Here is a 56,248-nt window from a genome sequence, read left to right as displayed (position 1 = left end):
GGTCGAGGCCGAGGTTCGGGGAGGCGGTGAGGGTGACGAAGGCGGAGCCGGCCAGCACCAGCAGGGCGGTGACGGCGCGGGCCGCGCGGCCGCCGTCGGACGCGCCGTCGCCGCGCTTCTTCGCGCGCCGTCTGAACAGTGCGTACGTGACCAGGATGACGGCCGTCGCACCGCCGACGAGGTAGAGCGCGGTCATGCGATCCACAGGAGTCTCCAAAGGGCGTACCCGGCGGCGCTGGCACAGGCCGGCGCGCCGTCGGGCGAGGAAGGCAGGGGACGTCTACTGCTGGGTCGCGGGCGGGCCGCGCTGCGGATCGGTGGGCGTCCACGCGGAGTCCGCGGGCACCCGGTCGGCCGGACCGGAGCCGGCGTCGACGAGGAAGAGATCGAGCGGCCCGACGACGGTGCTCGCGGGCGCGGGCGGCGCGTAGCCGAGCTTGGCGGTGCCGCCGGCGGCGACGGCGACGGTGTCCGGGACGTCGTCGGCACCGGCGACGGCGGAGGCCGACGGGTATCGGTCGCCACCCGCGCGGTCGGCCGACGCGGCGGCCGGCGGGCCGGACGAGATGAGCATGAGGGCGCCGGAGAGCAGGATGGCGGGGAGCGTCCAGGTCTTCCGGAGCACGCGGCTGCCCGCGCGGCCTCCGGAGCGGTGACCGGACACTGTTCGACCTCCTGACACGCCGTCGCAGGGGCACATGACGATCCGTCCCCGAACCGCGCCAACCATACCCGCTACCCCGGGGGCGTACGATAAGGAGGACCCGTACCTGTCAGGGAAGAAGTGACCCAATGCCTAGTATCGGTACGCCTGAGCTGATCATCGGCCTCATCGTCATCTTCCTGCTCTTCGGGGCGAAGCGGATGCCCGAGATGGCCCGCGGCATCGGCCAGTCGCTGAAGATCTTCAAGACCGAGATGGCGGCCAAGCCTGCCGACAGCGATGCGTCGAACGCCGTCATCGTGAACCCGGCGCCGGCTCCCGCCCAGGCACCGACCGCCCAGGCAGAGGCCGCGCAGGCGACCCCTGCTCCGGCTGCCGAGGCCCCGTCGGCCGCTACCGAGACCCCGGCCGCGCCGGCTGCCGCTCCGGCCGAGCCGCAGGCCCGCCCGGCGCAGTAGCAGGCAGCTCGCCCAGTTCCGCGAGGCCGGCGTCGGCCAGGTCGCGCGCTCGCCGTGCGGCCGTGTCGTCGCCGGCCGCCTCGTGGCTGTCGGCGAGCTTGCGCAGCGTCACGACCTCGTAGTACAGCCCGCCGAGCTCGCGCAGCAGGTCCAGCGCGTGCTCGAAACAGTCGACGGCGCGGTCGTACGCGCCGAGCCGGTGGTGGGCGAAGCCGAGGGTGTCCCACGTGGCCGCTTCGGCGAGCCGGTCGTCCAGGCCCTGCAACGCGGTCAGCGCCTGGCCGGCGAACTCCAGTGTCCGCTGGTACCGCCCGAGCATGGCGTGCGCCCAGCCGACGGCGTTGAGTGCGCCTGCCAGCCCAGCCGGCTGGCCGATGCGGCGGAACAGCTCCAGCGCGGCGAGGTCGTGGTCGAGCGACTCCTCGTGCCGCCCGGTGCGCTCCTTGACCACGCCCAGCGATCGCTGCGTGCGGGCCTGCCCGACGAGGTCGCCGCGGGCCGCGTACAGCTCCAGGGCCCGTTCCAGGTGGGCGCGCGCGTCGTCGTGCCGGTCGAGGTAGCCGTGGGCGCGGCCGAGCAGCCGGTGCAGGTGCGCTTCGGCCTCGGTGTCGTCGAGCTCGCGGACGGCCAGCAGCGCCGAGCCGTTGACGCGGGCGATGTCGCGCCACCGGCCGCGCCAGTCCAGGTCGATGGTGTGTGCCCAGGCCAGCTGCCAGGCGTGGACGGGGTACCCGCGGTCGGCGGCGGCGTCGACCGCGGCCAGCAGGGTGCGCCGCTCGGCGGCGAACCAGGCCCGGGCGGCGTCGGCGCCGCGCAGCGGCTCGGCGACGTCCGGGGCCGCCGACGGCGGCGGCTGCGGCTCGAACGTCTCGCGGTCCGAGCGCAGGAACCCGCTGGCCAGGAGCGCCGTCGCGAGGTAGTGGTCGAGCAGCCGGCCCAGCGCCGGGCGGGATCCCGGTCCGGCCAGCTCGCGGGCGTACGCGCGCAGCAGGTCGTGCGCGGACCAGCGCCCGGGCGTGTGCTCGGTGAGCAGGTGCGCCCGGGTGAGCTCGCCCAGCAGTGACCGGACGGTGTCGGCGTCCTGGTCGGCGAGGGCGGCGGCCGCGGGGGCGCCGATGTCCGGGCCCGGCGTGGAGCCGACCAGCCGGAACAGCCGCGCGGCCGGACCGCTCAGGCCGTCGTAGGACCACGAGAACACCGAGCGCAGGTCGATGGTGGCGTCGTCGGCGGCGAACGCCTCGAGCCCGCCGCTGGCCGCCCGCAGCTGCGCGACCAGGTATTCCAGCGACTCGGGCTGGCCGGCGACACGGGCGGCGGCGACGGCGAGCGCCAGCGGCAGCCGAGCGCACAGGGTGACCAGCTCGTCGACGGTGTCCGGCTCGGCCGCGACGCGGTCGCCGCCGATGCGCCGGGTCACCAGCTCGCGGGCGTCGGCGGCCGGCGGCAGGTCCAGCGTGACGGCCCGGGCGCCGGCGGTCGCCGTCAGTCCGATCAGCTGGTCGCGGCTGGTCACCAGCGTCAGGCAGTCCGCCGAGCCGGGCAGCAGCGGCCGCGCCTGCCGGGCGTCGCGGGCGTTGTCGAGCAGCACCAGGACGCGGCGTCCGGCCAGCATGCTGCGGTACAGCGCGGCCTGGCCGTCGGCGTCGGCGGGGATCAGCTCGTGCGGCACCCGCAGCGCGTCGAGGAAGCCGCGGATCGCGTCGGTCGGGTCGACGGGCGGCCGGTCCGGGTCGAAGCCGCGCAGGTTGACGTAGAGCTGGCCGTCGGGGAACCGGTCCGCGACCCGGTGCGCCCAGTGCACGGCCAATGTCGTCTTGCCGACGCCCGCGGTGCCGGAGACGGTCGCGACGGGTGCCGTGGTGGCGGCGTGGTCGAGCAGCGCCAGCGCGTCGGCGCGGCCGACGAAGTCCGGCACGTCGGCCGGGAGCTGCCGGGGGACCGGCCGGGCCGACGTCCTGGTCTGCGGCGGCGGCTCGGCCAGCAGCCGCGCGTAGACCGCCTGCAGCTGCGGCCCGGGGTCGGTGCCCAGTTCGGTGACCAGCCGCGCACGCACCCGCTCGTACTGCACCAGTGCCTCGGCCCGGCGCCCGGAGCGCTCCAGCGCACCCAGCAGCAGCGCCCAGGACGGCTCGCGCAGCGGGTGGGCGGCGGTGAGCTCGCGCAACTCGGGGACGAGGTCCGCGGGCCGGCCCAGGTCGAGGTCGAGGGTGATCCGCCGCTCCCGCGCCGCGAGATGGCGCTCCTCCAGCCGCGGGGCCTCCGTGCCGGACAACCACTCGGAGTCCACGTCGTCGAACGGCCGGCCGCGCCAGAGTTCGAGCGCCTCGGCGAGGCAGGCGCGCTGGCGCAGCGGGTCGGCGTTGCCGTCGGCCCGCTCGAGCAGCCGCTCGAACCGCAGCACGTCGACGGCGGCCTCGTCGGCATGCAGGACGTAGCCGGTGGCGGAGGTCTCGATGAGGTCCGCGCCGAGCAGCGTCCGCAGCCGGGTGACGTAGGTCTGCACGCTGCGGCGCGGGTTGGCCGGCAGGGCGTCGCTCCACAGCGCGGCGACGAGCTGCTGGACGGTGACCGTGCGGCCGGCCGACAGCGCCAGCACCGCGATCAGCGCCCGCAGCCGGCCTGTCGTGACCTCGACCGGCCGCCCGCCGGCCCGCAGGCGCATGGGGCCGAGCAGGTCGATCTCGACTGGGGTGCTCACTCCTCCTATGACAGCCGAGGAGCCGCGACGGTTGCACCCGCGGTCTCACCGGTCGAGAGGACGCGGTCCGGCAGCTCGACGGTGCCGGCTCCGGTCAGCTTCAGGGTGCGGAGCCGCAGCCGGCCGCCGTGCACCGCGACGGTGACGTCGACGCCGTCGACGCCCCCGCCCCCGGCCGCCTGCGTCACCGTCCCCCACGCGTCGCCGCTCGCCCAGAACCAGGTGACCGGGCCGCCGGTGAGGTCGGCCGGGGCGAAGCGGAGCCCGCCGCTCACGCCGTCGTACCCGAAGCCGGTGAAGGCGACCAGCGTGCCCCACGCCGCCATGGCGCGCACGTAGTGGTGGCCGCACTCGGCCTCGTCGAACGGGTTTCGGCGGCGGCCGTCGAAGCGGCTGCGGACCGCCTCGACGACGCGCACGCCGTCGTCGGCGAGCCCGGCCTGCAGCAGGCCGATGGCCGCGGTGTACTCCAGCCCTGTCCACACCTCGGCGAAGTACGGGAACGGTCGGGCCGGGCGGTTGCCGCGGGGGTAGGAGGCGACCAGCAGCCCCGGCTCGCCGGCCAGGGCGTAGCTGCGCTTGGGGTTGAAGGGCGCGCCCGGCGCGGTGCGGTCGTTGTGCCGCACGATGCTCTGCAGGGTCGTGCGCACGTGCGCGTCGTCGAGCAGGTCGCCGAGCCCGGTCAGCCGCGCCACGTGCTGCCCGACCAGCTGGTCCGTGAGGCAGCCGTCGCCGATCTGCAGCTCCGGCTCGGTGAGGTCGCGGGCGCCGATGCCGGGCAGCCGGAGTCCCGGCGCGATGGCGTCCTCGCTGCCCGGCGGGCGGATCTCGTGCCGGTAGTACTCGCCGTTGAACAGGTGCGCGTCGATCCAGGCACTGCCGCGGGCGAACAGGTCCGCGCAGGTGGCGGCGAACTCGTCGTCGCCGAGGTGCCGGGCCATCTCCTCCGCGGCCCGCAGCGCCGCCAGGTACCAGCTGCCGACCTGCGGGTTCGGGCCGAAGTACTCGACGTCCATGGTGTTGTGCTGGGAACCCTCCATGACGCCGTCGCGGTCGGCGTCCCAGCCGCCGGGGATCCAGGCGAACTCCAGCGCGCGCCGCGCGGCCGGCCAGAGCGAGCGCAGCAGGTCGTCGTCGCCGCTGAGCCGCCATTCGCGGTGCAGCTTGACCAGGCAGCCCATCTGCCCGTCGGCGGCCGCCACGCCGTGCTCGCGCGACCGGTCCAGCGGTAGCTCCAGCCGGAAGCTCATGTGGCCGTCGTCGGCGGTGGCGTGGTGGAACTCCAGCTCGCGCATGGACCGCGCCAGCTCGCCGAACAGGTACGGCGTCGTGTGCTCGTAGTTCCACACGTGCGTGCAGTTGCCGTAGCAGCTGCCGCTGTCGTCGTGGCAGCCCTCCCAGCCGTAGAACCGGCCGTCGGCGGCGCGGAAGCAGGTCGGCGAGCGCAGCGTGCTGACGTTGCTCAGCGCGGCCTCGACGAGCGCGGCCGGCAGGTCGGCGCCCGTCAGCGCGGCGACGAAGGCGACGGTGCGCCCCTCGAGGTCGGCCAGCTTCGGCGCGGTCGCGTTGACGACGTCCCAGGCGTCGTCGTACAGCGAGGCGTAGTGGTTGCCGATCACGGTCTCGCCGCGCCAGTCGCGCCGGTTCGGGAAGTGCCAGGTCAGCAGGAACGTGAACGCGTGCGTCTCGCCCGGCCCCAGCATGCGCAGGGCGGCGACGGAGGCCACCGGCTCGCCGTCCGCCGGCCGCTCGTCCAGTCGTCCGTCGGCCGCGAGGTCGTCCCAGAAGTCCAGCAGCGGTCCGCCCCAGCTCGACCCGGCCCACGCCGTGCGCACGGTGACGTCGTCCTCGTCCAGCACGGCGAGGGCGAGCGAGCCCCACTGCTCGTCCTGCCGGTCGGCCCCGTTGCCGGACCGCAGCACCACGCCGTCGGGCCGCGGTTCGTTGCGTGGATCCGTGCCGGGGTTGCGGACGCTGCCGGCGACCGTGACGGGGATCGGCTCGGTCCCGGTGTTGGTGACGGCGTAGCGCAGCACCGCGACCGGCAGTGAGCTGGCGTCGACGTCGGCCGGGACCAGCGGGTTGAACGCCTGCAGCCGCACCGATACCGGCACGTCCGGGTCGTCGAGGCACACCTGGCCCAGCGGGTAGGCGGCCAGGAACTCCGAGCGGGCGAACCGCGGCAGGCTGTGGTTGGGCACCGCGGCGCCCTCCCAGCCCTCGTACAGGACGGGGTCGACGGGGCCCTCGAGCGCACGGACGACGTCGCCCGCCCGGACGGCGAAGAAGCTGTCGCGCGGCGCGAAGCCCTTGGCCGGCTGGTTGCGGATCTCCCAGTCGCGCAGGTCGCCGCGGCCGCCCAGCGACACGGTCCCGGCGCCGATGCCGCCGAGCGGGAGTGCGATGCGCAGCGAGTGGTCGGCGTCGTACCGGCGCAGGACCGGCCAGTCAGGCGTCAGCGTCATCATCCGACCTCACGTGCAACGCCGTTCCATGTCAAGCCTGAAAGGGCCGCTCCGAGACGATGACGGCGAGCGTCCTGCGCCCGACCCGCCGCTCGACGGTCCGCACACCGGTCTGCCCGAGGGCCGCCAGCCGGGCGGTCACCTCGTCGATCTGCACCGGCGTGATGCCGTGACCGGGCTTGTCGAGCAGCCGCTCGCCCAGCACCAGCCGCCCGCCCGGCGCCAGCACGGCGATCAGCCGGGCCAGGCCGGCGTCGCGGTCGGACCAGTGGTGCATCGAGGCGAGCGTGTAGATCGCCGTGAACGTGGCGTGGTCGAACGGCACGTCCTCGGCGCCGGCCACGCGGACGTCGGCGCCCGGAACCCGCTTGCGGGCCATGGCGACGAACGTCTCGGACGGGTCGACGGCGGCAGCGCGCTCGGCGCCGACGACCCGGGCCGCCAGCTCGAGCCCGACGCCCGGGCCGCAGCCGACCTCGAGGACGTGGTCGCCGGGGCGCAGCGCCGCGACGTCGACCACCGCCCGGTTCGCCTCCGGATGGCGGTTGAACCAGGCGTAGAGCCGCGCCCCGACGGCGCCGAATCCCGTCATCGGCCCAGGCTAGGGGAGACCGATGAACGGCGGCGTGCGCGTGCCGGCCAGCTCGCCGGCGCGGACCCGGACCACGCTGATCGGCGCGCCGACCACGCGGTCGGGCAGGTCGTAGACGGCGAGGTAGACGCCGGGCGGCACGTCGACGAAGCCGAACCAGCCGGAGCCGTCGCTGACCTGCGTCCGCGTCTCGCCGTCGCCGACCACCGGCTTCAGGGTGACGCTGACGCCGTCGAGCGCGGCGCCGCTGCGCAGCCGCAGCGTGCCGGCCACGTTCCCCGTGGTCGGGTCCTCCTTCCACGGCATGGACGGGACGGCGGCGTCCTCGGCGAACGGGGCGTCCGGGCCGGTGGTGAGCGCGGCGGCCAACTCGGCCCGCTCAGCGTCCTTCACCGCCGGGGACCCGGCGGCCGCCGTCAGCGACGGGTTCGCGTAGGAGTAGCCGCTCCAGCCGGCGACGGTGTTGCCGGCGGCCGTGGGGGTCAGCAGGTCGTGGACCTGCTGGACGCTGTCGTCGATCTCGTTGAGGTACAGCGCCGGCCCGGACACCGTCTGCCGGTCGCCCTGCCAGTCGGCCAGGACTTCGTTCCACTCGGCGAACATCTGCGCCTGGTCGGGCATCCACTCGCGCTTGTAGTTCATGGCGACGACGGTGTCGATGATCCCCTCGTCGAGCCAGCCCTTCCAGTCCTGCAGGACCTCGGCGTACGTGCGAGTCTGCTCCCAGCCGCCAACGCTCTGCGGGCCGAAGCCGTAGGTGATGCCGTCGTTGCTCAGCCGCACCGTCGGGTCGATCTCGAAGATGCCGAGATAGATGCGGCGGACGATGCTGGTGATCTGCTCGCGCCGCCACTCGGTGAACTGGGCGTCCGACGGCGCCGGCACGTCGGTGCGGCCCGTGGCGGCCTGGAACCGCGCGATCGACGTCTCGCTGTAGCCCCAGTCGCTGTGCGTGGTGGTGGAGCTGTGGTCCGGGTAGCGGATGTAGTCGAGGTTGATGCCGTCGACGTCGTACTCGCGGACGATGCTCTGGATGGCGCCGACGACGTAGTCGCGGGCGGCCGGGTTGGCGGGGTCGAGGAAGCTGTTGTTGCCGACCAGTTCCGTGCCGTCGGCGCGCCGGTTGAGCCAGCGGTCGGCCCCGGCGGCGCTCGGGCCGTGGGTGTTGAAGACGTGGTCGGGCGAGCGCGGCGCCGTCGCCGAGTTCCACAGCGTGCCGAAGTTGACCCACGCGTGCACCTCGAGCCCGGCGGCGTGCGCCTGCTCGATGACCTCGTCCAGCGGGTCGTACGGCGCCGGCGCGATGGCGGCGTCGGTGCGTGGGTAGTCGGCGCGGTTGCAGAAGCAGTCGTAGCGGCGGGCGACCTGCACGATCAGCGCGTTCGCGTTGACCTCGAGCGCGTCGCCGACGAGCTCCTCGACCTGCGCGGGCGTGTAGATGCCCTCGTTGAAGGCGTCGGCCCAGTAGCCGCGCCACTGCTCCGGGGGCGCGTCCTGAGCCGCCGGGGCGGCGGTGGTCGAGGGAGCGCCGGCGACGGCCAGGACGAGTGCCACGATGGCGGGAAGTGTGAGGCGACGTCGGCTCACGCTGGTCCTCCTCGATGGACTAGACCAATATGGGCCCTAAGTCTGGAAGACTTTGCCCGATACGTCTACAGGGGGGTGCGGGCGTGGCGAAATATCACTCGATCCGGGACGAGATCCTCGACCTGGTGGCAGAGCTCGGCGTCGGCGACGCGTTGCCGGCCGAGCGTACCTTGGCGCCAAGGTTCGGGGTCTCGCGCATGACGCTGCGCCGGGCCGTCGAAGAGCTGGTGCGCGAGGGGCGGCTGGTCCGCCGGCAGGGAGCCGGCACGTTCGTCGCCGGTCCGAAGATCGCCCAGGGGCTGGCGGTGACGTCGTTCTCCGAGGACATGCGCCAGCGCGGCGCCGTCCCGTCCAGCCGCACGCTGGCCGTCGACGACGTGCTGGCGGGCGCGCCGCTGGGCCGCCGGCTGGAGATCTCACCGGGCGAGAGCGTGGTGCGCGTGACCCGGCTGCGGCTGGCCGACGACGCGCCCATGGCGGTCGAGACGCTGCACGTCCCGCGCAGCATCGCGCCCGGGCTCGACGGCGGCATGCTCGCCGACGGCTCGTTCTACGAGCTGCTGCACGACGTGTACGGGCTGGAGCTGTCCGGCGGCGTGCAGACCATCGAGGCGACGGTCACCGACGAGACGGAGTCCGAGCTGCTCGGGGTGCCGCTGCACTCGCCGGCGTTCCTGTTCGAGCGCATCTCGCGCGACGCCGAGGGCCGGGTGGTCGAGTTCGTCCGCTCGGTCTACCGCGGCGACCGCTACCAGTTCCGCGTCGAGTTGCAGCCGGCCCGCCGGCCGGCCAGGGCGGCCGAGTGAGGAACTCCGAGCTCGACCGGCTGGCGACGGAGGGACGGCTCGCCGCAGCCGCCGACCTGGATCTCCGGTCCACCCGCGAGCAGGTCGACCTGATGGCCGAGCAGGACCGGGTGGCGGTCGACGCCGTCGCCGCGACCCGCGACCGGCTGGTCGAGGCGGTCGACGCGACGGTGGTCCGGTTGCGCCGCGGCGGCCGGCTCATCGAGGTGGGCGCCGGCACGCCGGGCCGGCTCGCCGTCCTCGACGTCGCCGAGTGCCGGCCCACCTTCGGTGTCGACGAGCGGCAGGTGGTCGCCGTCATGGCCGGGGGTTTCGACGCGGTCCGCTCGGCCGCCGAGCACGACGAGGACGACCACGACGGCGGCCGCTCCGACCTGTCGGCGCTGGGGCCCGGGCCCGATGACGTCGTCGTGGCGGTGAGCGCGTCGGGCCGCACGCCGTACGTGCTGGGCGCCCTGGCCGCCGCCCGCGCGGCCGGCGCGTACACCGTCGCCGTCGTCAACAACGCCGGCTCGCCCATCGCCGCCGCCTGCGACGTCGCCGTCGAGGCCCTCACCGGCCCCGAGGTGGTGGCCGGCTCCACCCGGCTCAAGGCCGGCACGGCGGCGAAGCTGGTGCTCAACACCATCTCGACGCTGGTCATGGTGCAGCTCGGGCACACCCACGGTGACCTCATGATCGACGTGCGCGCCACCAACGACAAGCTGCGCCGCCGGGCGCAGCGGATCGTCCAGGAGGCCACCGGCGAGTCCGACGAGGCGGTCGCTGCCGCGTTGGCGGCCGGCGGCGACGAGACCAAGACGGCGACGGTCATGCTGCTGGCCGGGGTGGGCGCCGACGAGGCACGCCGCCGGCTCGCCGCGGCCGGCGGTTACGTGCGCGCGGCGATCGCGTAGGCGATCTCGAGCACTCCGAGCAGCAGCGTGACCAGCGCGACCAGGCCGGGCAGCTTGCCGTCGGGCAGGGCGCGGTCGGCGTGCAGGGCCTCGTGCGAGCGGCGGTAGCGGCGCCGGGCCAGCACCAGGACCAGTAGCGCGACCGGCGCGACCACCAGCCCGAACACCACCGCGGCCGGGCCCAGCGGCTCCGCTGCCAGCCGGCTGGCCAGGACCACGCCCACCAGCAGGGCGAGCGACGTGCGGATCCAGGCGAGCGCCGTCCGCTCGTTCTGGGCGCCGCGGTCGTACGTCTCCTCGGTCATGACGTCACGGCGCGACGAGCACGACGACGATGACGATGGCCGCCACCGCCAGCCCGAACGCCAGCACCGGCGCCAGCGCGGGCGACGGCAGCGGCCGCGACTCGCGCAGCGCCTTCTCGGCCCGGGCCCAGCGGACGAACGCCATGACGCTGCAGGTGGCGCCGAGCAGCGCCAGCGCCACCACCAGCACCAGCCGCAGCGCCGTGTGCTCCGGGATCTCGAGCGCCTCGAGCGCGATGCCGGCCGCCAGCAGCGCGAGCGCCGTCCGGATCCAGGCCAGGAAGGTCCGCTCGTTGGCGAAGGTGAAGCGCGGGTCGGGCTCGCTGCCGGACTCGTAGACACTGCGCGGCCAGCGCCGGTCGTCGGTCATGTGCCGTCACTCTCGACCTGGTACGTCGTCCGCGACGGCGACTCGGCACCGCTGCGGCGGTGCCGTCCCGCTCCCCGCTGGGCCGGCAGCCGCGGGTGCGCGGACCGGGCGGCGTGGTCGGCCGCGCGAGCCTCGACGGGCGGCGGTGGCGGCGGCGTCTCCGTGGTGGCGGGGGCCGGAGCCGGCGCCGCGGGCTCCGCCTGCGACCGGGGCTTGAGCGGTTCCGGGTGGGGGAGACGGCCCAGCATCTCCGGCGTGACGGGGTCGGGCCGGCCCGGTTCGGGGCGGGCCGCGGGCTCCGGGCTGGCCGCCGGCTCCGGGCGGGCCGCGGCCTCGGGCTCCGCCGGCACCGGTTCCGGTTCCGGTTCCGGCTCGAGGGTGATGGGCCGGGTCGGCCGGGTGACGTCGGGTTCGACGATGGGCTCCGGGACCTCGGGGTCGGGGGTCACCCGCCGCGCCCGCCGGCCGGCGCCGCGCGAGGCGGCGGGCTGGGCGAACGGGTCGGTGGCAGGGTCGAGCCACTCGATGCTGGTGGCCTCGCCGTGGCCGTGCACCGCCACGAGGTCGTCGATCGAGCTCCACAGGCTGGTGGCCGGGTGCGTCGAGGCCCAGCGCAGTGCCACGTGCCCGTCGGCGAAGACGACGCCGTAGGCCACCACCCCGACCCCGGAGACTCCGGTGTAGTCGACGTGGCGGACGAGGGCGAACCGTCGAGGGAGCATCGACCACCGTTACGTTGGGAAATCTCGCGGGCAGGCCGGAGTCACCCCCGTGTCCCTCAGGCCTGTGCAGCCACATCATCGTCGATGTGTCGCGATCCTGTCACGGCGGCCCGCCGGTGACGCCCGGAGCCCGGGTCGGCGCCCGGCGGAGCAGTGACGCGGGTTACGGTACGTCCCGACTCTCAGTAATTCCTCCCAGGAGTGATCGCATGGACCCACGACTGCAGCCTCAGACCCCCGAAGTCGACCCCATGGTGACCTCCGCCGTCATGAACGTGCGCGATCGCTTCGGCGCCGAGGGCCTGCGCGACCTCATGGCCCTCGCCCAGATGGAGCTGCGCAACGTCGAGGCGGCGGAGCGGCGGCTGGCCGCGCTGTCCGAGCCGGCCACCGCGCCGGAGCCCGCGGACTCCGCCGACACGCAGGCCTGGCTCGCCTACACCGACGCCGAGCCGGAGCGCGACGACCGCCGCTGACGCCGTCGGGCCGCGGTCAGATCGCCCGCAGCGCCGTCAGGATCTCAGTGGCCCAGCGCGAGACGTCGTGGCTGGTCACGTGGTCGCGCAGCAGCTTCATGCGCTGCTCGGCCTCGGCCGGGTCGAGGCGCATCGCGGTCAGCATGGTCCGCTTCAGCCCGTCGATGTCGTGCGGGTTGACCAGGAAGGCGCCGTCGCCGAGCTCGTCGGCGGCGCCGGCGAACTCCGACAGCACCAGCGCCCCGCGCAGGTCCGAGCGGGCGCTGACGTACTCCTTGGCCACCAGGTTCATGCCGTCGCGCAGCGGCGTGACCACCATGACGTCGGCGGCGAGCAGCAGCGCCACCAGCTCGGTGCGGTCGTACGACGAGTGCAGGTAGTGCACCGCGGGGTGTCCGATGCGGCCGTAGTCGCCGTTGATGCGCCCGACCTGCAGCTCGATCTCGTCGCGCAGCGTCTGGTAAGCCTCGACCCGCTCGCGGCTGGGCGTCGCCACCTGGACCAGGACGGCCTCGTCGGGCGTGACGGAGCCCTCGGCGAGCAGCTCGCCGAACGCCTTGAACCGGTGCCCGATGCCCTTCGTGTAGTCGAGGCGGTCGACACCGAGGAGGATGTGCTGCGGCGAGCCGACCTCCTCGCGGATGGTGGCCGCGCGCTGCTGGACCTCGGGGTCCTCGGCCAGCCGCGCCACCTCTTCGACCTGGATCGAGATGGGGAACGCCCGGGCCAGCACCTCGCGGCCGTCCTCGAGGACGAGGGCGTCGTCGCGCAGGACGGCCGACGTGAACGTCTCGGCCAGCGACTCGAAGTTGCTGGCGGCCCCGGCCCGCTGGAACCCGACGAGGTCGGCGCCGAGCAGTCCCTCGAGGATCTGCCGGCGCCACGGCAGCTGGGCGAACAGCTCCGTGGGCGGGAACGGGATGTGCAGGAAGAAGCCGATCTTGAGGTCGGGGCGCAGCTCGCGCAGCAGCTGCGGCACCAGCTGCAGCTGGTAGTCCTGGATGAACACGACGGCGTTCTGAGCGGCGACGGAGGCCGCAGCCACGGCGAATCGGCGGTTGACGGCGCGGTAGGCGTCCCACCATTCACGGTGGTATTCCGGCTGGACGATGACGTCGTGGTACAGCGGCCAGAGCGTGGCGTTCGAGAATCCCTCGTAGTAGAGGGCGATCTCCTCGGCCGACATGGGAACGGCGACGAGGTCCATGTCGTCGGTCGAGAACGGGGCCGGGGCGTCGTCCGGTGAGCCGGTCCAGCCCACCCAGGCTCCGTCGTAGGCTCGCATCACCGGAGCCAGGGCGGTGACCAGTCCGCCGGGGCTCCTGCGCCAGCTGGTCGCGCCATCGGCCGTCGACACCCGGTCGACCGGCAGCCGATTGGCGACTACGACGAAGCTACTCGTTCCAGTCGTGGACAAATGGGGCCTCCTCGTGCCGACAACGGTAACCGAGTTGTGTTGCATGGTTGTCACAGCCCTTGCCTACGATGGCTGACATGGACTCCCACGAGCGCGCGATCCTCGACTTCGAGCACCGCTGGTGGAAGTACCCAGGAGCCAAGGAACAAGCAGTGCGCCGAGAGTTCGGCATGTCGGCCACGCGGTACTACCAGGTGCTCAACGCCCTCATCGATCGGCCCGAGGCGTTGGCGCACGACCCACTGCTGGTGCGGCGGCTGCGACGGCAGCGCTCGCGCCGTACGCGCACCGGTTCCGGGCGCTCGCTCGCCGCGGAGGCATGAGCGGCCGCGCCAGTCCATACGACAGTGTCGCCGATCTTGATCATCGGCGCCAGGGCCGAGTGCCTCGCATGGACACAGGCCGGTGGCGTACTCTCCTGGTCCTGTGACGATGAGTGACCGGCTCCAGCGGCTCTGGCCGTCCCTCGTCGCCCTCGTCGGAACCGTCGCGGTCGTCCTCGCACTGCTCTGGTACTTCGGCGACGACGTCGAGGACAGCAGCCCGGACGACGTCGCGGCGGGTGACGCCGCCGGCGCGGAGCCCCCGGCGACCGAGCCTCCCGCCACCGAGCCGCCCGCGACGGAGCCTCCGCCGACCGACGCGCCGACGGACGCGCCCACCGAGCCGAGCGAGCCCGTCACCGCCGACCCCGACGTCGTCGAGCCGCTGGGTGTGCTGAACCAGACCGGCGAGCCCGGCATCGAGGAGCAGGCCAGCGAGCGGTTCGAGGACGGCGGCTGGGAGGTCGCCGCCATGAGCGAGTTCACCGGCACCGTCCCCGAGACCACGGTCTACGTGCCCGAGGGCATGGAAGAGGCCGCCGAGGCGCTCATGGCGCAGTTCCCCGAGATCGGCCGCCAGCGCCCCACCGTCGAGCCGTTCAACGACACCCGCCTGGTCGTCGTGCTGGCCGAGGACTACCTCGACGAGGTCGAGTCGGAGTGACGCCCGAGCTGCGACCCCTGTCCGGCCTGCTGGACCGCACCCTCGTGGCTCTCGACTTCGACGGCGTGCTGTCGCCGATCGTGCCCGACCCCGCCAGCGCCGTCGCGCTGCCCGGCACCGCCGAGGTCCTGACGGCGGTGGCCGCGCGGGTGGCCCGGGTCGCCGTCGTTACCGGCCGGCCCGCCGCCGACGCCGTCCGCCTCGGTGGGCTGGCGGACGTGCCCGGCCTGGTCGTGCTCGGTCACTACGGGCTGCAGCGCTGGTCCGGCGGCACGCTGAGTACTCCCGACAGCGACGACGGCGTCGACGTCGCCCGCCGCCGGGCGACGGAGCTGGCCGCAGCCCGACCCGGGGTCACCGTCGAGGACAAGCACCACTCGGTGGCGCTGCACACCCGGTCCGCCGCCGACCCCGCCGCCGCCCTGGCCGAGCTGCGCCCCCACGCCGACGCCGTCGCCGCCGAGGCCGGCCTGCAGGTCACGCCCGGCCGGTTCGTGCTCGAGCTGCGGCCCGTGGGGGTCGACAAGGGCGTCGCCATCCGGTCCCTGGTCGCCGAGACCGGCGCCGCGGCCGTCCTCTACGGCGGCGACGACCTGGGCGACCTGCCCGCGGTGGCGGCGGTGCGCGACCTGGTGTCGTCGCGCGCCATCGAGGCCGGGCTGGTCGTCTGCTCCGACGCCGAGGAGGCATCGGCCGACCTGCGGGCCGCGGCCGACGTCGTCGTCCCCGGTCCGCCCGGGGTCCAGGCCCTGCTCCGCGAGCTCGCCGCGCTCGACTGACCTTGCACGCCTGGCGACGTGCTTGGCACGGCTCATCGTCGCTCGGGTGTCCGTTTCGTCCCATCTCCAGGGTGGCCAGCCGTGCCAAGGCGCTCGCGAGGCGCCGCTCCGCGAGTGGCGCGAACCCCGGCGGCGCTGCCACCATCACGAGGTGGAGCTCTCCATCACCCTCACCGACGAGGAGGTTGCGGCGCTACAGCGCCCTTGCCGAACGTTCGGGTCGATCGCCCGAGGAAGAGGCGCTGATCGCGATCCGCGAGTACCTTGCCCAAGCGGCCCGGATGCGTGAGCTCGAGGTCCGAGTCGTCGCCGGGCCAGAGCACGTGCGGCGTCGCCCACTCGAGTGACGACCATCCACGATGCGATACAGATTTGTCTCGTATCGCGGACTCGTCCTGTCTGGATCCAAACGTGCCACGTAGTGTGACCATCAGTTGTCCTCATCCAGAGGAGCCGAGGGACCGGCCCGTCGAAGCTCCGGCAACCGTCCGCGCCGACCCGCGCGACGACGGTGCCAATTCCGGCCCGCTCACCCGAGTGGGAGAGATGAGAAGGGATCCGCAGCAGCATGACCGTCACCAGCACCACCTCCTTGGGGCGCGCCACGCATCTTTCATGTCGTGAGTGCGGCACCACCGTCGAGCTCGGGCCCTACTACGCGTGTCTCGAGTGCTTCGGGCCGCTCGAGGTGGCCTACGACTTCGGCACCATCACGCGCGAGCGCATCGAGAGCGGCCCGCGGTCCATCTGGCGCTACCGCGACCTGCTGCCGGTGCCCGAGAACGTCGCCGACATCCCGAACACCGACCCGGGGTTCACCCCGCTGGTCCGCGCGAACAACCTCGCCCGCGAGCTCGGCATCAAGGATCTCTGGATCAAGAACGACGCCGCCAACCCCACGCACTCGTTCAAGGACCGCGTGGTGGCCGTCGCGCTGGCGGCGGCGCGCGAGCTGGGCTTCACGGTCCTGGCCTGCCCGTCCACGGGCAACCTCGCCAACGCGGTCGCCGCGGCGGCGGCCCGGGCCGGCATCACCAGCTACGTGTTCATCCCCAGCAACCTCGAGCTGCCGAAGATCGTGACGAGCGCCGTCTACGGGACCACGCTGGTCGCCGTCGAGGGCAACTACGACGACGTCAACCGGCTCGCGTCGGAGCTGGCCGGCGAGCACGACGACTGGGCGTTCGTCAACGTCAACGTGCGGCCCTACTACGCCGAGGGCTCGAAGACGCTCGGCTACGAGACCACCGAGCAGCTCGGCTGGCGGCTGCCGAAGCAGGTCGTCATCCCGGTCGCCAGCGGCTCGCAGCTGACCAAGGTCGACAAGGCGTTCCGCGAGCTGGTGCAGCTCGGCCTGGTCGAGGGCGACGCGCCGGCCATCTTCGGCGCCCAGGCGACGGGGTGCTCTCCGGTCTCGACGGCGTTCAAGGAGGGCCACGACGTGGTGCGGCCGGTCCGGCCCGACACCATCGCGAAGTCGCTGGCCATCGGCAACCCGGCGGACGGGCCGTACGTGCTCGACGTCGCGCGGCGCACCGGCGGCGCGGTCGACGACGTCAGCGACGACGAGGTCGTCGAGGGCATCCGGCTGCTGGCCCGCACCGAGGGCATCTTCGCCGAGACCGCCGGCGGGGTCACCGTCGCCGTCCTGGCCAAGCTGCTGCGTGACGGCAAGCTCGACCCCGACGCCGAGACCGTCATCTTCAACACCGGCGACGGGCTCAAGACCCTCGACGCCGTCTCGTCCGTGGTCGGCCCCGCCGGCACCATCGCACCTACTACCGAGGCGTTCCACAGCCTCGTCAACGGAGGCTGAACATGAGCGTCGCCGTACGAGTCCCGACCATCCTGCGCACCTACACCAAGGGCGAGTCCGACGTCACCGTCGAGGTGCCCGACGGCGCCACCCTCAGTGACGTGCTGGGGGCGCTGGACGCCGCCTACCCGGGCATCGGCGCGCGCGTGCTCGACGACACCGGCCAGATCCGCCGGTTCGTCAACGTCTACGTGAACGAGGACGACGTCCGGTTCGCGTCGGGCCTGCAGACGCCCACGCCGTCGGGCGCGAAGATCTCCGTCATCCCGGCGGTCGCCGGCGGCTGACCCCGTCGTCGACCCCGTCCCCGCGAGGTCACCGTCAGCCGACGGTGACCTCGCTGCATGGTGAGAGGCGTCGTCTGCCTGTGCGGAGGAGCCGGATCAGCCGACGGTGACCTCGCTGCATGGTGAGAGGCGTCGTCTGCCTGTGCGGAGGAGCCGGATCAGCCGACGGTCACTTCACTGATGTTGAAGGCGTCTTCCGCCCACGGGAAGACCCAAATAAATAGCGCGTAGACGATCGCGGCGATGAGGATCAAGTAGATCAGCAGCCGAATCGGCCACGGTCCCGGCAGGTGCCGCCAGACCCAGGCGTACATCTGTCTAGACTTCCTCTCCGCCGATGAGGATCCCGGTCGCGTACATGCGGTGTGACGAGCCCCAGCGCGGCCAGCACGTGGTGAGCGTGATGCGCCGTTCGGTGGGCTCGGTCTCCTCGGACTCGCCCGGCACGGGGTCGACCACCCAGCTGTCCCTGATGCCGATGCGGTTGCCGTCGGGGTCGCCGTTCGGCGCGTTGTCGAGCTGGTAGAGGTACGTGCCGGTGCTCGTCTCGATCTCGACGATGTCGCCGACCTCCAATTCGGGGAACTGCGCGAACGGCTCGCCGTGTCCCGAACGGTGCGCGGCGATGGAGAAGTTCCCGATGTTGCCGGGGTCGACGCTGTCGAGGTAGTGGCCGGGGCCGTTCTTGAGGTCGGAGTCCTCGGTGCCCTGGACGATGATCCACTCCCAGTCCTCGCCGAAGCGGGGGATGCGGATGATGCCGTAGGCGTCGCCCACCTCGAGCTGGTCGAGCGGGATGGGCTCCTTCTCGACCTGGCCGGCGTCGAGGCCGATCCCGAGTTGGTCGCGGAGGTCGTCCTGCGCGTTGGCGGTCTGGATGCCGGTGCCCCAGAGCGTGTAGACCACGAACAGCAGCACGACGGCGCCCGCGGTGAGCATGAGCTCGCCGACGCCGCCCGCGATGAGGGCGGCGACGTTGCGCTTGGCCGGCTGCTGCGGCTTGTTCCGGGCCGAGGCTCTACGACGCCCCTTGGCCGCCTTGCGATGCATGCCCAAGAGCCTAACCGGCGACCCTTCCGCGCCGGGACCTGATCTCATCGGAGCCCCGGGACCGGCCGATTCGGTCTGCTACCGTGCGTCGAGCGTATGCCCTGAGAATCACGTGAATCATCAGGAGATATGAAGTCATGAATCGCGGAATCCCGCGGCGGTTGCTGGCCGTGGCGGCGGCGACGGGCGCCGGTGTGCTCGCGTTCGCCGGCACCGCCCCGCCGGCGGCCGCCACCGACGACCTCACCAACGGCCTGACCGACCTGACGGAGCTGGTCGACCTGTCGGCCGCCGAGTTGGTGGCCGAGACGCTCGAGACCGCCGCCGACCGCGTCGGCCTCGCCGCCGACGCCGTCCGCGAGCTCGTGGAGTCCGGTGCGGCCGTCGTCGGTGCCAGCGGCGTGCTGTCGTACACCGACGAGTTCGAGGCTCCTGACGACCACGCCGGCGAGTCGGAGCCGGCGGCGCCTGTCGCGGACGTCCCGGGCGACCCCGCCGGCGGTTCCCGGCCCGGCGCGCCGTACACCGTCTACCTCGACTTCGACGGCGCCACCATCCGGAACACGGAGTGGAACCGCTACTACGAGCAGGACGTGTTCGAGCTCGCCCCCAACGCGGCCGCCGCCGACGCCGCGTACGTGTACCAGGTGTGGGCGCGTGTGGCCGAGGACTACGCGCCGTTCGACGTCAACGTCACCACCACGGACCCCGGCGCCGACGCGCTGCACAAGACCTCGCCCGACGACGACGAGTACGGCATGACGGCGGTCGTCACCGACACCACGGACATCGAGCCGGCGGTCGACGCCAGCGGCCGTGCGTGGGCGGGCGGGTTCGGCAACGCGTTCCTGTCGCCGGCCATGATCTTCGCGCCGGTCGCGCGCGACAGCAACGCGCCCGACGTCGGCAACGTCGTGTCGCACGAGGTCGGCCACACGTTCGGCCTGAACCACGACGGCATCGGCGACGACGAGTACTACGGCGACACGCAGGCCGACCCGGCCTCGCTCTGGGGCCCGATCATGGGCGCCCCGTGGTCCGCGCCGCTGTCGCAGTGGTCGCCCGGCGACTACGCCGGCGCCAGCCGCCCCGGCGAGGACGACCTCGCCGAGATCACCGCCACAGGCACGGTTCTGCAGACCTTCATGGTCTACGACGGCGACCAGATGTGGCTGGACTCCTACTGCACCGACGCCGAGGACCCCGACGACCCGCAGCCCGGCGACAGCGTCTTCAAGCCGAACGCCCAGGGCACCTGCGACCCCGCCGGCGACCCGCTCACGCTCGAGTTCCACTACGCCGACCGCGCCGCCTACGCCGCCGACGACCACGGCGACGGGCTCGACGAGGCGACCGCGCTCGACAACGCGACCGGCCAGTTCAGCGCCACCGGCGTCATCGGCAGCTCCGGCGAGCGCGACGTGTTCACGTTCGTCACCGACGGCGGCCCGGTCACCGCCACGGCCGAGGGCGCCACCGTCGGCCAGAACCTCGACCTGCGCCTCGAGCTCATCGACGGCGCCGGCGAGCGCGTCGGCGACGCGGCCCCCGAGTCGGGCACCGACCCCGCCAGCCCGCCCACGGACCGCACCGCCTCCGGGCTCGACGCCCAGCTCGAGGCCGAGGTCGAGGCCGGCGTCTACTACCTCCGCGTCAGCGGCGTCGGCCAGGGCGACCCCGCCGGCAACACCGCGAGCAACGGCTCCGGCTACACCGACTACGGCAGCCTCGGCAACTACACCGTCAGCGGAACGGCCGCCGCGTTCGAGGCCGCGCCCATCACGATCATCTCGCCCGAGGACGGCGACGAGGTCCAGTCCACGCCGGTCGAGATCACCGGGTCGGCGGAGCCCGGCTCGACGGTCACGCTCACCGTCGGCGACGAGCCCGCCGGTCAGGGCAGCACGGACGACGAGGGCACGTGGAGCATCGTGCTCACCACGGACCTGCCGTTCGGCGAGTCCACCGTCACCGCGCAGCAGACCGTCGGCGACATCGAGGTGCCCGAGACCGCGTCGGTCACCGTCGTCGTGCCGGTCGGCCCGCCGACCATCACGCGGCCGGTCGACGGCGACACCGCCACCACCGCGACACCGACGTTCAGCGGCGAGGGCATCCCCGGCGCCGTCGTCGAGCTGAGCATCACCTGCGGCGAGGACACCTGGTCCGGCAGCACCGAGGTGAACGGCGAGGGCGCCTGGGCGTTCACGCCGGGCTCGGAGCTGCCCAACGGCCAGTGCTCGGTGAGCGCCGTCCAGTCGATCAACGGCGCCACCTCCGCGCAGACCGACTCGCTCACCTTCACCGTCGACGTCGCGACCGGCGACGACGGGTCCGGCGGCGGTGACGACGGCTCCGAGGACGGTGGCGACGACGGCGACGAGGACGGCTCCGACCTGCCCGACACCGGCACGGCGGCCAACCGGATGATCCTGGCCGTGGGCGTGGTCCTGCTCACCCTGGGCGCCGCCCTGTACACGCGCACCCGGCGGACCGTCACCGGCTGAGCGTCGCCGGCTGCCGCGCTCGCTGACGCCGCTGGCGAAACCTGCGGGGGCGCTCGTGCGTCAGACCTGGTGAAGGAGGTCTGACGCACATGGCCGACTCCACCGCGAAGCAGCGCCGCACCACCGTGCTGGCTGTGGCGGCCGCCCTCGTGCTGGTGGCGGTCGCCGTCATGGCGGCGGTCTGGCTGACCAGCCGTTCCGGGGATGACGACGATGGCGCCGACGGTGGCGCGGTGGCGGTGCCGTCGGACCCGCCCGCGCCGACCACGGGCACGCTCGCGCCGGGCGGCCAGGACGACCTGCTGCCGGAGCCGATGGGCGGGCAGGAGGCCATCGACGCGCTGGGCGAACGGCTCGAGCACGTGGCCGAGCTCAACGGCATGACCCCCGCCGACCTGCGCGACGCGCTGCTCACCACCGCGAGCCTGAAGGTCGCGCCGAGCGGCCGGCTGCTCTACGACGACGAGATGACGCCTCCGCCCACGCCGCGCTGAGGGCGGACATAGGATGAGATCGTGAAGGCATCGGAGCAGGTTGATGCCGTCGTCGTCGGGTCCGGCCCGAACGGGCTGGCGGCGGCCGTGGTGCTCGCCAGGGCCGGCCTGGGGGTCCAGGTCTTCGAGGCGCAGCGGACCATCGGCGGCGGCGCTCGCACCCTCGACCTCGGGCTGGCGCCCGGCATCGTCCACGACATCTGCTCGGCGGTGCACCCCATGGCGGCCGCGTCGCCGTTCTTCCGCGCCTTCGACCTCACCGCCCGCGGCGTGCGGCTGAACTACCCCGACGTCTCCTACGCCCAGCCGCTCGACGGCGGCCGCGCCGGCATCGCCTACCGCGACCTCGACCGCACCGTCGAGGGCCTCGGCGCCGACGGCCCCTCGTGGCGGCGGCTCATGCGCCCGCTCGTGCGGCACTCTCCCGCCGTCGTCGAGCTGGCGCTGTCCGACCGCCGCAGCCTGCCGCCCGACCTGCTGACGTCGGCGCAGTTCGCGCTCAGCATGCTCGAGCAGGGCAGCGCGCTGGGCAAGGTCCGCTGGAAGGACGAGGTCGCGCCGTCGCTGCTCATGGGCGTCGCGGCACACGCCATCTCGCGCATCCCCACCCTCACGGCGGCCGGCACCGCGCTCTCGCTGGGCGCGCTGGCGCACTCGCCGGGCTGGCCGCTGCCGGTCGGTGGCAGCCAGGCCATCGTCGACGCCCTGGTGGCCGACCTCGAGGCGCACGGCGGCACCGTCCACACCGGGGTCGAGGTCACCTCGATGGCGCAGCTGCCGCAGGCGCGCGCCTACCTGTTCGACACCAACCCGTGGATCCTGGCCCGCATCCTGGGCGACGAGCTGTCGTCGCGCTACCGCCGCGCCATCGACCGGTTCAAGGCGGGCAACGCCGCCGCCAAGGTCGACTTCGTGCTCTCCGGCCCGGTGCCGTGGGCGCACCCCGAGGTCCGGCGGGCCGGCACCATCCACGTCGGCGGCACCCTGGCCGAGATGTCGGAGGCCGAGGCCGAGGTGGCCGCCGGCCGGCACGCCGATCGCCCCATGATCCTCGCCTCCGACCCCGCCGTCTTCGACTCCGGGCGCGAGGTGGCCGGGCTGCGGCCCTTCTGGACCTACGCCCACGTGCCCGCCGGCTCGAGCATCGACGTCGGCGACGCGGTGCAGGCTCAGATCGAGCGGTTCGCCCCCGGCTTCGGCGACCTCGTCGTCGAGCGGCACACCATCCCGGCGGCGAAGATGGCCGACCACAACGCCAACTACCGCGACGGCGACATCGCCGCGGGCGCCATGAACCTGTGGCAGATCTTCGCCCGGCCCAGCATCAAGTGGAACCCGTTCGCCACCCCCGTGCCCGGCGTCTACCTCTGCTCCGGCTCGACGCCGCCTGGCCCTGCGGTGCACGGCATGGGTGGCCTCTACGCCGCCAAGCGAGCGCTCGAGGCCCGGTTCGGCATCAAGAAAGTGCCGTCGCTCGCGCCCTGAGGTTCTTGTCGGGGTGCGTGTGGTTGCGTGGGGTTCCCCCGTCCCCTGCTGCCCATTCTCTTGGCCGCGCACCTGCGCCTCAAGCGGACCGATGGCGCTTCGCGCGGAGGGACCGCTTGACCCGCAGACGCGCGGCCTAAGAACGGGCAGCTATCGGGGGACGGGGGGAGTCTGGCGACGGTGCGGCGTCGCGACGTCACTTGCGCCGGCCGACTTCACTACGGAGAACCGTCCTCTTCGCTCCGGCAGGGTCGCAGAAGACGGTTTGGGCTAGTGAAGTCGGTCGTGGCTGGTGAAGTCGGGCCGTGGTGCTGTCGGGAGGGACTTTTCCTCGCTATGGCGGGGAGAACTCCCTCCTGACGACCCCATCGCGGTCCACGATGTGGGATTTGGGGGCGTTTCTGGGCCGCCCACCAGGCCTACTCGAGCCTCAACACGCCTGCAACCGTGTTGAGGCTCGGGTAAGCCTCGTGATGTGGGCGATCCTTGATGATCATCGCTGTCCACACCCCAGCGACACAGCACAGCACCGCGCGAGGCGAGCCCACCTCAACCCCGGCAGAACCTCAAACCCCCGGCCGAGCCTCAGGCGGCGCCCGACGGGACCGGAGGACGCCGGCGGACCCCGCCGATCAGGCGCTGCGCGAACGGCACCAGCCGCTCCAGCGGCAGGAACGCCAGCCAGCAGATGACCGTCGGCAGGAAGTGGATGCCGAGGGCCAGGTAGGTCATCAGGTGGAAGCCGGCGAACGTGACGACCGCGAGGTAGAGCGCCCGACCCTTGAGCCAGAGCACGACCGGCGACAGGAACTCGATGAGGATCAGGCCCCATTGGGCGATGATCAGCAGCCATGGGTAGTCGATGGTCCAGCGGACGAGGTCGGACCCGCGCCGCATGATCGCCCAGATGAACACGGCGCCGTTGGCCCAGGCGGCCGGCGACCCGCTGCGCACCCATTTCACGACGGCCGACGCGAAGTAGGTCGCGATGGTCGCCACCTGGATGCAGCGGAACGCCCAGCCGGCGCTCTCGCTGCTGTCGCGGTCGGTGAACCGGGCCCGGCCGATGGTCGGCAGCACCACGACGGCCACCATGAGGGCCAGGTGGTCGTGCGACACGTAGCCGTAGCCCTGGCTGAACACCATCCACTGGAAGTAGGCCAGCGCGACCACCCAGCCCGCGACCCGCGGCAGGAACCCCGTCGCCGCGACCAGGCAGCCCACGATCAGGACGATCTGCAAGGTATGCGCCAGCACCAGCGACGGCTCGGGGAGCGGCAGGACCCGGCCCACCCACGTGGGGTGGTAGAGGCCCGGCGCGTGCGCCATGGGGATGACGTCGTTGGTGAGCCGGAAGATGTCGTACAGCACGAACAGGTAGATGGCGACCCGCAGCACGGCGACGCGGGCCAGCGGGACCGGCCGGGACCACCACCCCACGACGGCGCGACCCGCGCGCCCGGCGCGGCTCATCGGCGCACCTCCCAGGTGGTGAGCTCCTCGACGTCCGGGTCGCCCTGCTGGATGCCGTCCTTCAGCTGGTAGGTGTCGCGCATGACGTACAGCCGCACGTACGGGTCGGCCCCGGGGTGCAGCTCGGTCCAGGCGTCGGCGATGGACTGCAGCAGGGACGGGTCGTCGACGATGCGGTTCAGCTGGGACTCGATGTCAGCGCGCCCGACGCCCACGCCCTGCGGGTTCAGCGGGACGCGAACGTGCTCGCCGCCCTCGGTGTCGGCCATCATGTAGACGGAGCGGACGGTGCCGTCGAGGTCGCGCGGGGTGGCGTACTGCGACAGCGATCCGAGCGGGAAGTAGTCGTTGGTGTCCTGGAGCTGGCCCATGGTCAGGATCACCAGGGCCACGCCGGTGACGCCGAGCCGCCACACCAGGCCCCGCCGGGAAAGACGCCGGACGGCCGGTTCGGAACTCACAGCGCGCGAGTATACGGGGTATAGGGACACGCTTGCACTCTCCTAGGCAGAGTGCTAAACACGTAGTTAGCACTCTCAAGGTGAGAGTGACAGGACTTCGGATCGGCGAGGCCGCAGGTGTCCCGGTGACATGAGCCGGGAGCCGGCGGCCGTCCGTCGCGGGCGTCGAGCCGGAACTTCCACCCGCTATGGGAGGACCAGGAACCCATGCCAAAGATCATTGCCTTTGACGAAGAGGCGCGGCGTGGCCTCGAGCGCGGCATGAACTCTCTCGCCGACGCCGTCAGGGTCACCCTCGGCCCCAAGGGTCGCAACGTCGTTCTGGAGAAGAAGTGGGGCGCCCCCACCATCACCAACGACGGTGTGTCGATCGCCAAGGAGATCGAGCTCGAGGACCCGTGGGAGAAGATCGGGGCCGAGCTCGTCAAGGAGGTCGCGAAGAAGACCGACGACGTGGCCGGTGACGGCACGACGACGGCGACCGTCCTCGCCCAGGCGCTGGTCCGCGAGGGCCTGCGCAACGTGGCCGCGGGCGCCAACCCGATCGCGCTGAAGCGCGGCATCGAGCGGGCCGTCGAGGCCATCGCCGAGCAGCTGCTGTCGACGGCGCGCGAGGTCGAGACCAAGGAGCAGATCGCCGCCACCGCGTCGATCTCCGCCGGCGACTCGCAGATCGGCGAGCTCATCGCCGAGGCGATGGACAAGGTCGGCAAGGAAGGCGTCATCACCGTCGAGGAGAGCAACACCTTCGGCCTCGAGCTCGAGCTCACCGAGGGCATGCGCTTCGACAAGGGCTACATCTCGGGCTACTTCGTCACCGATCCGGAGCGCCAGGAGGCCGTCCTCGAGGACGCCTACGTGCTGCTGGTCGAGTCGAAGATCTCGAGCGTCAAGGACCTGCTCCCGCTCCTCGAGAAGGTCATGCAGGGCGGCAAGCCGCTGCTGATCATCGCCGAGGACCTCGAGGGCGAGGCCCTGGCCACGCTGGTGGTCAACAAGATCCGTGGCACGTTCAAGTCCACCGCCGTCAAGGCTCCGGGCTTCGGCGACCGCCGCAAGGCCATGCTGCAGGACATCGCCATCCTGACCGGTGGCCAGGTCATCAGCGAGACCGTCGGCCTCAAGCTCGAGACCGCGACGCTGGACCTGCTGGGCCAGGCCCGCAAGGTCGTCGTCACCAAGGACGAGACCACCATCGTCGAGGGTGCGGGCGACCCGGACCAGATCGCCGGCCGCGTCTCGCAGATCCGTGCCGAGATCGAGAACTCCGACTCCGACTACGACCGCGAGAAGCTGCAGGAGCGGCTCGCCAAGCTGGCCGGCGGCGTTGCCGTCATCAAGGCCGGCGCGGCCACCGAGGTCGAGCTGAAGGAGCGCAAGCACCGCATCGAGGACGCCGTGCGCAACGCCAAGGCGGCCGTCGAGGAGGGCATCGTCGCCGGTGGTGGCGTCGCTCTCATCCAGGCCGGTGCGGCCGCGTTCGAGAAGCTCGAGCTCGAGGGCGACGAGGCCACTGGTGCCAACATCGTCAAGGTTGCCGTCGAGGCGCCGCTGAAGCAGATCGCCGTCAACGCCGGTCTCGAGGGCGGGGTCGTGGCCGAGAAGGTGCGCGGCCTGCCGGTCGGGCACGGCCTCAACGCCGCCACGGGCGAGTACGTCGACATGCTCGGCGAGGGCATCAACGACCCGGTCAAGGTGACGCGCTCCGCGCTGCAGAACGCCGCCTCGATCGCCGGTCTGTTCCTCACCACCGAGGCCGTCGTCGCGGACAAGCCGGAGAAGGCTGCTGCCGCTCCGGCCGACCCCAGCGGTGGCATGGGCGGCATGGACTTCTGAGTCCGGCCGCACCACCCGCACCACAGAACGAGGGCGGTACCCCGGCTCCGGCCGGCGGTACCGCCCTCGCTCCGTCTACGGGGTCGCGACGGCGTCGGCTGCCCGCAGGTAGCGGGCGGCCTGGCGGCGCAGGTGGTCGGCGAACTCGGGCGGGTCGAGGACGTCGAAGTCGACGTCGAGCATGGTGAGGTAGGCGGCGATCATCTCGTAGCTGTCGGCGCCGGGGTGGATGAGGCAGGTGCCCTCGCCCTCGGGTTCGACGGTGACGACCGACGGCAGCCTGCCCGCTACCGCGGACGCCGGGGCATGCAGCCGCAGCCGGACGCGGTAGCGCCAGAGCGCGGCATCGAGGCCGCGGGTGACGAAGTCGGCGACGTCGCCGCCGGGGGCCTCGCGCGGGGCGAACCGCGGCCCGGTCGGGATCTTCGGCGTCATCCGGTCGACGCGGAAGGTGCGCCAGTCGGCGCGGGCGACGTCCCAGGCGACCAGGTACCAGCGGCGGCCGCGGTTGACCAGTCGGTGCGGCTCGACCTCGCGTCGCGACGAGGCGCCGTCGTGGCCGACGTAGTCGAAGCGCAGCCGTTCGTGGTCGCGGACGGTGGCCGCGATGGCCGTCAGCACGTCGGGCTCGACCGTCGGCCCGCCGGCCGGCAGCGGCACCGTCGCGGACGAGAGCGCCGCCACCCGGTGCCGCAGCCGCGCCGGCAGCACCTGCTCGAGCTTCGCCAGCGCCCGCACCGACGTCTCCTCGATGCCGGTGACCGACCCGCCCGCCGCGGTCCGCAGCCCGACGGCGACGGCGACCGCCTCCTCGTCGTCGAGGAGCAGCGGCGGCATGTCCGCCCCGGAGCCCAGCCGGTAGCCGCCGGACACGCCGGGCGTGGAGTCGACGGGGTAGCCGAGCGTCCGCAGCCGCTCGACGTCGCGGCGCACGGTCCGGACAGCGACGCCCAGCCGGTCGGCGAGGTCGGCACTGGCCCAGTCGCGCCGGAGTTGCAGCAGCGACAGAAGCCGCAGCAGCCGGGCCGAGGTCTCCACCATGTCCGTGATTCTCGCATCGATTGCGGCCCGTAACTGGCCGCGATTGCCGAGACCGTAGGGGCATGACGAACTCCACCGAGATCCGCTCCTTCCGCATCGACATCACCGACGCCGACCTCGAGGACCTGCGCACCCGCCTCGCGAACACCCGCTGGCCGGCCGAGGTCGCCGGCACCGGCTGGGAGCGCGGCGTCCCCGTCGGCTACCTGAAGGACCTGGCCGCGAACTGGCGCGACGGGTTCGACTGGCGCGCCGCCGAGGCCGAGCTGAACGCCCACCCGCAGTTCGTCACCACCGTCGACGGCCAGGACTTCCACTTCCTGCACGTCCGGTCGGCGAACGAGGACGCGACGCCGCTGCTGCTGATGCACGGCTGGCCGAGCTCCGTCGTCGAATTCCTCGACCTGATCCCGCTGCTCACCGACGAGTTCCACCTGGTGATCCCGTCGCTGCCCGGCTTCGGCTTCTCGACGCTGTCCGGGCCGGGCTGGGGCAACCTGTTCCGGGTGTCCGGCGCGATCGCCGAGCTGATGACCCGGCTGGGCTACGAGCGGTTCGCGGCCCAGGGCGGCGACGTCGGCGCGGGCGTGGTCGGCATGCTGGCGATGCTGCACCCGCGGCGCGTCATCGGCACGCACGTCAACGGCCCGGCGCCGTACCCGTTCGGCCCGCCGGTCGAGCTGGACGGGCTGAGCGACGCCGAGAAGGTGCGGGCCGAGCGGTTCAACGCCTTCCGCGAGGACGGCATCGGCTACCTCGTGCAGCAGGCGACCCGGCCGCAGACGCTGGCCTACGGCCTCGCCGACTCGCCGGTCGAGCAGCTCGCGTGGATCGCGGAGAAGTTCCGCGAGTGGACCGACCCCGCCGCCGAGCTGCCCGAGGACGCCGTCGGCCGCGACCGGCTGCTCACCAACGTCAGCCTGTACTGGTTCACCGGCACCGGCGCCACCGCGGCGCACGTCGTCTACGAGGGCATGCAGGCGTTCAAGGAGTTCATGGCCAGTGCGGGCGAGCAGCACGACGGCGACCAGCAGTGGAACGCCGACGCGCCACCCCCGCCGCCCGGCGCGGTCGCCGTCTTCGCCGCGGACAACTCCATCCGGCACCTCGTCGACCCCATGGGCACGGTGGTGCGGTGGACGGAGTTCGACCGCGGCGGCCACTTCGCCGCGCAGGAGGTGCCGGAGCTGCTCGCCGCCGACGTCAGGGAGTTCTTCGCGTCGCTGCGCTGAACGAGCCGAGCGTGCCGGGCGAACGGACCTGGTATTCTAGGTAAACAGAAGGTGAACAACACCTGACTCAAAAGTGGCCAAAGGAGCGGACATGGTGACGATGACGCAGGTCCAGCGCCCCGCACTCGTGGCCCGCTGGGTGACGGTGACCGACATCTCCGGTCGTCAGCGGGCGGAGTTGCGCTGGGTCGCCGTCGATGGTGTGCGGCACGCTCAGGTGCGGGCGGCCTGACCGGTCTACAACGCCCCCAGGGGCGCGACCGGCCGGCCGGTCTTCTCGCACACCCACTGCGGATCGGGCCCGAGTTCGGGCTCGATCCGCAGTTCGTGCGGCTCCTCCTCGGTGCACGGCACGCATGAGGGCCATCGACCCACCCCGGTGTCGAGCAATCGGTCCTGCACGTCCTGGGCGAGCTGGCCGGCCACGAACGGCGCGCCGTCGGGCCACTGCTCCACCCACCAGCGCCGCTCGGTGAGAGCGGCGTCGAGGACGTCGACCGCGGCGGCGACGTCGAGTCCGCGCGCGCCGAGGTCGCGCAGGACCAGCGCCCGCGCCACGAGCACGACGTCGTCGACCACGCACCGATGGTGCCACGCCGCGCCCCGGAGCTGGCACACTGTCCCCGTGCGTCCGCTCCTGGAGGTCATCGCCCTGGGTCCGGGCGACGTGCCCGGTGCGGTCGAAGGGGGCGCCGACCGTCTCGAGGTCGTCGCCGACATGGACTCCGACGGCCTGACCCCGTCCCTCGAGACCGTCCGCGACCTCAAGCGCGCCTGCGACCTGCCGTTGCGGGTCATGCTGCGCGCCAACGACGGGTTCTCGACCAGCGGCTCCGAGCTGGCCCGGCTGCGCATCGCCGCGTACCAGCTGGCCAACGCGGGTGCCGACGGGTTCGTCCTCGGCTTCCTGGGCCTCAACGCCGAGATCGACGTCGAGGCCACGCTGGCCCTGTCCGAGGAGCTCGACGGGCGTCCCTGGACGTTCCACCGCGCCATCGACCACTGCCTCGACCTGAACGAGGCGTGGGAGGTCGTGCCCGGGCTGCCCGGCCTCGACGCCGTCCTGACCGCCGGATCCGCGCGCGGCGTCGGCTCCGGCCTCGACGAGCTGTGCACGCGCGCGACGGGGTCGGCTCGCGCGGCGAGCGTCATCATGGCCGGTGGCGGGCTCGAGGCGGACCACGTGCCGTGGCTGGCGCGCGCCGGCGTCCGCCAGTTCCACGTCGGCAGCCGGGTCCGGCCGGGCGGTTCCTGGAAGGCCTACGTCGACGCCGCCCTGGTGCGGTCGTGGCGCATCCTCGTCGACGACGCCGTGGCGGCGGCCCTGTGAGCGCCGGGCAGGGCGCGGCCGCATGATCATGGTCGATCCACCGGCCTGGCCGGGCCACGGCCGGCTCTGGTCGCACCTGGCGTCCGACGAGTCGTTCGAGGAGTTGCACGAGTTCGCCGTCGCCCTCGGTCTGCCCGCCCGTGGCTTCGACGGCGACCACTACGATCTGCCGGCCGCGGACTACCAGCGCGCCGTCGACGCGGGTGCGGTCGAGATGAGCAGCCGCGATCTGGTGGCTCGGCTCATCGCGGCCGGCCTGCGCCGCCGCAAGCTGCGCTAGACATCTCTAACGGCGGGCGGCGGCCAGTGCCGTCAGCTCGTCGCGGTGCCGGTCGAGGTACTGGTGCACCCGCTCGCGGGAGTCGGCCCAGTCGCCGTGCAGCATCGGCGACGGTTCCTCGGTCAGCGTGAGCTCATGGGTGTCGGGGTCGATGAGCAGGTCGACGGAGAGCTTGCCGCCAGCGGTCTCGCGGGCGAGGTCGGCGTGGAAGTCGCCGGCCACGAAGGCGAGGTCGTCGGGCTCCGGGAACTGCACCTGGCCGAGCACGCCGCCGTCGTCGACGATGACGACATGCGACATGGCGCGGTCGGGCAGGCCGTCGGCCGCGAGCTCGCACTCCCAGCGGCAGACGATGCGCAGCCAGCCGGCGGGCGCCGACCGGCGGTAGACGGCGATGATCTCGGCGAGCGTGCGTTCCTGCTCCGGTGTCACGTCAGGACCCTACCTAACCTGGTCTATTGGCGAAATCGAACTCGCGCAGCTCTCCGTCGACCCAGGTCTGTACCCGGAAGGAGTCCGGCCGCGTCGTCGTGTTGTCCGGCCGGTACCGGGGCACGATGTCGACCTGGACGGCCTGGTTGTTGCCCAGCGCCTCGCGCAGATAGCGCTCCATCTGCGCGTAGCGGCCCTGGTTGAGGTTGGCCAGGCCGTCGCCCAGCGGTTTGCCGTTGCCCGGCACCACGTTGAGGCGGTTGGTCGGCCCGCCCAGGGAGTCGGCGAGGATGTGGAAGCCGACGTCGCCGTCGATGCCCTCGTGCCCGATGCCCCGCTGCACCCCCGGGGCGCGGCCGGCGGCGGATCCCGACGGGCTGCCGCTGACCCGGATGGGCCGGCCCAGCGAGTCGGTCTCCCAGGCGACGCCGTTGAACACGTACCGTGCGTTCGGGTGGGCGCTGTTGGCCGCGCGGTTGAACGCGGCCAGGTCGCTGAACTCGAACGTCGGCAGCTCGACGCCGTCGGCGCGGGCCATCATGGTGACGTTGTCGAAGCCGGTCGGGAAACTGTCGAGCCGGCCGAGGATGGTCAGCTCCTGGGCGGTGAGGGCCCGGCGGGTCCACTTCCCGCCGGTGGCGCCCCAGCCGAGGAACGGGATCAGCGCCGCCCCGGACAGCCCAGCGTCGATGACGTTGCCCTCGGCGGCGTACCAGACGGCGTTGATCGCGTCGGCCGGCTCGCCCACGACCGGGATGAGCCCGAGGCCGTCGAGGACCAGGTGCCCGATCTCGGAGAACCAGTTCGTGTCGTCGCCGCGGGCCTCGATCTCCTCGGCCTTCATGGTGACGACGGCGTGCGCGTCGGCGGCGATGTCGGCGCTGATGACGTCGCCGCCCTCGAACGGCGTCATGGCCGTGGCGATCGCCTCGCGCGCGCCGGCGCCGTCGTCGACCGGCCAGCGCCGCCGCGCGATCAGGTACTCCATGAACGCGTTGACCTGGGCGGTCTCGCCGTCGGCCTCGATGTCGATGACCTCGCCGCTGCCGAACAGGTAGTGCCCGGCCTGGGGGTTGCGCCCGACGGCGGCCAGCAGCCCGGCCAGCGGGTCGAAGTACTCCGACCACCCGGACGGGGCGCCCTCGTCGTCGCCGTGCACCGGGTCGATGGCGCCGGCCAGCTGGCCCGTGCCGTCCGACGAGCGGTTCTGCCACATGTGGTCTTCGTCGACGTCGCGCTCGTAGAAGTAGACGCCCTCGGTGACGGTGGTGAGGAAGTCCGTCGACCAGGACCCGCGCGAGATCACCAGGCTCAGCGCGCCGGCCTGGCCGAGCTCGGCCGGGTTCTCCTCGACGATGGCGTCGAGCCACCGCAGCGCGTAGTCGTCGTCGAGCGCGAGGTCGCCGGTGTTCTGCGTCGCCATGCCCAGCGTGGTGCCGAGGCCGTCGAGCAGCGCCTCGTAGCCGGTGTCGAACTCCTCGATGGCCTCGAGGTCGCTCTGCATCATCGACGGCATGACCCGGCGCTGCGACGACAGCGACAGGATGATCTCGGAGACCTCTTCGGGGCTGACCTCCTGCGCCAGCCGCTGCGCGAAGTACGGGTCGGTGGCGTTGTCGGCGAGCAGGTCCAGCAGTTCCTCGGGGATCTCGCCGTCGTCGAAGTCCTCGATCAGCTCGGCGGCGCGGTCGGCCCGCTCGCGCGCCTCCTCGGGCGTCGCGGTGGAGATCGTGGACTCGTCGATCTGCGCGTACGTCTGGATGCCCGGCGTCTGCGCCTCGACGTGCCGGGCCAACGCGAGCCGACGGCGCAGGCCCGGCAGCTCGCCGTCGATCCAGCTGAGCACGCCGTTGAGGCGGTCGAGCTCGTCGGTGGACAGCCAGACGTCGGTGAGGTGCCCGCGGACGCTGCCGGCCCGGCTCTCCAGCTCGGTGGACGCGTTCTCCATGGCGCGGATCAGCCCGGCCATCTGCTCCAGGTCGATCGACGCCGTGCTCATCGCAGGTTCCGCCAGTGCGTCTGCCAGGAGTTCGGCGGGACCTCGGCGGGCTGGCCGTCGATGGCGGTCTGGTAGGTCTGCAGGACGCCCTCGGCGGCGGTGCCGCACGTGGTGACATGGCCGGTGAGCTCGGTGAAGAAGGTGTCGGCGGCGGTGCTGATCCAGGCGCCGGCGTTCATGGCGGCGACGGCGTCGTCGAGCTCCGCGGCGAAGTCCTGGGTGAGCGGCCGCGACTGCTCGCGGCGTCCGGCGATGGCAGCCCGGTACGGGTTCGCGACGGTGGTCTCCTCGTCGGTGTTCACGACGAGCTTCCTGCCGGGCGGGCCGGCGGCCGCGGGCCGTGCTCGGCCACCCAGCGGTCGAGGTAGGTCTCGAACCGGCCCATCGACTCCTCGTCGAGGACGCCGCGGGAGCGCTTGGGCGGGTCGTACCCGAGCTCCACGCGGAACGTGCCGTCCTGGTCGACCTCGAGGTCGAGGACGGTCCAGGCGTGGTCCGGCTCGTCCGCGGCGGCCATGGCGTGCAGCTGCGCGACGAGGTCATAGAGCGGCTCGTCGTAGCCGACCTGCCCGAACAGCCAGCGGTCGCCGCCGTCGACCACGGCGAGGGTCAGGTAGTTCAGCGTGATCTCGCCGGTGGGTCCGGGGGAGGCCTCCCAGTTGCCCACCAGCCGCACCCAGCTCGGCGGCGCGACCTCGGCGAACCGGCCCACGATGCGTTCGAGTCGCTCCTGCTGCTCGGACTTGCCCATGCCGCCCTCTCTGTGCAGGTGCCCGGGTCCGCGGTGGTGTCAGATGGTAGCCAGGATCGTGACGGACGTCACGAGGCGGAGGCGCGGAGCAGGACCAGCTCGGTCCCGAGGTTGTGCCGGGCCGCGGTCTCCCAGCGGGCCCGCCCGGTCTCGGTACGGAAGAGCGCCGGCCGGTCCAGCAGCCCCGCCAGCACCGCGGCCCGGCCGGCGGCGAAGTCGGCGTCGGGCACGTGGGCGTAGTCGTCGCGGACGGCGGCCGCGTAGGCGCCGTACTCGGCGGGCGAGCCGGCCAGCACGGCGAGGTCGGCGTCGCACAGCACCGCGCCGTTCGCGTCGCCGGGCGCGGGGTCGTGGCCGGCGGTGAGCAGCACCAGCCGTTCCACCTCGTCGACCAGCGCGGCCGGCCGTCCGAGCGCCGTCAGCACCTCGCGGGCGAGCCGGGCGCTGGCGGCCTCGTCCTGGCCCGGCTTCCCGTCGTAGACGGCGTCGTGGAACCAGGCGGCGAACCGGACGGCGTCAGGGTCGGCCGGCTCGCCGCTCGCCAGCAGCTCGTCGACGGCCGCGAGGATCGCCGTCAGGTGCCCGGTCGCGTGGTAGCGCCGGTGCGGTTCCGCCCAGCGAACCAGCAGGTCGGCGCCGGCCGCCGTCGCCGCGGGGGAGTCGCCGGCCAAGGCGCTCCACTGCCGTTCCAGCTCGTCCATGTGCCCATTCTCGTTGTAGAATGTCCGTAGCACAGGGAACAGCGCGCGTCTGGTGGCGGGAGACGCGCCACCGAGTCGTTTCCGGAGTTCCCGTGTCCCCCATCGCTTCGTACCGCCGCCTTCTCTCCCTCGCCGGTCTCGGCTATGTCGTCGTCGCCTTCGTCGGCCGGCTGCCGCTCGCCATGAGTCAGCTCGGCACCCTGCTGCTGGTGTCCGACGCCACCGGCCGCTACGCCGCCGGTGGCCTGGCCGCGGGCGCGCTGGCCGTCGCGAACGCCGTCGGCGCCCCGCTGGCCGGAACCGTCGCCGACCGCATCGGGCAGCGGCCCATCGTCCTGGCGCAGTCGCTGGCGGCCGGGCTGGCGCTGGCCGTGCTGGTCGGCGCCGTACAGGCCGGCGCGAGCACCCCGGCGCTGGTGGTCGCGGCCGCCGTCGCCGGCTTCACGATGCCGCAGGTCGGGCCGCTGGCCCGGGTGCGCTGGCGGCCCATCACCCACCGCACCGGCGCCGCCCAGCCGCGGCTGGTCGACGCCGCGTTCGCCTACGAGGGCGCGGCCGACGAGGCCTCGTTCGTGCTCGGCCCGGCGCTGGTCGGCCTCGGCGCGGTCGCGCTGAGCCCCAGCGGAGCACTGCTCGCCGCTGCGGGCCTGCTGGTGGTATTCGGCTCCTGGTTCGCGCTGCACCCGACCGCCCGGCTCACCCACGCTCTGCGCGCGTCGGCGGCCGTTCACGGCGCGTCGTTCGTCACCGCGGCGTTCCTCACCCTGTGCCTGGCCCAGCTGTTCATCGGCGTCATCTTCGGCGCCACGCAGACCGGCACGACGGCGCTGGCCACGGCCTCGGGCGCACCCGGCATGGCCGGCCTGGTGCACTCGCTGCTCGGTGTGGGCAGCGTGCTGGCCGGACTGGCGACGGCGGCGCTGCCGGCCCGGTTCGGCTACGACCGGCGCATTCTGGTGTTCGCCGTGGGCCTGGTGGTGCTGTCGTCGCCGCTGCTGCTGGCCGGGTCGCTGACGGCGCTCGTCCCGGTGGTGCTGGTGCTCGGCCTCGCGGTGGCGCCGTACATGATCAGCGTGTTCGCGGCCGCCGAGCAGCTCGTGCCGGTGACCCGCGTCGGCGCGGCCATGACGCTTCTGGCCGGAGCCACCGGCATCGGCTACGCCATCGGGTCCGGCATCGCCGGCCGGCTGGCCGACCTCGGCGGGCACCGTCCGGCCTTCGCGGTGACGGTGGCAGCCGCGGCTCTCGCCGTGGTTTTGGCGGCTGTCCGCCTGCGCACCCGGCGGGAAGCCGGCGCCGTCACCACTCCCGGTGAGCCGGCAGCAGCGTCCCGGGGTTGAGGTTCCGGCCGGGGTCGACCGACTTCAGCAGCCCGGCCATGACGTCGGTGCCGGCCGGCGAAATGTCGTCCTCGAGCCAGTGGGCGTGGTCGGTGCCGACGCCGTGGTGGTGCGAGATGGTGGCCTCGTTGTCGATGAACGACTGCTGGATCGCCTTCTTCACCTGCCAGTACTGCTCGATCTGCTCGGCCGGCACGTCGGTGGCGGGCGGGAACGCGAAGGTGAAGTAGAGGCACGCGCCGGAGTGGTAGCTGTGCGACAGGTGGCACATGGCGAAGCCCTTGACGCCCAGCTCCGCGTAGGCCTCGTTGGCCGCCCGGATGGTGTTGGCGTACAGGTTCATCAGCTTCGACCACGGCGCGGCGGTCTCGGAGACGTCGCCCAGCGCGCCGATGTCGAGGAGGAAGTCGCGGATGTACGGGGTGTCGAACTTCTTCTGGTCGTACAGCGAGCCCGGGCCCTTGCCCAGCTTGATGCCGCCGTGCTTCTTGACGATCTTGCCGACGAGGCCCTTCTCGTACTTCAGGTGCGACTCCGTGCCCTCGTACCCGATGTAGGACAGGCACGCGGCCGAGAGGTCCCAGCCGCGCCGCTCGAGCACGTTGAACAGGATCGGGCCGGCCTTCGCCGCCAGGCCCTTCGAGGGCTTCTGCATCGACAGCGAGAACGCGGTCTCGTTGGCGTCGGAGACGCGGGTCACCGTCGGCGCCGCGTCGGACTCGGAGATCTCGTGCATCGCCGCGATGCCGGCCGCCCACGTCGGGAACAGGTAGGCGATGATCTCGCGGTTCTCGGGCAGCCGGTGCACGTTGACCCAGACCTCGGTGATGACGCCGAGCCGGCCCTCGGAGCCCAGGATCATCTCGCGCACGCTCGGCCCCGACGACGTGCTCGGCAGCGGCCGCAGCACGATGACCTTGCCCGGCAGCACGACCCGCATGCCGCGGGTGATGTCGGCGATGTCGCCGTACCTGTCCGACTGCATGCCCGAGCTGCGGGTCGCGACCCAGCCGCCGAGCGTGGAGTGCTTGAAGCTGTCGGGCTGGTGGCCCATGGTCCAGCCGCGGGCGTTGAGCTGCTCCTCGAGGTCCGGGCCGAGCGCACCGGCCTGGATGCGGGCCAGCCCGGCGGCCTCGTCGACCTCGAGCACGCGGCTGAGCCGGCCGAGGTCGAGCGACACGACCACCCGCTGCTCGGCCGGCTGCGGGGTCAGCGAGCCGGAGATGTTGGAGCCGCCGCCGAACGGGATGATGACGCCGTCGGCCGCTACCACGGCGTCGACCACCTGCCGCACCTGGTCCTCGTCGGCCGGGTAGACCACCGCGTCGGGCACTCGGGGGAGGTCGCCGGCGCGCACGCGGACGAGGTCGACCAGGCCCTTGCCGTAGGTGTGCACGACCCGGTTGAGGTCGGTGGTGTCGACGTACTGCTCGCCGACGGCGTCGCGCAGCGTCGCGCCGAGGTCGTCGCCGAGCTGCGAGGCCGGCACCTTGAGGTCCTCGAACGCGGGCGGCGGCGTGCCGGGGGTGTTGAGGTCGATGCCGATCTTCTCCATGACGAACGGCGCGAGCCTCGGCTTGTCCTCGTGCGTGAAGGCGATGCCCTCGACGCCCCAGCCCCACCACTTCTGGTGCTTCACACCCGTCACGACGCCTCCTCCTTCTGAGCCTGCTCGCTCTGCTGCTCCGCCGGCTCGTCCGCCTTGGCGGTGTCGCGCCGTGGTCGTCCCTCGGCGTCCGGGTCGCCCGTCGCGACCATGGCCGCGACCTTCGCCTCGAGCCGTTCGGTGAGGTCGCGGGTCCGCTCGCCGTCGACCGGGTGGATGGGCGCGCCGATGACCAGCGTCACCGGCGGGCGGCCCCGCTTCGGCCACCACTGCCCTACCGGCATGGCCTGGTCCGTACCGATGATCGCCACCGGCACGCACGGCACGCCCTGGGCGATGCTCAGCGCGGCCGCGCCGGGCTTGAACCGCTTGACGCCGCCCTCGGTGTTGCGCCGGGTGCCCTCGGGGAACACGACGACCGGGACGTTCTCGCTCAGCAGCTTGTTGGCCAGGCCGCGGCCCTTGCCCATGTCGGCGTTGGTGCGGCTGACGGGGTAGGTGTTGAAGAACAGCGACGTGGTCGCCTTCATCCACCACCAGCGGTAGAAGTAGTCGGCGGCGGCGTTGACGGCCATGGTGCGGGTGTAGCGCCGCGGCAGCTCGGTGACCAGCAGCGGCGCGTCGAGGTGGCTGCTGTGGTTGGCCACCACGACGAACGGCACGGCGAGACCGTCGAGGTTCTCGGCGCCCCGCACCGTCACCTTGGTGGTCAGGTGCACGACCGGCCGCAGCATCATCCGCTGGGCCACGAACCGGGCGAACCGGTGCCAGGCCGCGTGGTACCTCTTCGTACTCGGCAGTGCGTTCATCGTCGTCCGCTCACCAGTCGTGCGGTGACCTTGCGCACCGCCGCACGGGGGGCGTGCTCGGCCAGCCAGGCCAGGACCTTGAACCGTGCTGACGGTACCGAACGGACCCGCCTCTTCTCGACATCGGCCAGGCAGTCGGCGACGACGCGGTCGGCCTCGAGCCACAGCGACGACGGGATGGAGCTGGTCCGGATGCCGGCCCGCTCGTGGAACTCGGTGCGCACCCAACCCGGGAGCAGCGCCGTGACCTGGACCCCGCTGCCGGCCAGCTCGAGTGACAGGCTCTCGGAGTAGGTGCGGACGAACGACTTCACCGCCGAGTAGCCGCCCATGGTGATGAGGCCGGCGACCGACGAGACGTTGATGATGACGCCGTGGCCGCGCTCGCGCATGGTGCGGGCGGCGGCCGCCCCGAGCACGACGACCGCCGTGATCATGAGGTCGATGGCCTGCTCGTGCTCGCTGGTGTCGTCGGTGGCCAGCCGCGCGTGCACGCCCTTGCCGGCGTTGTTGACGAAGACCTCGATCGGCTGGTCCCGGTCGGTCAGCCGCGCCACGACGATGTCGACCTGGGTGCGGTCGCCGAGGTCGGCCTTCAGCACCTCGACGTCGACGCCGTGCTTCTCGCGCAGCGCCCCGGCCGTGCCCTCGAGGCGGTCGCCGTCGCGCGCCACCAGCACGAGGTCGCAGCCGCGGGCGGCCAGCGCCTCGGCGAACGCGAGCCCGATGCCCGACGTCCCGCCGGTCACCAGCGCCCGGCCGGTGAGGAGCCGCCCGGTCATGCCCGTCGCGCTCCGCGGACGCTGCGCAGCACCGGCGACAACCGGCCCTCGGCGGTGGTGGTCCAGCTGTGCACGGGCCAGCGCTTGGACTTGGCGTAGCGGTAGAGGCTGGCGTCGGGGTTGACGGCGTGGGGGTGGCCGACGACCTCGAGCCAGGAGCGGTCGGCGTAGCTGTCGCCGTAGGCGTAGGAGCCGGCGAGGTCGAACCCCTCGGCCTGGGCGTAGCGGCGCAGCCAGGCCGCACGGGCCTCGCCGACCAGCGGCGGCGCGGCCAGGTGACCGGTCCAGCGCCCGGACTCGTCGGACTCCATCTTCCCGGCCACCACGACGTCGAACAGGGTCGCCAGCGGCTCGACGAACACGTCGATCTCGCCGGTGAGCAGGACCGTGCGGTGCCCGGCCGCGCGGTGCGCCCGGATGCGCTCGAGCGCGTCCTCGAACAGGCCCTTGTGCAGCGACACCGTCACTTCGTCGGCGATGACCTTGCGCAGCTCGTTCTCGTGGACGCCCTCGTAGCGGCGCATGAACGTGCGGATGAAGTCGCCGCGGTCGCGCCGTTCGGCCTGCAGGTAGCGCGGGCCCAGCGCGACGAGGTTGCTCAGCACGACCGGCCAGCGCGACAGCGGCTTCGCGGCCAGCTCGATCCACACGTAGTGCTCGACCAGGGTGGCCGCCGCGACCGTCTTCTGCAGGTCGAACACCGCCACGACGTCGGTGCGCTGCGGGAGGTCGAGGGGCGCGGAGCCGCCGCTGCCGCCGTCGCCGCCGCTGCCCCGGGTGAGGCCGGGAACGCTCGGGATGTGGATCTTCTGCAGGTAGTGCGCCCAGTCGATCTCGGTGACGTCGAAGCCGTGCTCGGCCTTGCGGTCGTCGGGCAGTGCCGCGTGCAGCGCCCGCAGCTTCGCGTCGTCGAAGATGACCTCGGTCTCGGTGTACGGCTGGTACAGCGAGGTGAACTTGCGCAGAGTGTCGAGGTCGCGCCGGGCCCGGTAGATGGTCGAGATCCACTTGCGCGACCGCTCGCCCGGCGGCAGGCGGTCGACGGCCTTGTCGGCGAGGTCGACGACCCGCTCGCGGCGGCGCAGCGCCCGCTCGACCACGCCGCGGTGCGGGAACGACCACGACGGGACGGCGACGAGGCCCTTGGCATCCTGGAGCGGGTTGGCCTCGAAGTACTCGTGCACCAGCCGCAGCAGCCGCCCGAACGGCAGCGGGTTGGTGATGCCGGAGCTGACCTGGAAGTACTGCGCCTCGCCGGGCGGCGGCGGGGCGGCGGCCGCGGCCAGGGCGGCATTGACGACGAAGTCGACGGGGATGACGTCGAGCACGGTGTCGGCCAGCGCCGGGAACTCCGGCAGCAGGCCCCGTCCGTAGGCGGCGATGAGCGGGTCGGCGACCTTGAAGCCGTCGATCCAGCCGGGGAACGGGTGCTTCAGCGACGACTCGATGATCGTCGGGCGCACGACGGTGAGCCGGTGGCCCGAGCCCGCCCAGAGATCCTCGGCGACCCGCTCGCCCAGCGCCTTGGTGAAGGTGTAGACGTCGGGCCAGCCCAGGCTCTGCGCCCGGGTGCGCCCGGCCTCGACCAGCTCGTTGCGGACCCAGTCCTGGCGGGCCTGCTCGGCGGCGTCGGTGACCACGCGCGCGCCGGCCCGGCCGTGCTCCTCCTGCGCCTCGGTGAGCAGCCGGCGCAGCAGCCGAGGGCTGCGCGACACCCGCTCGATGTCGGGCCGGGCGGACTGCGCGTAGGTGAGCTCGGCGGTGCGGTCGACGTCGTGGTCGAGGCTGCGCTCCTCGGCGATGCCCTTGCGCAACCCGGCGACGTAGCCTGTGGAGACGTGCACGACGTGCGGGTCGGTGCCGCCGGCCAGCAGCGCCCGGTACAGCGACTCGGGACCGGAGACGTTGGAGGCGAACGCCTCGTCGATGGGCAGGTCGAACGAGACCGTCGACGCGGAGTGGACGACGACGTCGACGTCCGCGGGCAGCGGCGGCAGGTCGCCGAGGTCGCCCTCGAGGACGGTGACCCGCTCGCGGTACTGCCGCTCGGCCTCGTCCTCGCCGACGGCCGCGCGCCAGGTGCCGAAGACGGGCTTGCGGAACAGCCGGTCGATGCGGTCCTGGGCGCTGAGCGCCCCCCGCGGCCGGACGATGAGGCTGACCCGGGTGTCCGGGTAGCTGGACAGCAGCTTCTCGAGCAGTGCCTGTCCGACGAAACCGGTCGCGCCGGTGAGAAGAACGTGTGCGCCGTGCAAGATCGAGGATCCTCCGCTGGCCGTAGCGGCGCTCACCGGTGGATGCCCAGGGCACCGCGTCCGGCCCGTGCCGGGTCGAATTCCGATGCCATGCGCCCTCCCCAGGCAGGTGCCGTCGCTCTCGTCCGAGCAGCGTTTGCTACCCGTGCCGTCGGCCGGCGGCCCGATGTCGTGTTCCGGGGGGTGCCGATGACCCCATACGCCGTGCAGACAATACACAGAATGTAGCCCTTGGCGGGCATCGGCATCGTATCGCTACTGGTGGGTCAGTGGATCCGGTAGCGGCTGCGAGTGCACGACGGTGAGCGAGGAGACCGCGCGGGTCAGCACCACGTAGAGGCGGCGCAGCCCGGCCGGCTCGGCCGCGACGATGGCGGCCGGCTCGGCGACGATCACGTGGTCGTACTCGAGGCCCTTCGCGAGGGTGGCCGGGACGACGGTGACGCGCTGGTCGTCGGCGAGCTCACCGAAGGCGACGCCGACCTGCCGGAGCGCCTCGGCGACCGCGCCGGCGCCGTCGTCGGCGACGATGATGCCGACGGAGCCCTCGCGCGCGGCGACCTCGGCGGTCGCGGCGGTGACGGCGGCGGTGAGCTCGCCGTCGGTCCGGGTGATGTCGAGCCGGCCCGGATTGGACCGGACCGGTTCCGGCGGCGCGATGCCGGGCGCGATGACGGGGAGCAGCCGCCCGGCGAACTCCACCACCGATGCGGGGACGCGATAGCCCTTGCGCAGGACTTCCAGGTGCGCGTCGGTGTGGGCGAGATGGCGTAGCGCTTCCGGCCACGACGGCGTCGCCCACGGGGTGGTGCCCTGCGCGATGTCGCCGAGGACGGTGAGCGAGCCGGTGCCCGCGCGGCGGCCGACGGCGCGCAGCTCCATGGGCGAGAGGTCCTGCGCCTCGTCGAGCACCACGTGGCCGACTCCGGGGACCCGCTCCAGCGCGGCCGCCGCCTCGTCGACCAGGACGGCGTCGGCGTGCGACCACGGCGCGGTCTTGGGCCCGCGGGCCGGCTTGGCCCAGAGCAGCGTGCGCTGCTCCTCGTCGTCGAGGATGCCGGCGGCGGCCGTCGCCAGCAGTTCCGGCTCGCTGAGCAGCCGCATGACCAGCTTCACCGGGTCCAGCGCCGGCCACAGCTCGTCGACGTACTGCTTCACCGGGCGGGACCGGGCGACGGCGTTCTGCACGCGGTCGTCGGTGATCTCGCCGGCCGCCTCCATGCGCAGCAGGATCCGGTGCGCCAGCCGCTGGCCGAGCAGCGACCGCGCCGTCGTGTAGCCGTCGCCGCGCTCGCGCAGGGTGGCGACGGCGTCGGCGACCTCGTGCACCGGGACCCGCCAGCGGCGCGTGCCGCGGGTGACGTAGAGCGTCTCCTCGGGCTCGCGCACGTGCGACCAGATGGCGTTGCGCAGCACCGTCGCCAGCCGCTCGTCGCCCTTGAGCCCGGCGGTGCCCGGGGCGTCCGTGCTCCGGACCGGGACGGTGCCGACGAGCTCCGCGACGGTGACCTGGCGGACGTCGACCTCGCCGAGCGTCGGCAGGACCTGGGCGATGTAGTGCAGGAACGCCTGGTTCGGCCCGATGACCAGCACGCCGGTGCGGGCCAGCCGCTCGCGGTAGGTGTGCAGCAGGTACGCCGCCCGGTGCAGCCCGACGGCGGTCTTCCCGGTGCCGGGCGCCCCCTGCACGCACACCGTCCGGTCCAGGCCCGCCCGCACGACCTCGTCCTGCTCGGGCTGGATGGTGGCGACGATGTCGCGCATGGGCCCGACGCGCGGGCGCTCGATCTCTTCGGTGAGGATGCGGCTGGTGACGTCGGCCTCGCCCGGGTCGAGCAGGTGCTCGTCCTCGTAGGACGTCAGCTCCCCGCCGGCGAACCCGTAGCGGCGGCGCAGCGTGACGCCGTGCGGGTCGGCCCGGGTGGCCCGGTAGAAGGCGCGCGACACGTCGGCCCGCCAGTCGACGACCATGGGGTCGCCGTTGCCGTCCATGACGTGCCGGCGGCCGATGTGGAAGGACTCGTGCGTGTCGTCCGGGTCGATGCGGTCGATGCGGCCGAAGAAGAGCGGCAGCGACGGGTCGTCCTCGAGCGCCTTCGCCCGCCGGTACAGCGCGGCCTTGAGGTACTCCGTCGAGACGTGGTCCGCGCTCTGCGCCGTCAGCGACAGGGTGTGCTCGCGCATGGTGGCGAGGTCCGCGCGCGAGCGGCGCAGGTGCTCGCGCTCGGCCTGCAGGGCGGGGTCGGCGGACATGGGCGGCCTCCTGGGGCTCGGCGGAAATGGGGCTTTCCGACGGCCCGGGTCTCCGGTCCGGTCGCGAAGGGCATGGGACCCTAGTCGGCTCGCCGCGGCTGTGTCCAGCGAATTACCGCGTCCGCCTGAGAACGGGCAGCTATCAGGGGGACGGAGAAGGACCGGGCACAGCCCGAAACCGAGGTACGCGCCGTTCGCCGTGATGTGCGCCGTGGGCCTCCTGGTCTCACGTCACGTCCTGGTCTCTCGTCACGCTTCGGCGCCCGAAACGGCCCAGCGCCGCTACGCCAGACCAGGACGCAACACCAGACCAGGAGGCGCGCCACCCCGGCCGAAGTCGATCATGAGGAAATCGGGGTTCCGCCATGCTGGGAACCCCGACTTGGCCATGATCAACGCGGCGGGCGGGGATCACGAGCACTACCCGAGCATCACCAGGACTACAGGCCTGGTGTGGCAGGGGATTCCGTAGTGAACGTGATCATTCCGGGGCAGTGTCAGCTGTCGCGCAGGACGTCCTCGGCGTCGGCGATCTGGTAGGCGTAGCCCTGCTCGGCGAGGAAGCGCTGCCGGTGCTGGGCGAACTCCTGGTCGACGGTGTCGCGGACGATGACCGAGTAGAACCGGGCCGTGCGGCCGTCCGCCTTGGGGCGCAGGATGCGGCCGAGCCGCTGCGCCTCCTCTTGCCGAGAGCCGAACGTGCCGGACACCTGGATGGCGACGCTGGCTTCGGGGAGGTCGATGGAGAAGTTGGCCACCTTGCTGACCACCAGCGTGCGGATCTCGCCGGAGCGGAACCCGTCGAACAGCCGTTGCCGCTCGCGCACCGTCGTCTCGCCCTTGACCACCGGGGCGCCCAGGCGCTCGCCGATCTCGTCGAGCTGCTCGATGTACTGGCCGATGATCAGCAGGGGCTCGCCGGAGTGCCGCTTCACCAGGCTCTCGACGACGCGGGTCTTGGCGTCGGTGCACGAGGCCAGCCGGTAGCGCTCGTCGGGCTCGGCCGTCGCGTAGGCGAGCCGTTCGCCGTCGGACAGCGTGACCCGGACCTCGACGCAGTCGGCGGGGGCGATCCAGCCCTGGTTCTCGATCTCCTTCCAGGGCGCGTCGTAGCGCTTGGGCCCGATGAGCGTGAAGACGTCGTCCTCGCGGCCGTCCTCGCGGACCAGCGTCGCCGTCAGCCCGAGCCGCCGCCGGGCCTGCAGGTTCGCCGTCATGCGGAAGATCGGCGCCGGCAGCAGGTGCACCTCGTCGTAGACGATGAGCCCCCAGTCGCGGGCGTCGAGCAGCTCGAGGTGCGGGTAGACGCCCTTCCGCCGCGTGGTGAGCACCTGGTAGGTGGCGATGGTGACCGGGCGGACCTCCTTCTTGGCGCCGGAATACTCGCCGATCTCTTCTTCGGTCAGGCTGGTCCGCTTGACCAGCTCGTCCTTCCACTGCCGCGCGGCGACGGTGTTGGTCACCAGGATCAGCGTGGTCGCCTTGGCCTTCGACATGGCGGCGGCGCCGACCAGCGTCTTGCCGGCCCCGCAGGGGAGCACCACGACGCCGGAGCCGCCGTGCCAGAAGCCGTCGGCGGCCTCGCGCTGGTACGGCCGCAGCGTCCAGCCGTCCTCCGCGAGGTCGATGGGGTGCGCCTCGCCGTCGACGTAGCCGGCGGTGTCCTCGGCCGGCCAGCCCAGCTTGACCAGGGCCTGCTTGAGGTTGCCGCGCTCGGAGGGGTGGACGACGACGGTGTCGGGGTCGAGCCGGTTGCCCACCAGCGGGCTGACCCGCTTCGAGCGCAGCACCTCTTCGAGCACGGCGCGGTCGGTGCTGACCAGGACCAGCCCGTGCACCGGGTGGCTCTCGAGACGCAGCCGGCCGTAGCGGGCCATGGTCTCGGCGACGTCGACCAGCAGGGCGTGCGGGACGGGATAGCGGGAGTAGGAGAGCAGGGTGTCGACGACCTGCTCGGCGTCGTGACCGGCGGCCCGGGCGTTCCACAGGCCGAGCGGGGTCAGACGATAGGTGTGCACGTGTTCCGGAGCCCGCTCCAGCTCGGCGAACGGCGCGATGGCGCGGCGGCAGTCGTCGGCCTGGTCGTGGTCGACCTCGAGGAGCAGGGTCTTGTCACTCTGGACGATGAGGGGTCCGTCGTTCACCTCGCCATTGTCCCGTACGGTCGCCCTGTGAGTGAAACGGTCGAGCGGGTCACCGATGTCGACGACGAGCTGTGCACCTGGCTGCTGAGCTGCTGGGTCGCTGTCACCAACGCGGGCGGGGCGGTCGGCTTCGTCCCGCCGGTCGGCCCCGGCGACGTGCGGCCCACGCTCGAGGCGCACCTGGCGGAGGTGTCGGCGGGCGCGGCGTACGTCGGCCTCCTGAGCATCGACGGCGACCGCGCCGGGTTCGGCTTCGTCGTCCGCTCCGCCAGCCCGCTGTTCCACCACTGGGCGACGGTGCTGCGGCTGCAGGTGCACCCGCGGTTCCGGGGCCGCGGGGCCGGCCGGGCGTTGCTCGACGGCCTGGCCGAGCACGCGCGCGCCGACGGGCTGGCGTTCCTGCATCTCACCTACCGCGAGGGCCTGGGTCTCGGCCGGTTCTACGAGTCCTGCGGGTTCGCCGAGGTGGGCCGCATCCCGGGCGCCATCAGGGTCGCGCCGGGCGATGACCGCGACTCCGTCCACATGCAGCGCAAACTGTAGGAAAGGGACACGTCCGGCGCGCCGGGAACGCGGGCGCCTCGGCGGGAGTTCGTCACGTGAGGCACAATGTCCGGCGACCCATCGGCAGCACGGCCACGTTCCGGCGAAGGAGGCAGGCCCGCGCAGGGGCACGCGCGCGACGGCGGCAATCGATGAGCAGCGACGAGACGGTCGGCCGACGAGGTCGGGGGCGGCGGGTTTCCCGCACCTCCCGCGACAGGGTGTCGCCCGACGAGTACCGCCGGTTCCTGTTCCGTGCCGGCATCGGCACGCTCGTCCCGGGGGTCGGGCTGATCGCGGCCGGGCGCAGGAAGTCGGGCTGGGCCGTCCTGGTCCTGTTCCTCCTGCTCGCCATCGGTGCCGCGTTCTACGTCTACCGCAGCGGCACCACGGGCCTCATCGATGCCGGCACCGACACCGAGCGGCTGAACCTCATCGTCGCCGTCCTCGTCGCCGTCGCCGCGGCCTGGCTGCTCACCGCGCTCATCAGCCTCTACCTACTGCAGCCGCGCGGGCTGCGCACGCCGCAGCGGCTGCTCGGCGCGCTCGTCGTCGTGGTGGTGGCGTCGCTGGTGGTCAGCCCGCTCAGCCTCGGCAGCCGCTACGCGTACACGCAGCGCGAGGTCATCGGCAACGTGTTCGCCGACGACGACCAGCCCAGCCTCACCGTCCCCGAGACCACCGACGAAGACCCCTGGGCCGGGCAGCAGCGCGTCAACGTGCTCATCCTCGGCTCCGACAGCGGGCCCGGGCGCGACGAGACCCGCACCGACACCGTCATGGTCGCCAGCATCAACACCGAGTCCGGCGACACCGCGCTGTTCTCGCTGCCGCGCAACCTGCTCAACCTGCCGATGCCGCCGGACACCCCGCTCGCCGAGGCCTACCCGGACGGCTGGGAGGGCCCCGAGGAGGACGCCTACTACTGGCTGTCGGCGGTGTACCGGTTCGTGCCGCACGAGTTCCCGGAGTTCTTCGAGGGCATCCCCGACCCCGGCGCCGAGGCGGTCAAGCTCATCGTCGGCGAGGCGCTCGGGCTCGACATCTCCTACTACGTCATGGTCAACCTGCGCGGCTTCCAGTACCTGGTCGACGCGTTCGGCGGCATCGACATCGACGTCCCGTACCGCATCCCCATCGGCACCAAGGAGTCCTACGGCCGCTGCACCGAGCCGTCGGGCTGGATCGAGCCCGGCGAGAACCAGCACCTCGACGGCTACCGCGCGCTCTGGTTCGCCCGCGCCCGCTGCGGCCCCGGCCCGGTCTCCGACGACTACGAGCGCATGCGCCGGCAGCGCTGCGTCATCGGCGCCATCGCCGAGCAGGCCGACCCCGCCACGCTGCTGCGCCGCTACCAGCAGCTCGCGTCGGCCGCCGAGAACACCATGTCGACCGACATCACGCAGTCGCGGCTGTCCGACTTCGCGCAGCTGGCGCTCAAGGTGCAGGAGTCCGGCGGCCTGCGCAGCCTGCCGTTCACCAACGACATCATCGAGTACCACAACCCCGACTACGACGTCATCCGCGAGTACGTCCAGGAGTCCCTCGACCCGCCGCCCGAGACGCCTCCGCCGGGTCCGGGCGACGAGCCGACCGGCGACCCGACCGGCGACCCCGCCGACCCGGCCGACGAGGAGTCGCCCGCGGACGAGCCGACCGGCGAGGACGAGGCACCCGCGGACGACCCGACCGGCGAGGAGGAGCCGACGCCGGGCGTCACCGAGACCCCCAGCGACGCCGACGGCGCCGTCGACGTCGACGACGTCTGCTAGGGACCGTCCTAGACGACGCGGACGTCGACCCCGGCGGTGCGCAGGGCGGCGAGCTCGTCCTCGGGGGCGGTGGGGTCGGTGACCAGGACCCCGACCTGCTCGACGTCGCAGATGCGGGCGAAGGCGCGGCGGCCGATCTTGTCGCCGGTGCCGACGACGACGACCCGGCTGGCCCGCTGCACCATGTCGGCGTTGATGCCGGCCTCGCCGACGTGCCGGCAGGACGCGCCGCCGGCCGCCGTCAGGCCGTCGATGCCGAGGATCAGGATGTCGAGCCACAGCTCGTTCAGCACGAGGGTGGCCAGCGGGCCGGTCATCTCATAGGACTGCGGCCGCGCGACGCCGCCGAGCGAGACGGTGCGGATGTGCGGGCGCAGTACCATCTCGGTGGCGATGTTGAGCGCGTTGGTGACGACGGTGAGGGCGTGCTCGCCGCTGTGCGGGCCGTGCTCGATGCGGGCGGCCAGCCGTCGCGCTGTCGCCGACGTGGTGGTGCCGCCGTTGAACCCGACGACCATGCCGGGCTCGACGAGGTCGGCGGCGAGCGCGGCGATGCGCTCCTTGGGGTCGCTGCCCGACGACGCGCGGTAGCGGGCCGGCAGGTCATAGGCGACGGCGGTGGCGAGCACGCCGCCGTGGGTGCGGGTGACCAGTTGCTGGCGGGCCAGTTCGGTGAAGTCGCGGCGGACCGTCGCCTCGGACACCGACAGCGCGGAGGCGGTCTCGGTGACGCTGAGCCGGCCGCGCTCGGCCAGGAGGTCGAGCATCTGGCGCCAGCGGCGGGCGCGATCGGGCGTCTGGCCCTCGGGATCGGTGCCGGCGTCCTCCGGCGGGACCTCGGTCACGACGGCGTCCCCCTCACTTGACCGCTCCGGCGGTCAGCCCCGCCACCAGCCTCTTCTCGATGAGTGCGAACAGTATGACCACCGGCAGGATTCCGACGATCGACACCCCGAACACATACTGCCAGGCCGACTCGTACTGCCCGACGAACTTGGTCAGCGCCACGGAGAGCGGCTGGTTCTCGGCCGTGGTGAGGATGACGAGGCTGGCGGCGAACTCGTTCCAGCAGGCGACGAACGTGAAGATGATCGCCGTCACCACGCCCGGCCACACCAGCGGCATCGTGACGCGGCGCAGGATCTGCAGCCTCGACGCGCCGTCCAGCGCGGCCGCCTCGTCGAGCTCGCGGGGGATCGCGGCGAAGAAACTGTGCATGATCCAGACCGCGAACGACAGGTTGAACGCGCTGTTGACCAGGATCATCGCCAGCCAGGTGTCGTTGATGCCGAGCGTCACGAACTGCCGGAACAGGCCGGTGGCCAGCACCGTCGGCTGCAGCATCTGCGTCACCAGCACGAGCAGCAGGAAGACCAGCCGTCCCGGGAACCGGTGCCGCGCGGTGTAGTACGCGGCCGGTGCGGCGACCGCCAGCACGACCAGCGTCGCGCAGACCGAGATGACGATCGTCGACACCAGGTTGTACGGCAGCGGCGTCTCGGGCGTGGACCACATGTCCACGTAGTTCGACGGCAGCCACTCCTGCGGCAGGTAGGTCGGCGGGACGCGCAGGATCTCCGAGCGCGACTTGAACGACCCGATCAGCATGATCAGGTACGGGAGCACGAAGACCAGCGCGATGAGGGCCCCGGCGGCGGCCATCAGCGGCCGGCGGGCGTTCCGGGGTCGGACGGCGGCGGCCACAGTCAGTCCTCCCTCATCGGCTTGACGACCTTCAGGTACACGAGGATCACCGCGAGCACGATGAGGAAGTTGACGATGCTCAGCGCGCTGGCGGTGTCGATCTGCCGGTCGGCCCGGATGAACTTGAAGATCAGGGTGGTCGTGGTGTCGGCGTTGTAGCCGGGGATCGAGCCGGTGATGACCTGCAGGATCGGCAGCGAGTTGAACACGTTGATGATGTTGATGATCGTGGCGACGGCGAGCGCCGGGCGCAGCAGCGGCAGGATGATCCGCCGGTACGTCGCCCACGGCCCGGCGCCGTCCATGGCCGCGGCTTCGCGCACGTCCGACGGGATCGTCTGCAGCCCGGCCAGCAGGGTGTACGTGGTGAACGGCAGCGACACGAACACCGCGATGCCCATGGCCGTCAGGAACGCCGGCACCGCGTTGCGGGTGAAGCCGTACGGCTGGTCCAGCAGGCCGACGTCGACGAGGAAGGCGTTGATGACGCCGTAGAACGGGTCCAGCCCGTAGTAGATGACGGTGGTGGTCATGACGACGCTGGCCGCCCACGGCACGATGACGGTGAGCCGCACGAACCGCCGTCCCGGGAACGCCTTGTCGAGGAACTGCGCCAGCCCCAGCGAGAGCAGCACCGTCACCACGACGACACCGGCCACCCAGACCACGGTGTTGAGCAGCACCCGCGACAGCGCGGTGAACTCCAGCAACCGCGCGTAGTTGTCGAAACCGGCCGGGCCGTTGTCGACGCCGAACTGGCTGAGGTCGCGGAACGACGTCCAGGCCATGTAGCCGGCCGGGAAGAACACCACGCCGGCGACGAGGACCAGCGTCGGCCCGAGCCACGGGAGGGCTCGGGCCGACGCGGTCCAGCGCGCCGGGCGACCGCCCGTCGTCATGCGTTGTCGGCGCCGGCCTGGATCTGCTGCAGGACCGAGGCGGCGTCCTGGGTCTGGATCTGGCCGACCAGGCTCTGCAGCGCGCCCTGGGTGGCGGCCCAGGCCTCGTTGGTGCTCGGGTAGAACTGCGCGTCCGGCAGCACCTCGAGGAAGTCGGCGAACCGCTCGGCGTTGGCGGTGCCCTCGGCGCCGGACTTCGTGGTCGGCAGGAAGCCCTCGGTGTCGACGAAGGTCAGGTACGTGTCGGTGGCGAAGAAGTGGTCGAGGAACGCCGTGATGGCGTCCTGCTTGTCGTCGTCGTTGCGGAACGCCATGAGGTGGTCGGCGACGCCGAGGGTGACGGGCGAGCCGTCCTGCGTGGGCACGGGCGCGATCCCGTAGTTGAGGTCGGGGTTGCGCTCCTCGATCTGCCCGATGGTGGGCGGCAGGCCGACGGCCATGGCGATCTGGCCCTGCACGAACACGTCGAGCATGGGCGTGCGGTCGGTGGCGCCGGGGTCGGGCTGGGTGGCGCCGGCGTCGATCATCTGCTTCATGAACTCGACGGCCGCGAGGTTCTCCGGGGTGTCGACGGTGATGGCGTCGCCGTCGGTCCACGAGCCGCCGCCGCCGAACGTCCAGATGGAGGTCTCGGCCTGCGCATCCTCGCTGCCCAGCGGCATGCCGTAGCCGAAGACCCCGGTGCCGAGCCCCGCGACGGCGGTGCCGGCGGCCAGCAGGTCGTCCCAGGTGGCCGGCGGCTCGGTGATGCCGGCCTGCGCGAGCACGTCCTCGTTGTAGAACAGCGCCCGCGCCGAGGCGATCATCGGCAGGCCGTAGACGGTGCCGTCGAGCGAGGCGTTCTCGATGAACGAGTCCTGGAAGTCGCCGAAGGTCTCCTCGGACACGATCTCGTCGGCCGGGTACAGCAGGTCGTCCTTGGCGAAGCCGCTGAACGCGTCGATGTTGAGGATGTCCGGCGCCTCACCGGCCTGCACCTTGGTGCGGATGACGTCGTTGATGTTGTCCCACGACTGCACCTCGAGGTTGACGGTGACGTCGGGGTTCGCGTCCTCGAACGAGGCGATGATCTCTTCCCACAGCGCGGTGGTGCCGTCGCTGTACTGGGGGACCAGCAGGTCGATCGTGGTGGCGCCGCCCTCGTCCTCGGAGCCACCGCTGCCGCCGTCGTCGCCGCCGAACCCGCAGGCCGTGAGCGCGAGCCCGGCCGCCACCGTCGCCGCCGTCAAGGACACCAGTCGTCTCACGTCGCCTCCAGGCGCTCGGCGCGATGATTGATTGCATGCGTTTCACGAACGTTTCGCGCACAATCTGTCGATGTGGGCACCCATCGTGGCGAGCCCGGCAGACCATGTCAACAGGTGTGACTCAACCGAAACCTCTGCAGCATGTGACGTCGTCTGACCGAAGCTGAGCGTTTGATGCTGAGTTCGGTCGATATGATGCACTCGAACGGTCCGAGCGGCGAGGGGACGGCACATCGATGACCGAACACGTCAGGGCGGAGATCGCCAGTCAGCCGGCCTGCTGGGTCCGCGTCGCGGACCTGCTCGACCACGCGCGCCGGGTGCTCCCGGCGCCGGGCGAGCGGGTCGCCGTGGCCGGCTGCGGCACGTCGTGGTTCGTCGCCATGGCGTACGCGGCGCTGCGCGAGCAGGCGGGACAGGGCGAGTCCGACGCGTTCGCCGCCTCCGAGCTGCCGCCGGGCCGGCGCTACGACACCGTCGTCGCCATCACGCGCTCGGGCACGACGACGGAGGTGCTCGACCTGATCGCGGCGCTGCGCGGCGGTCCGGGCGAGGCGCCCCGCGTCGTTGTGCTCACCGCGGTCGCCGACTCGCCCGCCGCCGACGCCGCCGACGAGGCGGTCGTGCTCGACTTCGCCGACGAGCGCTCGGTCGTGCAGACGCGCGCGGCCACCAGCACGCTGGCGCTGCTGCGCGCGCACCTCGGGCACGACCTCGGCCCAGTGGTCGCCGACGCCGAGAAGGCGCTGGACGAGCCGCTCGACGGGCTGACCGGCATCGAGCAGGCGACGTTCGTGGGGCGCGGCTGGACGGTCGGCCTGGCACACGAGGCGGCACTCAAGCTGCGCGAGTCCGCGCAGTTCTGGGCCGAGTCCTACCCCGCCATGGACTACCGGCACGGCCCGGTCTCGATCGCCCAGCCGGGCCGGCTGGTGTGGTCGTTCGGCCCGCCGCCCGGCGGGCTCGAGGCCGAGGTGGCGGCCACGGGCGCGACGTTCGTCAGCAGCGACCTCGACCCCATGGCGCAGCTGGTCGTGGCGCAGCGGCTCGCGGTCGCGCTGGCGGAGCGGCGCGGGCTCGACCCCGACCGGCCGCGGCATCTCACCCGCTCGGTCGTCCTCCCGGGCCGCTGACGTGGCGCCGCGGGTGGTCGCGGTCGACGTCGGCGGCACGTCCGTCAAGGCCGGGGTGGTCGACGACGACGGCGCGGTGCGCTCGGTCGACCGGACGGCGACGCCGGCGGCCGGGCTCGACGGCCGGCCCGTGGTCGACGCGGTCGAGGCGATCGCGCGGCGGCTGGCTCGTGGGGTGCGGCCGGCCGCGGTCGGCGTCGTGGTGCCGGGCATCGTCGACGAGGCCGCGGGCGTGGCGGTGCATGCCGAGAACCTGGGCTGGCACGACGTCCCGCTGCGCGCGCTGCTGGCCGAGCGGCTGGGGTGCCCGGTCGCCGTCGGGCACGACGTGCGGGCGGGCGGGCTGGCCGAGCACCGGGCCGGTGCCCTGCGGGGCGCGCGAAACGCGGTGTTCCTGCCGGTCGGGACGGGCATCGCGGCGGCGCTGGTGCTCGACGGCCGGGTGTTCGCCGGCGACGGCTACGCGGGCGAGATCGGCCATGTCGACGTCGGGCACTCGCTGGTCTGCGCGTGCGGCGGCCGCGGCTGCCTCGAGGCCGTCGCGTCGGCCGCCGCCGTCGCGCGCCGGTACACGGCCGCCACCGGGGTCGCCGTGGGCGGCAGTCTCGACGTCGCCGAGCTGGTCCGGCGCGGCGATCCCGCCGCCGTCGCCGTCTGGGACGAGGCGCTCGACGCGCTGGCCGCCGGGCTGGCGCTGCTCACCGGGGTGGTCGCGCCCGAGGTGGTCGCGGTGGGCGGCGGGCTGGGCGAGTCGGCCGACCTCGTGCTGGAGCCGCTGGCCGGCCGGCTGAAGGCGCGGCTGACCTTCCAGCGGCCGCCGCGCCTCGTGGCCGCCGAGCTGGGCGACACCGCCGGCTGCGTGGGCGCGGGGCTGCTGGCCCGGGAGCTGATCCCCAGGGAGGCTCGAGCGGCACCGGCGGCGACGCGGGGCCGGAGGTCCCGCCGAGTCGTCGGTCCAGACCGAGAGCCGAATGGTGGAAGTGAGGTGCCGCCGCATGAGCCGACCGACTGATGTCGTCGTGAGCCGCGTCCTGTGCGTCACGCCGAACCCCGCGGTCGACGTCACCTACCGGGTCGGGTCGTGGGCGCCCGGTGCGAGCCACCGGGTGCGCGACGTGCTGGAGCGGCCCGGCGGCAAGGGCGTCAACGTCGCCCGGGTCCTGCGGGTGCTCGGCGTGCCGGCCGTGGTCGTGGCGCCGCTCGGCGGTCCGGGCGGCGACTGGCTGGCCGCCGAGCTGCGGGCCGGCGGACACGCCGTCCGAGCGGTCCCCGTCGCCGCCGCGACCCGCCGCACGGTCACCGTCGTCGACGACACCGGCGCGGCGACGGCGTTCAACGAGCCGGGGCGGGCGCTGTCAGAAGACGAGTGGTCGGCGTTCGTGGCTGCGGTCGCCGAGGAGCTGGGCGACGCGGTGGCCCTGGTCGTGTCGGGCAGCCTGCCCGCGGGCGCGCCGTCGGACCTGCTGCCCCGGCTGGTGGCAGCCGCCCGCGACGCCGGGGTGCCCGCCGTCGCCGACACCTCCGGGCCGGCGCTGCTCACCGTGGCCGGGGCCGGTCCCGCACTGGTCAAGCCCAACGCCCACGAGCTGGCCGAGGCGCTGCCGGGCGACGACGGCGTCAGCGGTGCGGCCGGGCGGCTGCTCGCCCTGGGTGCCGAGCGGGTGGTGGTGTCGCTGGGCGCCGACGGCCTCCTGGGGGTCGACGGCTCCGGCGGGTCCGGTGAGAGCGCCGTCTGGCGGGTGGCCGGCGTCCCCGGCGTGGCCGGCAACCCCACCGGTGCCGGCGACGCCACCGTCGCCGCCCTGGTCCGCGGCCTGGTCGCGGGCACGCCCTGGCCCGAGGCGCTGACCGACGCCGCCGCACTCGGCGCCGCCGCGGTCCTGGCCGCGGCCGCCGGCGAGGTCGACCTCGCCGCCTACGAACGGTTCCTGCCCACCCTGCATGCGGAGCGTGTGGAATGACGCTGACCTCGATGACGGAGCTGTTCGGCCGGGCGGCGGAGCGCGGCGGCGGCATCGGCGCCTTCAACGTGATCCTGCTCGAGCACGCCGAGGGCCTGGTGACCGGCGCGGAGCGGGCAGCTGCCCCCGTCGTGCTCCAAATCAGCCAGAACTGCGTGCGCTACCACGGCGCGCTCGAGCCTATCGCCGTCGCGACCCTGGCCGTCGCGCGGGCGGCGTCCGTGCCGGTGGTCGTGCACCTCGACCACGCCGAGGACGCGGCCCTGGTGCACGAGGCGGTAGAGCTGGGCGTCACCAGCGTCATGTTCGACGCGTCGACGCTCGACTACGCCGACAACGTCGCCGCCACCCGCGCCGTCGTCGACCACTGCCACGCGCACGGCGTCGCCGTCGAGGCCGAGCTGGGCGAGGTCGGCGGCAAGGACGGCGTGCACGCCCCGGGCGCGCGCACCGACCCGGCCGAGGCGGTGGCGTTCGTCGAGGCGACGGGGGTCGACTCGCTCGCCGTCGCCGTGGGGACCTCGCACGCCATGCGCACGCGCGACGCCGTCGTCGACCACGACCTCGTCGCCGCCCTGCGTGCCGCCGTCCCCGTCCCGCTGGTGCTGCACGGCTCGTCCGGCGTGCCCGACGAGGAGCTGACGAAGGCGGTGGCGGCCGGGATGACGAAGGTGAACATCGCGACCCACCTCAACGCGGTGTTCACCGGCGCGGTGCGCGGGCGCCTCGACGCCGACGCCGGTCTGGTCGATCCGCGCCGCTACGTGTCGGCGGGCCGTGAGGCGCTGGCCGCGGAGACGGCCCGGCTGCTCGGCGTGCTGCGCGCGGCCTGACGGAGATCTTCTTTGCCCCCCTTTGACCCTTGTGCTTACTGATTGTGTGACGAATACTGCTCGTTACGCCGTGAAAGTTTGCATGATCGATCAAGGGAGTGATTCGCGTGGCCCTTCCGCACAGGTATCGACCCTCCCGTCGCGACATCATCAGGACCGGCGCCGCGATCGGCGCCGCCGCCGGCCTCGGTGGGACCGCCGCCGGAGTCGCGGGCGCCTCGTCCGCGCCCGACGAGGCCGGCGCGGACGACACCCGCCGCGAGCCGCCGCGCATCAAGGGGCGCGAGCGGTCCATGGCCGAGGTGCCGTTCGAGGGGTTCGAGCACGTCCGCGTCGGCCTCATCGGCCTCGGCGAGCGCGGCGGCGGCCAGGACGTCCGCTGGGGCGCCGTCTCGAACGTCACCGCCGTCTGCGACATCCGGCCCGAGCGGGTCAGCCGCACCATCGGGCGCATCATGGCGCAGGGCTTCCAGGACACCGAGCCGGTCGGCTACTCCGACGGCGAGGAGGACTTCCTGAACCTGGTCCGCCGCGACGACATCGACCTCGTCTACGTCGCGACGCCGTGGG

The 56,248-nt window shown here is 72.8% G+C and carries 56 protein-coding genes and 1 riboswitch (2 of these 57 cut by a window edge); of the genes, 25 read left to right on the top strand and 31 right to left on the bottom strand.

The window, feature by feature from the left end:
• Both secD and HD601_RS05820 read right to left on the bottom strand, forming a co-directional pair.
• Positions 1-196, bottom strand: the 5' end (the start) of a protein-coding gene (gene secD / locus HD601_RS05825; RefSeq protein WP_184820143.1) for a protein translocase subunit SecD. The gene continues 2,414 nt to the left of window position 1, outside the view; the window shows 196 of its 2,610 coding nt (coding positions 1-196); the start codon lies at positions 194-196; its stop codon lies beyond the left edge, outside the window.
• 84 nt (positions 197-280) lie between these two features.
• Positions 281-625 (bottom strand): hypothetical protein, encoded by a 345-nt coding sequence (locus HD601_RS05820; protein WP_184820141.1) that lies wholly within the window; start codon positions 623-625, stop codon positions 281-283.
• Between the two features lie 167 nt (positions 626-792).
• On the opposite strand from HD601_RS05820, the gene HD601_RS05815 reads away from it, so the two are divergent.
• Positions 793-1,122, top strand: a complete 330-nt coding sequence (locus HD601_RS05815; protein ID WP_184820139.1) for a twin-arginine translocase TatA/TatE family subunit — start codon at positions 793-795, stop codon at positions 1,120-1,122.
• On the opposite strand, the gene HD601_RS05810 is transcribed toward HD601_RS05815, so the two are convergent.
• Genes HD601_RS05810 through HD601_RS05795 form a run of 4 tightly spaced genes read right to left on the bottom strand, consistent with a single transcriptional unit; the run spans position 1,058 to position 8,464 of the window.
• Entirely contained in the window at positions 1,058-3,820 is a 2,763-nt protein-coding gene (locus tag HD601_RS05810) for a BTAD domain-containing putative transcriptional regulator (RefSeq protein ID WP_184820137.1), read from the bottom strand. The two genes, HD601_RS05815 and HD601_RS05810, sit on opposite strands and share 65 nt — an antisense overlap.
• A 5-nt stretch (positions 3,821-3,825) precedes the next feature.
• Complete coding sequence (locus tag HD601_RS05805; protein ID WP_184820135.1) at positions 3,826-6,285, bottom strand: GH116 family glycosyl-hydrolase; 2,460 nt, start codon at positions 6,283-6,285, stop codon at positions 3,826-3,828.
• Between the two features lie 31 nt (positions 6,286-6,316).
• Complete coding sequence (locus HD601_RS05800) at positions 6,317-6,877, bottom strand: class I SAM-dependent methyltransferase (RefSeq protein WP_184820133.1); 561 nt, start codon at positions 6,875-6,877, stop codon at positions 6,317-6,319.
• A 9-nt stretch (positions 6,878-6,886) separates the two neighbouring features.
• Complete coding sequence (locus HD601_RS05795) at positions 6,887-8,464, bottom strand: family 10 glycosylhydrolase (RefSeq protein WP_184820131.1); 1,578 nt, start codon at positions 8,462-8,464, stop codon at positions 6,887-6,889.
• An 83-nt stretch (positions 8,465-8,547) separates the two neighbouring features.
• Here HD601_RS05795 and HD601_RS05790 point away from each other — a divergent pair, with 83 nt between their 5' ends.
• Complete coding sequence (locus HD601_RS05790; protein WP_184820128.1) at positions 8,548-9,270, top strand: UTRA domain-containing protein; 723 nt, start codon at positions 8,548-8,550, stop codon at positions 9,268-9,270.
• Complete coding sequence (locus HD601_RS05785) at positions 9,267-10,166, top strand: N-acetylmuramic acid 6-phosphate etherase (protein ID WP_184820126.1); 900 nt, start codon at positions 9,267-9,269, stop codon at positions 10,164-10,166. Before HD601_RS05790 ends, HD601_RS05785 begins: the two co-directional genes overlap by 4 nt.
• On the opposite strand, the gene HD601_RS05780 is transcribed toward HD601_RS05785, so the two are convergent.
• Genes HD601_RS05780 through HD601_RS05770 form a run of 3 tightly spaced genes read right to left on the bottom strand, consistent with a single transcriptional unit; the run spans position 10,142 to position 11,563 of the window.
• A complete protein-coding gene (locus HD601_RS05780) occupies positions 10,142-10,471 on the bottom strand; it encodes a YidH family protein (protein WP_184820124.1) in 330 nt (109 codons plus the stop codon). The two genes, HD601_RS05785 and HD601_RS05780, sit on opposite strands and share 25 nt — an antisense overlap.
• Before the next feature lie 4 nt (positions 10,472-10,475).
• Positions 10,476-10,841: a YidH family protein gene (locus HD601_RS05775; protein ID WP_184820122.1), complete on the bottom strand. Its 366-nt coding sequence runs from the start codon at positions 10,839-10,841 to the stop codon at positions 10,476-10,478.
• Positions 10,838-11,563, bottom strand: a complete 726-nt coding sequence (locus HD601_RS05770; RefSeq protein WP_184820120.1) for a hypothetical protein — start codon at positions 11,561-11,563, stop codon at positions 10,838-10,840. Before HD601_RS05770 ends, HD601_RS05775 begins: the two co-directional genes overlap by 4 nt.
• 209 nt (positions 11,564-11,772) lie before the next feature.
• On the opposite strand from HD601_RS05770, the gene HD601_RS05765 reads away from it, so the two are divergent.
• Positions 11,773-12,039: a hypothetical protein gene (locus HD601_RS05765; RefSeq protein WP_184820118.1), complete on the top strand. Its 267-nt coding sequence runs from the start codon at positions 11,773-11,775 to the stop codon at positions 12,037-12,039.
• 16 nt (positions 12,040-12,055) lie between these two features.
• Here HD601_RS05765 and HD601_RS05760 read toward each other — a convergent pair whose 3' ends face one another.
• The gene (locus tag HD601_RS05760) at positions 12,056-13,501 is read right to left on the bottom strand and encodes an alpha,alpha-trehalose-phosphate synthase (UDP-forming) (RefSeq protein ID WP_184829488.1); all 1,446 of its coding nucleotides are present in this window, start codon (positions 13,499-13,501) and stop codon (positions 12,056-12,058) included.
• 23 nt (positions 13,502-13,524) lie between these two features.
• On the opposite strand from HD601_RS05760, the gene HD601_RS05755 reads away from it, so the two are divergent.
• The 5 genes from HD601_RS05755 (at position 13,525) to HD601_RS05735 (ending at position 17,325) form a co-directional block, all read left to right on the top strand.
• A complete protein-coding gene (locus HD601_RS05755) occupies positions 13,525-13,779 on the top strand; it encodes a DUF3263 domain-containing protein (protein ID WP_184820116.1) in 255 nt (84 codons plus the stop codon).
• 109 nt (positions 13,780-13,888) lie between these two features.
• Complete coding sequence (locus tag HD601_RS05750) at positions 13,889-14,443, top strand: LytR C-terminal domain-containing protein (RefSeq protein ID WP_184820114.1); 555 nt, start codon at positions 13,889-13,891, stop codon at positions 14,441-14,443.
• Positions 14,440-15,222, top strand: a complete 783-nt coding sequence (gene otsB / locus HD601_RS05745) for a trehalose-phosphatase (RefSeq protein WP_184820112.1) — start codon at positions 14,440-14,442, stop codon at positions 15,220-15,222. The genes HD601_RS05750 and otsB overlap by 4 nt, the downstream gene beginning before the upstream one ends.
• 437 nt (positions 15,223-15,659) lie before the next feature.
• Positions 15,660-15,775, top strand: a riboswitch (SAM riboswitch).
• A 15-nt stretch (positions 15,776-15,790) separates the two neighbouring features.
• Entirely contained in the window at positions 15,791-17,038 is a 1,248-nt protein-coding gene (gene thrC, locus HD601_RS05740; RefSeq protein ID WP_184820110.1) for a threonine synthase, read from the top strand.
• 2 nt (positions 17,039-17,040) lie between these two features.
• Entirely contained in the window at positions 17,041-17,325 is a 285-nt protein-coding gene (locus tag HD601_RS05735; RefSeq protein WP_184820108.1) for a ubiquitin-like small modifier protein 1, read from the top strand.
• A 158-nt stretch (positions 17,326-17,483) separates the two neighbouring features.
• Here HD601_RS05735 and HD601_RS05730 read toward each other — a convergent pair whose 3' ends face one another.
• A complete protein-coding gene (locus HD601_RS05730) occupies positions 17,484-17,639 on the bottom strand; it encodes a hypothetical protein (RefSeq protein ID WP_184820106.1) in 156 nt (51 codons plus the stop codon).
• A gap of 4 nt (positions 17,640-17,643) precedes the next feature.
• The gene (locus HD601_RS05725) at positions 17,644-18,375 is read right to left on the bottom strand and encodes a class E sortase (RefSeq protein ID WP_184820104.1); all 732 of its coding nucleotides are present in this window, start codon (positions 18,373-18,375) and stop codon (positions 17,644-17,646) included.
• Between the two features lie 137 nt (positions 18,376-18,512).
• Between HD601_RS05725 and HD601_RS05720 the strand changes: the two genes are divergently transcribed.
• From HD601_RS05720 to HD601_RS05710, 3 genes are all read left to right on the top strand, one after another.
• The gene (locus HD601_RS05720; RefSeq protein WP_184820102.1) at positions 18,513-20,882 is read left to right on the top strand and encodes an Ig-like domain-containing protein; all 2,370 of its coding nucleotides are present in this window, start codon (positions 18,513-18,515) and stop codon (positions 20,880-20,882) included.
• An 89-nt stretch (positions 20,883-20,971) separates the two neighbouring features.
• Positions 20,972-21,376 (top strand): hypothetical protein, encoded by a 405-nt coding sequence (locus HD601_RS05715; protein WP_184820100.1) that lies wholly within the window; start codon positions 20,972-20,974, stop codon positions 21,374-21,376.
• Positions 21,377-21,397: 21 nt separating this feature from the next.
• Positions 21,398-22,861, top strand: coding sequence for an NAD(P)-binding protein (locus HD601_RS05710; protein ID WP_184820098.1), 1,464 nt, complete (start codon positions 21,398-21,400; stop codon positions 22,859-22,861).
• 585 nt (positions 22,862-23,446) lie between these two features.
• Here HD601_RS05710 and HD601_RS05705 read toward each other — a convergent pair.
• A complete protein-coding gene (locus tag HD601_RS05705; RefSeq protein WP_184820096.1) occupies positions 23,447-24,334 on the bottom strand; it encodes a hypothetical protein in 888 nt (295 codons plus the stop codon).
• Positions 24,331-24,795, bottom strand: coding sequence for a hypothetical protein (locus HD601_RS05700; protein WP_184820094.1), 465 nt, complete (start codon positions 24,793-24,795; stop codon positions 24,331-24,333). Before HD601_RS05700 ends, HD601_RS05705 begins: the two co-directional genes overlap by 4 nt.
• A gap of 207 nt (positions 24,796-25,002) precedes the next feature.
• Here HD601_RS05700 and groL point away from each other — a divergent pair, with 207 nt between their 5' ends.
• Positions 25,003-26,631, top strand: coding sequence for a chaperonin GroEL (gene groL, locus HD601_RS05695; protein WP_184820092.1), 1,629 nt, complete (start codon positions 25,003-25,005; stop codon positions 26,629-26,631).
• 75 nt (positions 26,632-26,706) lie between these two features.
• Here the strand turns inward: groL and HD601_RS05690 are convergent, their stop codons facing one another.
• A complete protein-coding gene (locus HD601_RS05690) occupies positions 26,707-27,672 on the bottom strand; it encodes a helix-turn-helix transcriptional regulator (RefSeq protein ID WP_184820090.1) in 966 nt (321 codons plus the stop codon).
• A 62-nt stretch (positions 27,673-27,734) separates the two neighbouring features.
• Between HD601_RS05690 and HD601_RS05685 the strand changes: the two genes are divergently transcribed.
• Together HD601_RS05685 and HD601_RS05680 are read left to right on the top strand one after the other, a co-directional pair.
• A complete protein-coding gene (locus tag HD601_RS05685; RefSeq protein ID WP_184820088.1) occupies positions 27,735-28,904 on the top strand; it encodes an epoxide hydrolase family protein in 1,170 nt (389 codons plus the stop codon).
• A gap of 91 nt (positions 28,905-28,995) precedes the next feature.
• Positions 28,996-29,136, top strand: a complete 141-nt coding sequence (locus tag HD601_RS05680; protein ID WP_184820086.1) for a hypothetical protein — start codon at positions 28,996-28,998, stop codon at positions 29,134-29,136.
• Between the two features lie 5 nt (positions 29,137-29,141).
• On the opposite strand, the gene HD601_RS05675 is transcribed toward HD601_RS05680, so the two are convergent.
• Positions 29,142-29,483, bottom strand: a complete 342-nt coding sequence (locus tag HD601_RS05675) for a hypothetical protein (protein WP_184820084.1) — start codon at positions 29,481-29,483, stop codon at positions 29,142-29,144.
• 46 nt (positions 29,484-29,529) lie between these two features.
• Between HD601_RS05675 and HD601_RS05670 the strand changes: the two genes are divergently transcribed.
• The gene (locus tag HD601_RS05670; RefSeq protein ID WP_184820082.1) at positions 29,530-30,234 is read left to right on the top strand and encodes a copper homeostasis protein CutC; all 705 of its coding nucleotides are present in this window, start codon (positions 29,530-29,532) and stop codon (positions 30,232-30,234) included.
• A 22-nt stretch (positions 30,235-30,256) separates the two neighbouring features.
• A complete protein-coding gene (locus HD601_RS05665; protein WP_184820080.1) occupies positions 30,257-30,514 on the top strand; it encodes a DUF4031 domain-containing protein in 258 nt (85 codons plus the stop codon).
• Between the two features lie 6 nt (positions 30,515-30,520).
• On the opposite strand, the gene HD601_RS05660 is transcribed toward HD601_RS05665, so the two are convergent.
• From HD601_RS05660 to HD601_RS05640, 5 genes are all read right to left on the bottom strand, one after another.
• Positions 30,521-30,946, bottom strand: coding sequence for a hypothetical protein (locus HD601_RS05660; protein ID WP_184820078.1), 426 nt, complete (start codon positions 30,944-30,946; stop codon positions 30,521-30,523).
• Between the two features lie 13 nt (positions 30,947-30,959).
• On the bottom strand, positions 30,960-32,945 hold the full coding sequence (locus HD601_RS05655) for a DNA/RNA non-specific endonuclease (RefSeq protein ID WP_184820076.1): 1,986 nt from the start codon (positions 32,943-32,945) through the stop codon (positions 30,960-30,962).
• Positions 32,942-33,247: a hypothetical protein gene (locus tag HD601_RS05650; RefSeq protein ID WP_184820074.1), complete on the bottom strand. Its 306-nt coding sequence runs from the start codon at positions 33,245-33,247 to the stop codon at positions 32,942-32,944. The genes HD601_RS05655 and HD601_RS05650 overlap by 4 nt, the downstream gene beginning before the upstream one ends.
• Positions 33,244-33,696, bottom strand: a complete 453-nt coding sequence (locus HD601_RS05645) for a hypothetical protein (RefSeq protein WP_184820072.1) — start codon at positions 33,694-33,696, stop codon at positions 33,244-33,246. Before HD601_RS05645 ends, HD601_RS05650 begins: the two co-directional genes overlap by 4 nt.
• 68 nt (positions 33,697-33,764) lie before the next feature.
• A complete protein-coding gene (locus tag HD601_RS05640) occupies positions 33,765-34,397 on the bottom strand; it encodes an HD domain-containing protein (protein WP_184820070.1) in 633 nt (210 codons plus the stop codon).
• Between the two features lie 92 nt (positions 34,398-34,489).
• On the opposite strand from HD601_RS05640, the gene HD601_RS05635 reads away from it, so the two are divergent.
• Positions 34,490-35,737 (top strand): MFS transporter, encoded by a 1,248-nt coding sequence (locus HD601_RS05635; RefSeq protein ID WP_184820068.1) that lies wholly within the window; start codon positions 34,490-34,492, stop codon positions 35,735-35,737.
• Here HD601_RS05635 and HD601_RS05630 read toward each other — a convergent pair.
• From HD601_RS05630 to HD601_RS05605, 6 genes are all read right to left on the bottom strand, one after another.
• Positions 35,697-37,385, bottom strand: a complete 1,689-nt coding sequence (locus HD601_RS05630; RefSeq protein ID WP_184820067.1) for an FAD-linked oxidase C-terminal domain-containing protein — start codon at positions 37,383-37,385, stop codon at positions 35,697-35,699. The genes HD601_RS05635 and HD601_RS05630 overlap by 41 nt on opposite strands.
• A complete protein-coding gene (locus HD601_RS05625; RefSeq protein WP_184820065.1) occupies positions 37,382-38,152 on the bottom strand; it encodes a lysophospholipid acyltransferase family protein in 771 nt (256 codons plus the stop codon). The genes HD601_RS05630 and HD601_RS05625 overlap by 4 nt, the downstream gene beginning before the upstream one ends.
• Positions 38,149-38,934, bottom strand: coding sequence for an SDR family NAD(P)-dependent oxidoreductase (locus tag HD601_RS05620; protein WP_184820063.1), 786 nt, complete (start codon positions 38,932-38,934; stop codon positions 38,149-38,151). Before HD601_RS05620 ends, HD601_RS05625 begins: the two co-directional genes overlap by 4 nt.
• The gene (locus HD601_RS05615) at positions 38,931-41,189 is read right to left on the bottom strand and encodes an HAD-IB family hydrolase (protein WP_221440568.1); all 2,259 of its coding nucleotides are present in this window, start codon (positions 41,187-41,189) and stop codon (positions 38,931-38,933) included. The genes HD601_RS05620 and HD601_RS05615 overlap by 4 nt, the downstream gene beginning before the upstream one ends.
• Before the next feature lie 255 nt (positions 41,190-41,444).
• Positions 41,445-43,442 (bottom strand): HelD family protein, encoded by a 1,998-nt coding sequence (locus HD601_RS05610; protein WP_184820061.1) that lies wholly within the window; start codon positions 43,440-43,442, stop codon positions 41,445-41,447.
• Positions 43,443-43,939: 497 nt separating this feature from the next.
• Entirely contained in the window at positions 43,940-45,586 is a 1,647-nt protein-coding gene (locus tag HD601_RS05605) for a DNA repair helicase XPB (RefSeq protein ID WP_184820059.1), read from the bottom strand.
• A 27-nt stretch (positions 45,587-45,613) separates the two neighbouring features.
• Between HD601_RS05605 and HD601_RS35435 the strand changes: the two genes are divergently transcribed.
• Together HD601_RS35435 and HD601_RS34600 are read left to right on the top strand one after the other, a co-directional pair.
• Positions 45,614-46,129 (top strand): GNAT family N-acetyltransferase, encoded by a 516-nt coding sequence (locus tag HD601_RS35435; RefSeq protein WP_221440567.1) that lies wholly within the window; start codon positions 45,614-45,616, stop codon positions 46,127-46,129.
• Between the two features lie 221 nt (positions 46,130-46,350).
• Positions 46,351-47,901 (top strand): LCP family glycopolymer transferase, encoded by a 1,551-nt coding sequence (locus HD601_RS34600; protein ID WP_184820057.1) that lies wholly within the window; start codon positions 46,351-46,353, stop codon positions 47,899-47,901.
• Positions 47,902-47,909: 8 nt separating this feature from the next.
• Here HD601_RS34600 and HD601_RS05590 read toward each other — a convergent pair whose 3' ends face one another.
• The 4 genes from HD601_RS05590 to HD601_RS05575 are packed head-to-tail and all read right to left on the bottom strand — an operon-like array spanning position 47,910 to position 51,751.
• Positions 47,910-48,746 carry a DeoR family transcriptional regulator gene (locus HD601_RS05590; RefSeq protein WP_221440566.1) on the bottom strand — a complete coding sequence of 279 codons (837 nt, stop codon included), beginning with the start codon at positions 48,744-48,746 and terminating at the stop codon, positions 47,910-47,912.
• Positions 48,747-48,759: 13 nt separating this feature from the next.
• Positions 48,760-49,563 (bottom strand): ABC transporter permease subunit, encoded by an 804-nt coding sequence (locus tag HD601_RS05585; RefSeq protein ID WP_184829480.1) that lies wholly within the window; start codon positions 49,561-49,563, stop codon positions 48,760-48,762.
• A 44-nt stretch (positions 49,564-49,607) separates the two neighbouring features.
• Positions 49,608-50,504: a carbohydrate ABC transporter permease gene (locus tag HD601_RS05580; RefSeq protein WP_184820055.1), complete on the bottom strand. Its 897-nt coding sequence runs from the start codon at positions 50,502-50,504 to the stop codon at positions 49,608-49,610.
• Positions 50,501-51,751 carry an extracellular solute-binding protein gene (locus HD601_RS05575; protein ID WP_184820053.1) on the bottom strand — a complete coding sequence of 417 codons (1,251 nt, stop codon included), beginning with the start codon at positions 51,749-51,751 and terminating at the stop codon, positions 50,501-50,503. The genes HD601_RS05580 and HD601_RS05575 overlap by 4 nt, the downstream gene beginning before the upstream one ends.
• A 236-nt stretch (positions 51,752-51,987) precedes the next feature.
• Here HD601_RS05575 and HD601_RS05570 point away from each other — a divergent pair, with 236 nt between their 5' ends.
• The 5 genes from HD601_RS05570 to HD601_RS05550 all read left to right on the top strand — a co-directional run.
• The gene (locus HD601_RS05570; RefSeq protein ID WP_184820051.1) at positions 51,988-52,884 is read left to right on the top strand and encodes an SIS domain-containing protein; all 897 of its coding nucleotides are present in this window, start codon (positions 51,988-51,990) and stop codon (positions 52,882-52,884) included.
• Between the two features lies 1 nt (position 52,885).
• Complete coding sequence (locus HD601_RS05565) at positions 52,886-53,896, top strand: ROK family protein (protein WP_221440564.1); 1,011 nt, start codon at positions 52,886-52,888, stop codon at positions 53,894-53,896.
• Positions 53,880-54,845: a 1-phosphofructokinase family hexose kinase gene (locus HD601_RS05560; protein WP_184820049.1), complete on the top strand. Its 966-nt coding sequence runs from the start codon at positions 53,880-53,882 to the stop codon at positions 54,843-54,845. The genes HD601_RS05565 and HD601_RS05560 overlap by 17 nt, the downstream gene beginning before the upstream one ends.
• The gene (locus tag HD601_RS05555) at positions 54,842-55,678 is read left to right on the top strand and encodes a class II fructose-bisphosphate aldolase (RefSeq protein WP_184820047.1); all 837 of its coding nucleotides are present in this window, start codon (positions 54,842-54,844) and stop codon (positions 55,676-55,678) included. The genes HD601_RS05560 and HD601_RS05555 overlap by 4 nt, the downstream gene beginning before the upstream one ends.
• A gap of 107 nt (positions 55,679-55,785) precedes the next feature.
• Positions 55,786-56,248, top strand: partial view of a Gfo/Idh/MocA family oxidoreductase gene (locus HD601_RS05550; RefSeq protein ID WP_184820046.1) — the beginning only. 1,013 nt of this gene lie beyond the right edge of the window; 463 of the gene's 1,476 nt are visible here — the first part of the coding sequence; its start codon is at positions 55,786-55,788; its stop codon lies beyond the right edge, outside the window.

The sequence above is a fragment of the Jiangella mangrovi genome (assembly GCF_014204975.1).
Taxonomy (GTDB): domain Bacteria; phylum Actinomycetota; class Actinomycetes; order Jiangellales; family Jiangellaceae; genus Jiangella; species Jiangella mangrovi.
This window is presented reverse-complemented; position numbering and strand designations above follow the sequence as displayed.

Coding starts and splice junctions, on each gene's coding strand:
- HD601_RS05815 (WP_184820139.1), top strand. CDS start 793: ATGCCTAGTATCGGTACGCCTGAGCTGATCATCGGCCTCATCGTCATC.
- HD601_RS05805 (WP_184820135.1), bottom strand. CDS start 6,285: ATGACGCTGACGCCTGACTGGCCGGTCCTGCGCCGGTACGACGCCGAC.
- HD601_RS05800 (WP_184820133.1), bottom strand. CDS start 6,877: ATGACGGGATTCGGCGCCGTCGGGGCGCGGCTCTACGCCTGGTTCAAC.
- HD601_RS05780 (WP_184820124.1), bottom strand. CDS start 10,471: ATGACCGAGGAGACGTACGACCGCGGCGCCCAGAACGAGCGGACGGCG.
- HD601_RS05775 (WP_184820122.1), bottom strand. CDS start 10,841: ATGACCGACGACCGGCGCTGGCCGCGCAGTGTCTACGAGTCCGGCAGC.
- HD601_RS05770 (WP_184820120.1), bottom strand. CDS start 11,563: ATGCTCCCTCGACGGTTCGCCCTCGTCCGCCACGTCGACTACACCGGA.
- HD601_RS05765 (WP_184820118.1), top strand. CDS start 11,773: ATGGACCCACGACTGCAGCCTCAGACCCCCGAAGTCGACCCCATGGTG.
- HD601_RS05760 (WP_184829488.1), bottom strand. CDS start 13,501: ATGCAACACAACTCGGTTACCGTTGTCGGCACGAGGAGGCCCCATTTG.
- HD601_RS05755 (WP_184820116.1), top strand. CDS start 13,525: ATGGCTGACATGGACTCCCACGAGCGCGCGATCCTCGACTTCGAGCAC.
- HD601_RS05750 (WP_184820114.1), top strand. CDS start 13,889: ATGAGTGACCGGCTCCAGCGGCTCTGGCCGTCCCTCGTCGCCCTCGTC.
- thrC (WP_184820110.1), top strand. CDS start 15,791: ATGACCGTCACCAGCACCACCTCCTTGGGGCGCGCCACGCATCTTTCA.
- HD601_RS05735 (WP_184820108.1), top strand. CDS start 17,041: ATGAGCGTCGCCGTACGAGTCCCGACCATCCTGCGCACCTACACCAAG.
- HD601_RS05730 (WP_184820106.1), bottom strand. CDS start 17,639: ATGTACGCCTGGGTCTGGCGGCACCTGCCGGGACCGTGGCCGATTCGG.
- HD601_RS05725 (WP_184820104.1), bottom strand. CDS start 18,375: ATGCATCGCAAGGCGGCCAAGGGGCGTCGTAGAGCCTCGGCCCGGAAC.
- HD601_RS05720 (WP_184820102.1), top strand. CDS start 18,513: ATGAATCGCGGAATCCCGCGGCGGTTGCTGGCCGTGGCGGCGGCGACG.
- HD601_RS05715 (WP_184820100.1), top strand. CDS start 20,972: ATGGCCGACTCCACCGCGAAGCAGCGCCGCACCACCGTGCTGGCTGTG.
- HD601_RS05705 (WP_184820096.1), bottom strand. CDS start 24,334: ATGAGCCGCGCCGGGCGCGCGGGTCGCGCCGTCGTGGGGTGGTGGTCC.
- groL (WP_184820092.1), top strand. CDS start 25,003: ATGCCAAAGATCATTGCCTTTGACGAAGAGGCGCGGCGTGGCCTCGAG.
- HD601_RS05690 (WP_184820090.1), bottom strand. CDS start 27,672: ATGGTGGAGACCTCGGCCCGGCTGCTGCGGCTTCTGTCGCTGCTGCAA.
- HD601_RS05685 (WP_184820088.1), top strand. CDS start 27,735: ATGACGAACTCCACCGAGATCCGCTCCTTCCGCATCGACATCACCGAC.
- HD601_RS05680 (WP_184820086.1), top strand. CDS start 28,996: ATGGTGACGATGACGCAGGTCCAGCGCCCCGCACTCGTGGCCCGCTGG.
- HD601_RS05665 (WP_184820080.1), top strand. CDS start 30,257: ATGATCATGGTCGATCCACCGGCCTGGCCGGGCCACGGCCGGCTCTGG.
- HD601_RS05655 (WP_184820076.1), bottom strand. CDS start 32,945: ATGAGCACGGCGTCGATCGACCTGGAGCAGATGGCCGGGCTGATCCGC.
- HD601_RS05645 (WP_184820072.1), bottom strand. CDS start 33,696: ATGGGCAAGTCCGAGCAGCAGGAGCGACTCGAACGCATCGTGGGCCGG.
- HD601_RS05640 (WP_184820070.1), bottom strand. CDS start 34,397: ATGGACGAGCTGGAACGGCAGTGGAGCGCCTTGGCCGGCGACTCCCCC.
- HD601_RS05625 (WP_184820065.1), bottom strand. CDS start 38,152: ATGAACGCACTGCCGAGTACGAAGAGGTACCACGCGGCCTGGCACCGG.
- HD601_RS05620 (WP_184820063.1), bottom strand. CDS start 38,934: ATGACCGGGCGGCTCCTCACCGGCCGGGCGCTGGTGACCGGCGGGACG.
- HD601_RS05610 (WP_184820061.1), bottom strand. CDS start 43,442: ATGTCCGCCGACCCCGCCCTGCAGGCCGAGCGCGAGCACCTGCGCCGC.
- HD601_RS05585 (WP_184829480.1), bottom strand. CDS start 49,563: ATGGCCGCCGCCGGGGCCCTCATCGCGCTGGTCTTCGTGCTCCCGTAC.
- HD601_RS05580 (WP_184820055.1), bottom strand. CDS start 50,504: ATGACGACGGGCGGTCGCCCGGCGCGCTGGACCGCGTCGGCCCGAGCC.
- HD601_RS05570 (WP_184820051.1), top strand. CDS start 51,988: ATGACCGAACACGTCAGGGCGGAGATCGCCAGTCAGCCGGCCTGCTGG.
- HD601_RS05560 (WP_184820049.1), top strand. CDS start 53,880: ATGAGCCGACCGACTGATGTCGTCGTGAGCCGCGTCCTGTGCGTCACG.
- HD601_RS05555 (WP_184820047.1), top strand. CDS start 54,842: ATGACGCTGACCTCGATGACGGAGCTGTTCGGCCGGGCGGCGGAGCGC.